Origin of the sequence: Streptococcus sp. HMSC36C04 (assembly GCF_001839535.1) — a bacterium.
GTDB classification, from domain to species: domain Bacteria; phylum Bacillota; class Bacilli; order Lactobacillales; family Streptococcaceae; genus Streptococcus; species Streptococcus hominis.
The window spans coordinates 1-56,460 of the sequence record NZ_KV841598.1 but is presented as its reverse complement, the minus strand read 5'-3'; the positions used below and the strand labels follow the sequence as shown (position 1 = coordinate 56,460).

The following is a 56,460-nucleotide window of genomic DNA, read 5'->3' as shown; positions in this document are numbered from 1 at the left end:
TGGAACCATTCGAAACAGCACAGCTCTAAAACCTCGTGGACCAATTTTTGTCTCGAAATTTCGTAATCGCGCCATTCGTCCCAGCTAGACTTCAGCTCAAATGATTCCTTATATTTACTAATATTATATCATATTCTCACAAGATAAGAAATAGTCCTCATCCACTACATATTGAGGGAAGTCGTATACTTTTCTTGGTTCAACAAACAGTACATTTATATTATGAAGTTGAATATATTCTACCAATTTAGCTAGTTCATGTTCAGACAGATAACATGATACATTCACAAAGACAAGCAGTTTCTTTTTAGAAAGATATTTAAACACCTGAACAATCTCTAAACTTTTCTCAAAAACAGTGTCACTTAGTGTTTCAATTTTTACACCTAAAGCATCAATCAATTCCAAAATTGTTATTTCATCATACTCTAAATCCAGCTCGTTTTCTAAACATTCAAAAGCAATTAGTTCTGTAATAGTTGCAACTAATTTTTCTAACATAGATTTCACTTCAGGCTTTTCATTCAACTGTTTTTCCAAATCCGCACGAATCAATTTTAACATTGCCGGCGAATTAATATTGTAACCTAAAATATCTGTAATAAGCAATAACTCGGATTCTTTCAAGGATTTCATCTTGTTATCAAATAATTTTAGCTCATCTTCTTCCGAATAGTGATATAGGTGTTTGACAACATCGGAAAATATCAGCTGTTCCTCTAAAATAAGGAAAGTAGCCTGTTTAATTTCAATCGGTTCGTCCAGAATCGGAAAATTAATTTTCATCTGTAAAATCCTCTCCTAGAAATACCAACCTTGCATCTGAATTAGCAATACTGGTATCCCTTTCTCCATTCAAGTAGATCATGCGAGAAAATTGCTTTTCTGTTACCGTTAAAAGGGTGATACTTCCCTTCTTAGGATTATTAACTTTTAACCGCTCAAGCATGGCATTGTTGGCAGAGCTATTCAAAAGCAGCTTACTGTATACTGAAAACTGGTGCATAATGAAACCTTCTTTAATCAAGAATTTCCTAAATTTTCGATAAGCTTTACGCTCCTCTGCAGTTTCAACCGGCATATCAAACATTAAAATCATTCGCATATATCGATAACTCATATCCTAAATTCAGGAACTCCTTTCCCAGTTTGATTCAATGTCTTTATCACTTTTTTAGTGTAATCACTGACAATGTTAGATAAATACATTTCTTTCCCATTATAGAGAAAAGTATCAGAAAAAATAGTAAACAACTCTCTCTTAATTTTCACAAAGTCATTGTTCCTGTTTTCGTAAACAATCCTATCAATAATTGGGCGAAACGGCTCCATTACATCACTTGCCAGATTAAATTGATTAAACTGATTGGCATGTTTCAGCCCAAACTGAGTCATACATCCACAAACCACTACTTCCCGAGCAAACATACTTAGTATCAAGGTGTATCCGTAATCAAGAGCAGCATTAATATCATTATCTTGTTCCCTTGAAAAATCATTTCCAAATAATGTATTAAAGTAGATCCGAGCCGCGTGTCCTTCGCGGTTACTAGGATCAAACAGCTCCAACCCATTATATAAATCAATAACAGACTGTGATTTCTCAAAGAAACCACAATCTCCAAGGTACATCGCTTGATTCAGAATCTTCTGTGCAATGATTGTCGTCCAGACTTCTGCCTTGACATCTTCTGACCAAGTGATTTGATTACTCAGCTGCAAACTGGAATCGTGACGTGCATAGTAGGGCATCAGCATGGCTGTTGGCAAACGCTTATCATCACAAAAAATAACTAAAATATTCTCATCAACCAGCCGCTTAATCAGCATGGTTGACAGCACAATATCAGTTGTCTCCAACAACAAGATATCCACCTCGGACAGATGAATCAATTCTGTCCGAGAGGCATCCTTGAAGATCAAGTGATTATTCTTGTAGGAAAGTTTTGAATGTGTATTTACAACAACTGTTCTCCACCCCATCAATCTTCTCCTAACTTGCTCAAGTCAATCCGTGTTTCATAAAGACCCGTGATGGATTGGTGGATGAGGGTAGAATCCTTTAATAGCGATGAGGGAGTGTAATCTCTATATCTAGGAATTTTTACACCAAGAAATTCAAAATCTGAGGCACTTCCTAATGAGGTTAACTCAAATAAGCCTGCATTCTTACTATTAACGGCTCCTAAAAAGCTAGTACAAATTTCTTCATTGCTTTTGCTGTCAAAATCCGCCACCGCTTCTTTTAAACGCTCTCCATTTTTAGTAGCCCCCACATATTTTTCATTAAATTCTAATACATAGTTGAGCAACTCTTTAAAATCATCTCTATGCTTCTTAACATATTCTATATGATCTTTGTTGATTGGATTGTTAATTCGTTTGGCATGATATAGCAGAGTTGTGAACTTTTGTGGAACAAACAATTCATTTCCTTTATGAATTTCTCCACGTTTATTATTTGTTGAAAGAATGCTAGCTAACATGCGACGGGATCCATCTTTCAATTCAAACAAGCTGTATTTAGGTAGCTCAATGATTTTTTTAATATCTTTGTATCCTTTTCCTAACAAGAAAGCTCTTTTATCTTTTTCAAAAGTAATTCGGTCTAAAATGGAAATTCCCTGAAATTCTAGTACCATCGTTTCTTTTTTCTTGACTCCTTTTTCAATAATCGCTTTAACCAATACAGCATAAGAATTTGAAATACCTGCATAACCACCATATTTCTTAGGGTCAAGATTTCTCTTTACCCCCACTAAATTTTCACTACTATCTGGTTTAGGTTTAGGAGAAGGATTAGCATTAAAAAGTCCCCTTGGCTTCCCTCTATCTAGACCATGAGTCTGTACCTCAGTCTTCTTCACAATATTAACCTGCGGATAGGAGAGAACCTTGCGAACAATTTTAAAGTCGGTTTGTTTATTCCAAGCTATTTCGCCATCCTCGCTTGTTTCAATATCAGGCCTCTCAACTACTGTACCGTCTGCAAATTTAACCTCTTTTTTAAAGAAGTTCATCAAATTTGAATAAAAGAAATATTTTGCTGTAGCTTTTCCAATTTCCTTATCAGATTTCGCAATAAATTTACGGACATCATATTTTTTGAATTCACCATATACAAATTCTGATGCAAGTTTGGGATATTTTTTCAACAAAGCTGTTCCAATAACTGCATTGAGATAAGCGTCATGTGCATGGTGATAATCATTAATTTCACGTACTTTGTAAAACTTAAAGTCCTTTCGAAATTGTGAAACTAGATTAGATTTCAAAGTAATGATTTTAACATCTCGAATCACTTTTTTATTCTCATCATGCTTTGCATTAAAACGAGCATCTAAAACCTGCGCAACATGCTTAGTAATTTGTCTTGTCTCAACTAACTGACGTTTAATAAAACCTGCTTTATCATTTTCGGTCAGACCGCCACGTTCTGCCTTGGTTAAATTATCAAACTTACGTTGAGAAATTAGACCAGCTTTACGCAATCGCATCCAATCCGCCTTCCTAGCACGAACTACTTCTATGCTGGGAACATTATCAGACTTGCCACGATTTTCGGAAGAACTCGTTAAAACTCGATTATCAAAAGAATCGTCTTTAATAAAGGCTTGCGGAATAATGTGATCAATATCATATTGACTTAGATTGTTAATATCTAAAGTTTCTCCTGTATACATATCTTTGCCATTTTGGATATAGTACAAGAATAATCGATCATTTTGAAGTTGCTGATTTTCCACATTCTTAATATTTACAGGATTGTCCAAATTCTTCAATGAATCTTGTAATAATTTAAGACGTTGCTGTGAATTTCTACGTCCCTTATCTGTCGTCTGATTTTCACGCGCCATTTCGATAACAATATTAGCAGGGTTATACCCCATGACTTTAACAAGCTCATCAACAATTTTTAGACTCTGTAAAATGCCCTTTTTGATGGCAGGGCTGCCAGCAATATCACTAACAACTTGATTTAGATCATCCGTTTCCCCGATAACTTGTGCCTTAGCAATTTCCTCTTTAAAAGAAAGAGCATCATCATTAATCAGCTGCATAAAGTTACGATTAGCATAACCATCATCGATTAGATAGTCTAATATTGTTTTCTTATTCTCTTTATTTCGGATACCATTGATCAACTTGTATGACAAGCGTCCCCAACCAGTGTAATGACAGCGTTCCAATTTTTTCAATTGAGCCTTAGTAAAGATATCACTATATTTTTGAAGGCGCTGACGGATCATTTCTCTATCTTCAAACAGAGTTAGTGTTTGAATGATATCCTCAATTATCTGTTCATTTTCTTTGTTATCTAAGAATGATTTATCTAAAATCTTACGCAAATCATGGTAGGTTCCAAGACTGGAATTAAAGACTTTATTTTCCTTATCCAGTCCAGTTAAGTCAACAATTCTAAATTCGTCAAATTCTTTGCCCAAATAGTTTAACAGTTTATCTTTCGTAACTTTCCGATTTTCTTTAAAGACATGGTCAAAAATCTCTTGCTTCATATTTGCATCAAAGAATTTAGCTTCACCCTGTTCATTAACATACTTAACTTTGGTCAACTCGTTGTAAACGGTAAAGGTTTCGTATAGAAGACTGTGTTTGGGTAAGACTTTTTCTTCAGGTAAATACAAATCATTTAAAGTCATGCGTGTGATGAATTTTTCTGCTGATTTTTCTTTATCAAGAATATCATCAAAATTCCATGGCGTAATTTTTTCATCCGCCTTATATTCTGCCCAAGCAAAGCGACTGCCTTTTCGTGCCAAAGGACCAACGTAGTAAGGAATTCTAAACGTTAAGATTTTTTCAATCTTATCCTGATTTTCTTTCAAGAATGGATAGTGTTCCTCCTGACGTCGTAAAATAGCATGCATTTCTTGAAGGTGAATCTGATGCGGAATGGAGCCATTATCAAAGGTCCGTTGCTTTCTCAAAAAATCTTCACGATCAATTTTATCAAGAAAATCACCACTTCCATTAATTTGTAAAAGAATTCCCTTTAAGTATTTGTAAAACTCATCTTGTTTGACACCGTTTTCAATATAACCCGCATAACCTTTCTTGTTTTTATCTTTGAAAATGGCATTATACTGATCAGGAGCATTCACTTTAATAAAATCTTTCAATTTTTTAAGATCTTTTTGATGTTCCTCATAGCGTTTAACCATTGAAGCAGACAAAGGTGCTTTTGTTGAGTTATCATCTACTGTCAAAATCCCTGACAGCAATATAGCATCATAAAGATTTTTAGCAGATGCAAACAAGTCCGCATACTCATCTCCGATTTCCCCAAGCAACCCTTCCAAATCTTCTTCATATGTATCTTTAGAAAATTGTAATTTAGCATCTTCAGATAATTGGAAATTGGTTTTAAAGTTGGGTTGTAAACCCAAAGATAAAGCAATAAGATTCCCGAATAAAGTATTTTTCTTCTCAGCTGGATAATGAGCAATAAGATTTTCTAAACGACGAGATTTGCTAACTTTTTCTGTTAAGATACTCAATGCATCGACTGTCATTTCTGATAAGTGACTTTCTTCAACTGTCTTATCATATACTTCTACAAAATCCTTAAATAATGCTTGAACATTTGTGTTTTCAGCTTTTAGCTGACCTTCAATAAGAAAATGCCCACGGAATTTAATCATATGCGCCAAAGCTAAATAAACCAAGCGCAAATCAGCTTTTTGGGATATATCGGCTAGGTGCTTTCTCAAGTGATATATTGTTGGAAAATCATCATGATATTTCACTTCTGCTGCAATATTTCCAAAAATTGGATGACGTTCCCCTCTTTTATCCTCATCTACAAGAAAAGAATCATCCAAGCGTTGAAAGAAGTTTTCATCTACCTTGTTCATTTCCTCAGCAAAAATTTCTTGCAAATAGCGTAGACGATTTCTACGGCGTGTGTATCGACGTCTTGCTGTCCGTTTCAAGCGTGTCGCCTCTGCGGTTTCGCCACTATCAAATAAAAGAGCACCTAATAAATTTTTCTTGATAGATTGTTTATCAGTATTTCCTAAGACTTTCATCTTTTTAGCAGGAACCTTGTAGTCATCCGTAACAACAGCCCATCCAACACTATTTGTGCCGATATCGAGACCAATAGAATATTTTTGATCCATCTTTTTCCTCCTGATGTAAAGATTGATTTTTTATATAAAAGCAATTATTGAGAGCGTGAGCCTCTAAAACTAAGTTACTAAAATTAAAATGTTTATTTATCACAGTTGCTGAAAAGGTTATTTATCAAAAAATAAAAATCTTTAGAAGCTACTTATAAAATTATGAAACGAAAACCTTAACTATATCAACAAGAACCTTCATAAGTTTTAACAATTCCGTTATAATAACAAGTTCGTCCTTTTTTAATCTAATTTTCTTTAAAATCAACTCCTTAAGATACAACTTTTATAATTTATAATTTGATTATATCACATATTTTTAAATTTTCAACAAAAATAATGATGAATTTCTATAAAAATGTGATAGAATTAATAGAAAGTTGTATCTTAGTTTTAGAGTTGTGTTGTTTCGAATGCTTCCAAAACTACACCAAATTTCTTAGATTTCCACAGAACTATATATTTTAAACAGATCGTTCACACTAAGTTTTCTCATATAACAATATAATTTCCTCAGTATATTAATATTTTATCAGAAAAACGTTTACATTTAAAGAAAAATATTGTATACTATCATTGTTGGAACCATTCGAAACAACACAGCAAGTTAAAATAAGGCTTTGTCCGTATCCAACTTGAAAAAGTGGCACCGATTCGGTGCTTTTTTCTTTCTCTTGTTTCAACAAAAAACAGCCTCACGACTGTTTTTACTTTTATCCTACTGAGCCTTCCATACTCATGTTAATGAGTTGGTTGAGCTCCACTGCGTATTCCATTGGAAGTTCTTTGGTGATCGGTTCCATAAAGCCATTGATAATCATGGCAGTTGCTTCTTCTTCGCTAATACCACGGCTCATGAGGTAATAAAGCTGATCCTCCGAAACCTTAGAAACCTTAGCTTCGTGTTCCAGTGCAACATTCGAATTGTGAATTTCATTAAATGGAATGGTATCCGAGCTGGATTCACCATCCATGAGAATCGTATCGCACTCAATGTGAGACTTTGAACCAGCACTGTTCTTGCCAAAACGGACTTGACCGCGGTAATCCGTCTTACCACCGTCTTTAGCAACAGACTTGGAAATCAATGTGCTAGAAGTCTTCGGCGCATTGTGATAGACTTTACAGCCTGCATCTAAATGCTGACCATAATTAGCAAAGGACATAGAAAGAACAGAAGTTCTTGCATTGCGTCCATTCAAAATGCTGCAAGGGTATTTCATATTGACCTTGCTGCCCAGATTTCCGTCAATCCATTCCAAAGTACCGCCTTCTTCAACCGTTCCACGCTCTGTTACCAGATTATAAACATTGTCTGACCAGTTTTGAATGGTTGTATAGCGGAAAAAAGCATCTTTTTTGACAATAATTTCCACATTTGCAGCATGAAGACTATTGGTCGTATAAGTCGGCGCTGTACAGCCCTCAATGTATTGAATAGAGCCACCCTCTTCTACAATAATGAGCGAGCGTTCAAATTGACCAGCATTTTCTCCATTGATACGGAAATAGGTCTGAACTGGCACCTGACATTGAACATTTTTAGGAACATAGATAAATGTGCCACCTGACCAAACAGCACTGTTCAAAGCAGAAAACTTGTGTTCTGCATTAGAAATGACTGTTCCAAAGTATTTTTTGACCAAATCCGGATATTCTTGTACTGCCGTGTCGGTATCGGTAAAAATAATGCCTTGCTTGGCAAATTCTTCTTTCATATTGTGATAGACCACTTCAGATTCATACTGAGCAACAGCCCCTGACAAAAATTGACGCTCTGCTTCAGGAATCCCCAGACGCTCAAAGGTTTTCTTTATTTCATCTGGCACTTCATCCCAACTTCTAGCCCGATCCCCACTTAATTTTTGATAATAGACAATATCATCAAATCGTATGCCGGATAAATCTGGTCCAAAATCAGGCATGGGCAATTTATGGAACAATTCTAAAGAACGCAAGCGATAATCCAACATCCATTGCGGCTCATTTTTAATTTCAGAAATTTCACGAACAACCTCTTCTGTCAAGCCCTTACCAGTAGAAAATAACGGTTTTACATCATCGTGAAAACCAAAAGCATAATCTCGTTCTTTCGTCATCTCATTCCTCCCATTGATACAATTTCTCTTCTCTTATTATACTATTCTATATTAGAAATGTCAGAATATATGCCTAAAATCGAATAAATTAAGCTAAAAAGGCTAGGAAAAGTTCCCAGCCTTCTTACATGATTACCGTACTTTTTCGGCTAATGCTTCAGCGAATTTCTCCAGATTTTCAATATCTTCATCTTCTGCTGATAGATCGACTTTGACATTTTCAGCACCTTTTTCAGCACCTGTCGCTGCAAAAGTGCGATCAAAGTCATCTACTGCCTTACAAAACTCATCATAGAATGTATCACCTGACCCGACAACACCATAAATCTTTCCAGTCAAGTCAAGACTAGCTAAATCTTCATAAAAATCAACAATTTCATCAGGCAACTCGCCGTCACCGTATGTGTAAGAAGCAACGATTGCGATATCTGCTTCTAGAAATTCCTCTGCATCAACCGTTGTGCATTCATCAATATCTACTTCTAAACCAAGTTCTTTTAATTTATCAGCTACAATATCTGCGATTTCTTCTGTATTTCCTGTCATACTCGCAAATACAATTTTTGCTAAAGCCATAATTTCCTCCCAAAAATTCTATCAGTTTATTATAACACATTGAACAAATTGTTGCACTTCAAATCTCTTAAAGTTCCCTACTTTTCCCTTTTACTTTTTAAAATAATCATCTTATGATACAATGAATAAAAGGTAGAGCGGAGGTTATAACATGGACATTTTTAAGCAAATTTTACATAAAATTAAAGAATACGATACGATTATCATTCATCGTCACATGCGACCTGATCCTGATGCCTTAGGAAGTCAAGTCGGTTTGAAAAAATTACTTCAAGTCAATTTCCCTGAGAAAAAGATTAAAGTAGCAGGAAAGACTGAACCTACTCTTGCTTGGCTGGCTAAAATGGATGATGTTTCAGACGATGATTACAAACATGCTTTAGTTATTGTTTGTGATACGGCAAATACTGCTCGGATTGATGATGAACGGTACAACAAAGGGGATTTTCTCATCAAAATTGATCATCATCCAAATGATGACATTTACGGGGACATTTCTTTGGTGGATACTAGCTCTAGTAGTGCTAGTGAGTTAATTGCTCTCTTTGCATTGGAAAATAAACTGAAACTAGATGATTATTCTGCTAAATTGCTTTATGCTGGAATTGTCGGTGATACAGGACGTTTCCTATATCCTGCCACAACTGCCCGCACAATGGCTGTCGCCAGTAAACTTCGCGAGTATCCCTTTGATTTTGCTGCTTTGGCTCGAAAAATGGACTCTTTCAGCTATCAAATCGCTAAACTTCAAGGCTATGTTTATGACCATTTAGAAGTCGATGAAAATGGTGCAGCTCGTGTCATTTTAACTCAGGAACTTCTCAAAGCCAATCATTTAACAGATGCTGATACTTCTGCTATCGTTTCAGCTCCAGGGCGTATTGACAGCGTTGAATTATGGGGAATTTTTGTTGAGCAAGAAAATGGAAATTACCGCGTTCGGCTAAGGAGTAAATTTATCCCGATTAATGAAGTAGCTAAAAAACACGACGGAGGCGGTCATCCTCTTGCCAGTGGTGCCAATGCTTACTCCAAAGAAGAAATCGAAGAAGTTTATCAAGAATTGAAAGAATTGGCAAAAAGGAAATAATTTGGTAGAAAAGACTTGTCAAATCCGCTAGAATTTGGTAAACTATCAAAGTAACGAATCTATGGCTCGCAGAGAGACCATGGCAGAAAGGAAATTTTAAAAATGAGAAAAGACATTCATCCTGAATACCGTCCCGTTGTCTTTATGGATACTTCAACTGGCTACAAATTCCTTAGTGGTTCTACTAAGTATTCTAGCGAAACTATTGAATGGGAAGATGGAAACACTTATCCTTTGATCCGTGTGGAAATTTCATCAGACTCACATCCATTCTACACTGGACGTCAAAAATTCACTCAAGCAGATGGACGTGTGGATCGTTTCAACAAAAAATACGGTCTCAAATAAAGATCATATTTACATTACAAAGAATGTTGATAATAAGCCCTTTCCAATTTTGGGAAAGGTTTTTTTATATAATCAAAAAAACTTGGAATCTACGACAGTATGACTTCCAAGTTTTTACTCTTTTTCGCATTTAGTATTTTAATTGTTGAATAACCAATACATGGCTATCTTTTACACCATATAAACTATGAAGTTCATTTGGTTCCATGGTTAAAAAACTTCCGGGAACAAGTTGAACTGTTTGACCAGATGATGTAAAATCAACCTTTCCTTCTAGACAGACAACAGTCACCAAAGCATCAGCCTTATGTTCAGAAATTATTTTTCCTTCTCCTAAGTGAAGGTGACGGATGATGCGGCCAGTTTCTTCAACAGGTGTTTCCACGACATCAATAGTAGGGTTCATTGTGTAGATTTTCATGTGTATTGTCTCCTTGTGTTCAACTTTAATCCTTATAATCTCCCCCGGAAAAGCCGAAATACTCTTCTAAAGATAGTCCTGAATCTGCAATCTCTTTTGCTTCTTTCCCAACATAACGAAGATGCCATTGCTCTGGCATATATCCAGTTTTGTCTTCTTTACCATTTAGATAGCGCACGACAAAACCATATTCGGCAGCATGTTTCAAAAGCCATCTGCTCGCCTTTTCTTCTGTTACTAGATTTCCGTCTGTGCCAATCAAGTCAAATGCCAAGCCTGTTTGGTGTTCACTATAGCCAGGTCGGGCAGAATAACGATCTGCTGCTTCTTTCCCGTCTTGATTGATATAATTTTGATAAAGAGTAACCTGCGTTTGATAACTACGGAAACCGCTATATTGATTACTGATAGGATAGCCTTTGCGCTGCATAGCAGCAATCAACTCCAGCAATTTTGCTTTAGCAGTAGGATTTTCACCGGGATTGTAATCTGAAGATAATGGATAATGTTTATTTGCGATGACAATTTCATCGTATTTTCCTTTTACACTATAGTAAGAACCATTATAATGAACTTTTGCTTTTTTCTTTACTTGCTCAGAGGATGCAACTTTTGCAGATGTTGCTTTTCCTTCTTGTTTCGTTTCCACATTCGTTTTCTTTCCCCCACAAGCTGTCAAAAGAAACAAACTCGCTACTAATAAAATCCCAATCCTTTTTTTCATCTGTATCGCCTCATTTATAGAATTTTCTAATTTACATTATAGGCGTAGATATACTGTATGTCAATTCAAAAAAGCATGCATTTGCACACTTTTCATTTTTTCTAGTTAATCATTTAAGACGACCACTTTCCCAAATCCCGCTTGACTTTCGATATAAGAATGGGCTGCTGGGATTTGCTCTAACGAAAAGATTCGTTGAGAAGATACATTTTTCTGGTAAGCATCAATATAGCTAAAAAGTTCATCAATAAGCTGCTGGCTCACATTGCCTGAATGAAAACTCGTCAAAAAACTATTATTTTTTATTTCTACGATTGGGTCAAACTCCTCTACATACCATTTGCCACCTAATTGACCAGTGTTACAGATAATTCCTGCACTTTGAATATGGTCAAATGAATTTTTTAGAGTAGCCGGACCGACTAATTCAAGGATTTTATCAAACTTTTCCTCAGTTTGCAAAACTCCTTTTTCATCTAAAATAATTTCATCAAAACCTCGATATTGAAGCAAATCTTTTTTAGCGAGAGAACGAACTGCGCCAACTACACGATTCTGTGGGAATTGCGCCTTTACCAATTTTAAGAAAGCTAATCCAACACCACTTGTCGCAGCTCGGACTAAGATTGAATCTCCTTCTTTTATCTGCAGATTTTTGAAGGAGCCAAAAGCGGTATAATAGGTCTCTGGTACTGCTGCTAACTCAGACCAAGGTAATTGGCTATCTACGGGATAAATCTGCTCATTTGGAAGTAGAGCATATTCAGCATAAGAACCGTCAAGGGCACGTCCCATTTCACCCCATGATAGAGACAATTTTTTATCCAATTTGTAAATCTCTCCTTGTCGTTTCAACCACTTGTCCTACACACTCAATCCCCAAAATTCGAGGAAATTGAACATCTGGAGATAGACCTTTCCGAGTGAAAATTTCTGAATGATTGATCCCAAAACCTTTAATCTTGACTAGAGTCCAGCCTTCTTTTACATTCGGGAATTCTCATTCTTCTAGAACAAATTTTTCTGGACCACCAGGCTCATAAATCACCATGGATTTCATTTTTTGATTCATAGAACTTCTCTTTAGCTTGCTAATTCTAGTAGTTTTCGTACAAAGTCATTTGCAGGCTGCATTTTTATTTCCTGTGGCGTGCCATATTGCTGGATTTCTCCCTTATCTAAAACGAGGATTTTCGTGCCTAGTTTCAAGGCTTCTGTTATATCGTGTGTGATAAACACAACTGTAATGCCGGTTTCTTCATGCAGTGATTTTAATTCACGCTGTAACTGATAGCGCGTAATAGCATCCACTGCTCCAAAAGGCTCATCCATTAGCAAAATATCAGGCGTCGCAGCGAGTGCACGGGCAATCCCCACTCGTTGCGCCTGTCCGCCCGAAAGAGCTGCTGGATAGCGATTTTTTAGCTGAGTATCCAAACCAAGCATGGCTAACTTTTCATCTACAACTTTCTCTATTTCCACTTGATTTTTCTTTTGCAAATTCAAGACATAAGCGATATTCTCAGCAACTGTCAAATGCGGAAAAAGCCCATTTCCTTGAATCGAATAACCGATGTTTCGTCGCAATTCAATCAAATCCGTGTCCTGCATATCTTGACCATTGATAAGGATTTGCCCTTGATTCGGCTTGACCAAACCATTTATCATCTTTAACAATGTCGTTTTGCCTGAGCCAGAAGTCCCCACAACTGTCAGAAAAGTGCCATCTTCAATCTTTAGATTTAAATTTTTAATAATGTCTTGATTTCCATAAGATTTGCTAATTTCTTTGTATTCAATCATTTTTTCAAAATTCCTTTCTCTACAAGATAGTCATGAGCGACTTTAGCAGGCTCTTCTTTGTCATTTTCTACTTTATGATTTAGTTCTGCCATTTTACTATCCGTTAAAATACCATCTAATTTTGCCAATGCTTTTTTCAATTGTGGGTATTTTTTAAGAGTGGCTTCTCGAACAACTGTTCCTGCCCGATAAGAAGGATAGATTTTTTTATCATCTTTCAAGACCACTAGATTAGCACCATAAAGTTGTCCATCTGTGGTGAAAATATCAATTGTATCCACTCTGCCAGATTTAACTGCCTGATATTTCAATCCGCTATCCATATCCACTTGAGATTTGAACTTCATACCATAGGTAGATTGTAAACGTGCAAAACCGTCTTCACGACCAAAGAAATCATACTCCGCACCAAAAGTTAAATTAGGACTAGCTTTAGCAAGATCGCTAAAGGTTTTAATATTGTATTTTTCTGCTACATCCTTGCGAACGGCTAAGCCATATGTGTTATTAAAGCCAAATGTATTTACCCAAGCAAGTTGATATTTCTTGCGGTATTGACTTTCAAGCGTCTTAAATTGACTTTCATCATACGAGCCTGATTTTTTGAGAATGACTTCCCAAATTGTACCAGTGTATTCAGCGTAAATATCAAATTCCCCTTTTGTGATAGCCGGGTGAATATTGGCTGTCCCGCCACCAACACCTTTAGTCATTTTGACCTTCAGATTGGTGTATTCTTCAATAACTTGCTTTTGCATTTCACCTAAGATATAGTTTTCTGTCTGTGGTTTGGTCGCAATTTTCACGGTTCCGCCCATTGGATTTATTTGGAAAAATGCGATGGTTCCTGCCATCAAAAGAACTATAGAACTGAAAACAGCTAACCATTTTTTAGATACTTTTTTATGACGTAAGATTGATTTTTCAACCAAAGAAAGGAGAAAATCAAAGACTAATGCCAACAAAGCTACTAAAATACTTCCGACCAGGGTTAGGGTTTGATTATTGGTTGTAATCCCACGGTAGATTGCAACCCCCAGACCGCCAGCTCCAACGAAAGAAGCAATCCCGGCTAGCGCAATGGTCATCGTCACCATATTGCGAAAACCAGACATCATGACCGGAAAGGCAAGTGGCAACTGAACCTTGGTTAAAATCTGCTTGCGAGTAGAACCCATTCCTTCTGCTGCTTCAACGAGAAGCGGATCAACACCTATAATCCCTGTATAAGTACTCCGTACCATGGGTAAAAGTGCATACAAGGTTAAAGCTACAATTGCTGTTTTGTTACCAATTCCTGTAATTGAAATCAAAATCCCTAAAAGGGCAATAGAGGGAATTGTATAAAGAATATTCACTATTCCGATAACGACACCAGCCCAGCTTTTTTTGAAACTGATGAAAATTCCAAGCCCAACTCCCAAAATTAAAGCAAGTAAGATAGACAAGCCCGATATCCAGATATGATCCCACACCAGACTAAATAGAAACTGCCATTGATTGGTCACTAATTTAATGAACTCGTTCATGCTTCATCCTTTCTTGGCTTGGTTAAATTTGCCACGATACGCTCCAAATAAGTCTCAAATTCATCAATTTCTAGGTCAGAAAATCCGCTGTAAAAGATTTCAATTATTTCCTTAGAAATCGCATTATACTCATCTTGCAGACCTTTGGCATAGCCCGTCAAACAAACCATCTTTTTTCGCTTATCTTTTTCATGAGAGCACCGCTCCACAAGGTTCATGCTAATCATTCGGTCAATCATTTTCGTAAGAGTATTCAACGTCAAGCCAGTCTGCTCTGACAGTTCCGTTTGACTTTGATAATCTTTTTGCCAAAGCGCATGCAAAATGCGTCCCTGCTCTCCATTAAAGGCTTGAATTCCTCGTTCTAACAAAATGTGATTCATCAGTCGATTGGACAAACGATGAATTTTCCCGATGTAAAACCCACCATTGATTACTTTTTTACTCATTTTTCTTCTTTCTAAAATATACGATATAGAAGTTTGTGCTTATTCTACTATATAGAACATTTTTTGTCAAAGATTTTGTTTAAAAAAAGAAGCTGGGAAAAAGTGCCTAGCTTCTATTATTTATACGTTATGCTTGCAAAGCGCAGCGGTTTGGAGAAATTCATTAGGCGCTTCAGTACTAATGAACCGCTGTGGAGCAACAAAATCAAAAACTTTTAAATGATTAACTTTTGTTCCACACTATGAAATAATCTTTTGTACCCGTTCCCTTAAATCAGGAATTACGGTTTCTGCAAACCAAGGATTCTTAGCCATCCAAATTTGATTTCGTGGTGAGGGGTGGACAAGCGGGAAAAATTCTGGCAAGTAGTCTTGATAATGTTTTACCGTATCAGTTAGTTTTACAGTTCCTTTTTGATGAAGGTAGTATTTTTGAGCATACTGACCAATGAGAATCGTCAATTCAAGATCCGGCAACAACTCTAAAATCGGCTGATGCCATTTTTCAGCAAAGTCCTTGCGAGGCGGTAAATCGCCTGATTTTCCATGACCTGGGAAATAAAAGTCCATTGGAATCGCAGCAAAATAACCTGAATGATAAAAAGTATCATAATCGACACCCATCCATTCACGCAAGCGATCACCACTCTTATCATTCCAGTACAAGCGTGTTTCCTGCGCTTTGATGCCCGGCGCTTGACCGACAATGTTAATACGTGCCGTTTTAGGCGCTGCAAAAAGTGGCTCAATTCCTCGCTCGGTATATGCTTGATTTTGTGAATCAGCCATAATAGCTTTCTTAATATCTTCTAGCGTTTCCATTTCTTGCCTCTATTTTTGATAATTTTTCATCATGTAGCTTTTCAAATCAGTTGCTTGCCGTCCTGTGATTGTCCGAAAATCATCTGTCACAATGTCCAAACAGCCTCGGCTTCCAGCTTGGTAAAGAGAAGCCAGCACAACACCGAAACCTTTTGGTTGGTCATAAAGGACAGCAAATTCCTCAACTGTCACCGGCTGGTAGCTAATCTCGTGACCAGAAACCTCGGACAAAAGATTAGCCAGCTCCAACATTGTGTAATTGCGTTCTTGAGTCAAAACATACGTCTTTCCCTGTAGGATAGGCGACATAGCCAGTTTGACAATAGCTTCTGCACTATCTTCTCGCGAAATAAAGCTCATTTTGGCATTTTCCATTGGATAGATGACCGCCTTGCGCTCTATTAACTCAGGTAAATAAGGTACCAATGGATCAGCATACATAGCATTTTTGATAATGCTGTAAGAAAATCCAGCTGATGCTAGACGAGTATTGGCATAAGCAAAGAAAGCCGCCATGTGAAAAGGGCTATTAACTTGATCGGCGAAAAATCCAACAAAGATAAAGTGCTTAACTCCAGCTCTTTCTGCCGCAATAACTGAATTTTCAAACTCGGGTACACGCACAATACTTGGATGAGAAATACTTGGAATGTAAATCAAAACATCCGTTCCACGCCAAGCCTCGACCATAGAATCCACATCTAAATAATCAGCTTCTCTGACATCAATCCCTGCTGCTGCATACTGGCTCGCTTTTTGGGGACTCCGAACAGATAGCCGAATGTCATTAGAATTTAAATATTTTTGTGCTTCAGCAACGACCTTTTGCCCCAATTGACCTGTCGCACTTGTAATTGTATAAATCATAATGGTCCTCTTTCTTTGAAAGAAACTCAACTATTTCTAGCTGAGTTTACGTCCTTTATTTAATCAATTCATAGATTGCCTCAGCATAAATAGCTGCTGCACGGAAAAGATCTTCTACATCTATAAATTCATTTGCTTGGTGCATGGTATCTGTATAGCCTGGGAACATGGCACCATAAGCAACACCGCGTTTCAAGAGACGACCAAACGTTCCTCCACCAATAATTTGCTCATAACCTTTCAGACCTGTTTGCTTTTCATACACATCTAAAAGTGTCTTCACAAGCGGATCTTCCATTGGAACATAGTGGGGAACATGCTCGTGCTCGGACAATGTCACTGTCTCCACAGGTAAGTTTTCCAATTTAGATTTGATCATTTCTGGATTGGTTCCTTGTGGATAGCGGAAATTAAGGGCAATGGTGTTGTCGTTGCTTGCTTCATCGAAGCGGAAAACACCAGCATTCATAGAGAGAGCACCCATTTTTTCATCTACATAATCTACTTTCAGAGCTTTTCCTGCATGGTCTTCTAAAAGAATGTTCCCAGCCACTTCAAGATAATCCTTAGCAGAACCTGCAAAGTCAAACTGGGTCAAGAATTTCGCCAAATAAGTCGCACCATTAACACCAGATTGCGGTGAAGCGCCATGAGCAGATTTACCAACAATTGTAACTGTTATTTGACCACTCGGTAATTCTTGGTATTCAAATTGAAGTCCGTGTTCTTTTGCAAATTCGTCCAATTTATCTACAAGATTTGGCACATTTCCTGATACTACTGCTGTTGCAGATTCAGGGACCATATTTTCACGAAGTCCACCAGTAAAGCTATGCAAGCGCGCAGCTCCGCTATTTTCCCCTGCAAAATGAAGATATTCGGTAATATTTCCTTTTTCACCATTGATAATCGGAAATTCTGCATCTGGCGAAAAACCAAAATCTGGCTCTGGCAGACCAACATGTTTGAAATAATAGTCCATATCAGCCCAACCAGATTCTTCATCTGTACCAACTACAAAACGAACTTTCTTAGACGTCGACAAACCTAATTCTTTGATGATTTTCAGTCCATAATAGCAAGCCATCGTTGGCCCTTTGTCATCACTCGCACCACGCGCATAGAGTTTTCCATTTTTAATTGTTGGTGTATAAGGATCTGTATCCCAACCACTTCCAGCCGGCACCACATCCATGTGCGCAAAAATTCCAAGCACTTCTTTTCCTTCGCCATATTCAAAATGCCCTGCATAATTGTCCACATTCTTTGTTGGATAGCCATCACGCGCAGCTAGTTCTAAGAATTTTTCCAAAGCCTTAACAGGTCCAGGCCCAAAAGGATGTTCTTTATCTGCTTTCGTGTCATCTCGCTCGGAGCTGATTTCCAAAAGGCTAAACAAGTCATTCAACAGAGCATCGCGACGTTTCTCAACTTCTACTTTAAAATCAATCGTCATAAAATCAGATTCCTTTCTATCAACGTTTTTCAATAATCTCGTCCACTGGCAAACGATAGCTTGGCTCCAGTTTATCATCTGTATAACCAACGGTAATTAAAAGTTCTGGACGGAAGCGTTCGTCAATATCTAGCACTTGATTAGCTTTTGACTTATCAAATCCAAGGATAATATTGGAACCAATTCCTTGGTCGGTCAAAGCCAACACAAGATTCATTGCCACCAAACTAGCATTTAAAGCCAAATAATCGCTTTTTTGCTGTTCAGAATAATGACTATACTCAACCGGTAAATTTTGCATATAATATTGCAACAATTCGTCGGACATATTATTGACCCCAGCTACACGAGCAATTTTCCGAGCTCGTTTAACTAAGTCTGTATCTGTAAAAAGAGCAATCGTCACGGGTGCTTCTGTGATTTGGTCTTTGTTTGCACCGAAAGCAATCTCAGCCAACTCTGCATTTTTCTCACGCACAACTACAAATTTCCAAGGCTGGCTATTGTGAGCACTTGGTGCTAAAGTTGCAATTTCAATCGCCGTCCGCACATCTTTCGGATCAACTGCTTTATCATTGAAATGCTTCGTTGCATGACGCTTTTTATTTAATTCAAGAAATTTCATAGGGACTTTCCTTTTCTTATTATACTCATTCCATTTTACCATAAATTGGAAGAGCTTGCAGATGTTTTTCACGAGAAATAGTCTGATGAACTTGCTTCCCTAAAATCTAGGAGTTGGTTATCTTTTTATCTGTAGGTTTGCTCAATTTCTCCTGCACAGCCTCCGCCACTTTTCGCGGTACACCCACTTCGACAATTTCATCCACGCTGGCTTTTTTGATGTTGGTCAAGGATTTAAAGTGTCGCATCAGATTTTGCTTGCGCTTGGGCCCCAGTCCTTCAATACCATCTAGTTGTGATGAGAAGGAATTCTTAGACCGGAGCTGGCGATGGAAGGTAATGGCAAAGCGGTGGACTTCATCTTGGATGCGTTGCAAAAGGAAAAATTCCTGTGAATTGCGAGACAATTCGACCACTTTCAAAGGATCTCCAAAGAGCAATTCATGCGTCTGGTGCTTGTCGTTCTTTTGCAAACCAGCGATAGGAATATCTAACCCTAATTGATTTTGAATGACGTCTTTAGCAATATTGACTTGACCCTGACCACCGTCAATGACAATAAGATCAGGCGGTATTAAACCATCGCGCATGACTCGGCTATAGCGACGCTTAATCACTTCTCGCATACTAGCATAGTCATCAGGACCGATAACTGTCTTAATCTTATACTTGCGATAATCCCTTTTGCTGGGTTTCCCATTGATAAAGACCACCATAGCTGAAACAGGACTGGTTCCCATAATATTGGAATTATCAAAGGACTCAATCCGAACTGGGGTGGGAATATTAAGCAACTGACCTAGATTTTCAATAGCTCCTTGCGTTTTTTCAACAGATTTCTCCAACAAATCAAACTTCTGCTGCAAACTAACTTGCGCATTTTTAATAGCCAAATTAACCAGCTGTTTCTTCTCTCCTCGCTGAGGTTTGAGAATCTTCGTATCTACCACAGCCCGTACTGATTCTTCGTCAATATCAGATGGAATCAAAATTTCATTGGGAATCAGATGAGATTTATTCTGATAAAATTGTCCAATATAGGTCAAAAAATCCTCGTCAGGGTCATTGTAATAAGGAAACATATTCACGTCTCGCTCAATCAGTTTTCCTTGACGGACAAAGAACACCTGCACACACATCCAGCCCTTGTCCACATAATAGCCAAAGACATCCCGATTCTGCAAATCCTTCGCCATAACTCGTTGCTTGGTGCGAAGTGTCGCAATACTTTGAAGCAAATCTCGGTATTCAGCCGCTTTTTCAAATTCCATCTTTTCAGCAGCACTAGTCATTTTTCTTTTTAACTCATCAATAATCTTATCATCATAACCTTTGAGGAAATCTGCTACTTCCTGAGCCATATTTTGAAAAAAATGCTGCTCATTATGGCAAATAGTGTGAGCTCGGCACTGTCCGATGTGGTAGTAGAAACAAACCTTCTCAGGCGGATTAGTGCATTTGCGAAAAGGGAAAATTCGATCCAGCAGGCGCTTAATTTCATTGGCAGCACCTACATCAGGATAAGGACCAAAATACAAACCACCGTCTTTCTTGACCTGACGCGTAATAATTAGACGCGGATATGTCTCATTGGTAATTTTGATAAAAGGGTAGGACTTATCGTCCTTAAGCATGATGTTGTACTTAGGCTGATTTTCCTTGATGAGATTGATTTCAAGCAGCAAAGCTTCAATGTTAGACTCCGTGACAATAAACTCAAAATCCTCAATCTCAGATACCAGCGCTTCGGTCTTAGTATCATGGCTCCCACGAAAATAAGAGCGCACCCGATTGCGCAAATTCTTAGCCTTACCTACGTAAATAATGGTACCATTTTTATCTTTGTGAATATAGCAACCTGGACTGGTTGGCAGCAATTCTAATTTTGATTGAATCAAGTTATTCATAATTATCATTATAGCAAAAATGAGCAAAAGGAAGTAAAAAGGAACACGGAAAGCCTAAATGATTTGCAATATAAAGAAAGAGGACAACAACGCCCTCTTTCAATAACTGAGATTCCAATTGTCTTAATTGACAATGGTCTTCGTTTCGATATTATTCAAAATCAAGATATTCTTTTTCAAGTTCAAGAACTTCTTCCATCGTTGCACATTCTGTAAGAGCACGTTGAGCGAGTTCTTGCATCTTCTTCGTATCCAATTTCTTCATCAAGCTACGTGTACGAAGAACAGATGTTGCACTCATTGAGAACTCATCCAGACCGATACCAACTAGAAGTGGAACAGCGGTTTGGTCGCCTGCCATTTCACCACACATACCAGCCCACTTACCTTCAGTGTGAGCAGCTTTGACCACTCGATCCACTAAGCGAAGGATAGAAGGGTTGTATGGTTGGTACAAATAAGAAACTTGTTCATTCATACGGTCAGCAGCCATTGTGTATTGAATCAAGTCATTGGTACCAATTGAGAAGAAGTCAACTTCTTTTGCAAATTGGTCAGCAAGCATTGCTGCCGCTGGAATTTCAATCATGATACCAACTTGAATATTGTCCGCAACTGCCACACCCTCTGCAAGCAATTTAGCTTTTTCTTCTTCCAAAATGCCTTTTGCAGCACGGAATTCAGTCAACAAAGCAACCATTGGGAACATGATACGCAATTGTCCATGCACAGATGCACGCAAAAGTGCACGTAATTGTGTGCGGAACATTGCATTTCCTGTTTCAGAAATAGAAATACGAAGAGCACGGAATCCAAGGAATGGATTCATTTCTTTTGGCAAATCAAAGTAAGGAAGTTCTTTGTCTCCACCGATGTCCATTGTACGGACAACAACTGGTTTGCCATTCATCCCTTCAAGTACAGCTTTATAAGCTTCATACTGCTCATCTTCTGTTGGGAAATCTTGCGAATCCATATAAAGAAACTCAGTACGGTAAAGCCCGACAGCTTCTGCTCCATTTGCATTCACACCTTCGACATCTTTAGGTGTACCGATATTTGCAGCCAGTTCAAAATGTTTTCCGTCAGCTGTTACTGTTTCAGCATCTTTCAGCAAATCCCATTCAGCTTTTTGTTTTGCATAGGCTTCACCCGCTGCTTTAAAATCTGCAACTTGTTCTTCTGTTGGATTGATAATAACCTCACCAGTAATTCCATTCACGGCAACTGTATCACCGTCTTTTACTAATTCGGTAATGTTATTTGTTCCAAGAACCGCAGCAATTTCAAGAGTACGAGCCATAATAGCTGAGTGACTTGTACGTCCACCAATGTTGGTTACAAAAGCTTTAACAAAGTTTTTATCTAATTGAGCGGTATCAGAAGGAGTCAAGTCATGGGCAATCACAACTACTTCTTCATTAATCATAGCAGGGTTTGGCAAGCGTACACCAAGCAAGTGAGCCAACACACGTTTGGTCACGTCGCGAATATCTGCCGCACGTTCTTGCATGTATGGATTATCTTCCATATTTTCAAAGAGAGTGATGAACATATCTGTTACTTCTTTCAGACCTGCTTCAGCATTCACTTTTTTTGCACGAATTGTTTCTTTAATCTGACCAATCATTTCTGGGTCAGAAAGTACCATTAAGTGAGCATCAAATACTTGAGCTGCTTCTTCTCCAAGGCTTTCTACTGCTTTCTCACGGATAACAGAAAGCTCGTTCTGTGAAGCTTCAAGAGCTACATCCAAACGAGCCTCTTCTGCATTTGTATCTTCGACTGAAGCAGTCTCAAATGATAAATCCGGTTGAACAAGTAGATATGCCTTAGCAACAGCAACACCGTCAGATGCTGCAATTCCTTTTAGCATTTCTGTCATGTTAAGCCAATCCTTCTTTTGTCATTGTTTCTGCGATTGCTACAATTGCATCATCAGCGTCTGCACCTTCTGCAGTAATTGTTACATCAGCCCCTTGACCAACACCAAGGCTCATAACACCCATGATTGATTTGAGGTTTACTGATTTACCTTTGTATTCAAGAGTAATATCTGAAGCAAATTTGCTAGCAGTTTGAACTAACAAAGTTGCTGGACGTGCGTGAATACCTGTTTCTGCCACAATGTGGAAATCTTTAGAAGCCATAGTTTGACTCTCCTTTAATGTAATCTTTTTGGGGTCTCATGTGATAACCCTTACAATTCTAGATTATAACATCTTTGTAAAATTTTTTCAAGAATTTTATGTGTATTCAGCAAGTCTTTTTTATGAGAATTACTGAAATTTCATTAAAACGAGATTTTCACTGTCCAATTGATTGACACATTTTTAATCCATTGTTCCCTAAGGAAAGCTTAGTCTAACGAAGCCCAAAACAGGAGTTCATTCTATCTTTTTCTTTTTCCAAGAAAACACTATATCTAGTATCATGGTATTTAAAACCCCAAAACAAAACACAATATTTAGAACATAATAGTTGACAAAATTCCCTGCTTTGGATATACTAATTCCATACTGAATTTAAAGAAATTAGGAGTTCATTATGGTAACTATTTACTCAAAAAATAATTGCGTTCAATGCAAAATGACAAAACGCTTCTTAGACACTAACCATGTAGAATATCGTGAAATCAATTTGGACGAACAGCCTGAATACATCGATCATGTGAAAAGCTTAGGCTTTAATGCTGCTCCAGTCGTTCAGACTCCAACGGAAGCATTTTCCGGTTTTCAACCAGGTAAATTGAAAAAATTATCATAATTTATGACATGTACATAATGGGAGAAATGGTTAAAACTGTGATAACTAGACAAGACCTTCTCCGTTCACTTTTTATACTCGGAAGAGTACCTTTGATGAAAACTTTGTTTTCTTCGTTCACCACCTCAACACTTTTCAAAACTGTTGAGTAACTTTGTGGGGTGAGACTACGAACTAAAATTTGCAATTTTTAGTTCTTGCCCACCCCTCTTTCTTTTGCCAAATATCAAACCTAACATTTAGAAAAGGAACACTATGGGACTCAAACAATTAGAAGATGTGACGTATTTCCGTCTCAATAATGAAATCAACCGTCCAATCAACGGACAGATTATGCTTCACAAAGATAAGGAAGCCTTGGAAGCATTCTTTAAAGAAAATGTTGAACCAAATACAAAAAAATTCTCTTCTATCACAGAAAAAATTCACTATTTAATTCAAGAAAACTATTTAGAAAAAGAATTCATCCAGCTTTATTCACCTGAATACATCGAAGAGCTAGCCAGCTTCATTCATGAACAAGATTTTCATTTTAAATCTTTCATGGCAGCTTATAAATTCTATAATCAATATGCTCTCAAAACAAATGACGGCGAATATTACCTTGAAAGCATGGAAGACCGCGTTCTTTTCAACGCGCTCTATTTTGCCGACGGTGATGAAGTAATTGCCAAGGATATTGCCAATGAAATCATTCATCAACGGTATCAACCAGCAACTCCAAGTTTCTTGAATGCCGGACGTGCTAGGCGTGGTGAATTAGTTTCTTGTTTCTTGATTCAAGTCACTGATGATATGAATTCAATCGGTCGTTCTATCAATTCAGCTCTGCAATTATCTCGGATTGGCGGTGGCGTTGGAATTTCCCTCAGTAACCTGCGGGAAGCGGGTGCCCCTATCAAAGGTTATGAAGGGGCTGCTTCTGGTGTAGTACCAGTTATGAAGCTCTTTGAAGACAGCTTTTCATACTCTAATCAATTAGGTCAACGTCAAGGAGCTGGTGTTGTTTATCTTAATGTCTTTCACCCAGATATTATTGCTTTTCTTTCAACTAAGAAAGAGAATGCCGATGAAAAAGTACGGGTAAAAACCCTTTCTTTAGGTGTTGTCATTCCAGATAAATTTTATGAATTGGCTCGCAAGAATGAAGAAATGTACCTTTTCAGTCCGTATTCTATCGAACGGGAGTATGGCGTTCCATTTGCCTACATTGACATTACCGAAAAATATGACGAATTGGTTGCCAATCCTAAGATTAATAAAACGAAGATCAAAGCTCGTGATTTAGAAACTGAAATTTCCAAGTTGCAGCAGGAATCTGGCTATCCTTATGTAGTTAATATCGATACTGCTAATCGCGCGAATCCAGTAGACGGCAAGATTATCATGAGCAATCTCTGCTCCGAAATCCTGCAAGTCCAAGAACCAAGCCTCTTGAATGACGCTCAAGAATTCGTTCGTTTAGGAACGGATGTTTCTTGCAATCTCGGCTCTACCAATGTGGTTAATATGATGACTTCGCCAGATTTTGGTAAGTCTATCCGTACCATGACACGTGCGCTGACATTTGTTACAGACAGTTCTCACATCAAAGCTGTTCCGACTATTGACCACGGCAACAGCTTAGCTCACACTTTTGGGCTAGGTGCCATGGGCTTGCACAGTTATCTGGCTCAACAATTGATTGAATACGGATCAGCTGAATCTGTTGAGTTTACCAGCATTTACTTTATGCTCATGAATTATTGGACACTTGTTGAGTCCAATAATATTGCCCGCGAGCGCGGGGTGGTCTTCCATAACTTTGAAAAGTCTGATTATGCAAATGGTTCATACTTTGACAAATATGTGACCGGTGAATTTGTACCAAAATCTGACCGAGTGAAAAAACTCTTTGAAAATATCTTTATTCCTTCTGCAAAAGATTGGACTGAGCTACGCGAGAAAGTCATGACAGACGGTCTTTATCACCAAAATCGCTTAGCTGTTGCGCCGAATGGCTCTATCAGCTATATCAATGATGTCTCTGCTTCTATCCACCCAATTACACAACGCATTGAAGAACGCCAAGAAAAGAAAATCGGAAAAATCTACTACCCAGCAGCAGGACTGTCAACTGAGACGATTCCTTACTATACTAGCGCTTACGACATGGATATGCGCAAGGTCATTGATGTCTATGCAGCAGCGACTGAGCATGTAGATCAAGGACTATCTCTGACCCTCTTTATGCGCAGCGACATTCCACAAGGACTCTACGAATGGAAAACCGAATGCAAACAAACGACACGCGACCTGTCTATCCTGCGCAACTATGCCTTTAACAAGGGCATCAAATCAATCTATTATGTCCGTACCTTTACAGATGACGGCGGCGAAGTTGGAGCCAACCAGTGTGAGAGCTGCGTGATTTAACGAGAATTAAAATTTCTAAAAGCCTTTCAGAACAAATTTAAACTATCTGTAAACAATAAGAATCAACTGGAATAAAAGAAAGTAATCAACATGAAAACCTATTATAAAGCCATAAATTGGAATGCCATTGAAGATGTCATTGATAAATCTACTTGGGAAAAACTGACCGAGCAGTTCTGGCTCGATACACGAATCCCCCTCTCCAACGATTTGGACGACTGGAGAAAATTATCACTTGAAGAAAAAGACCTTGTTGGTAAGGTCTTCGGCGGATTAACATTATTGGATACGATGCAATCCCAATCAGGTGTCGAAGCTATCCGAGGAGATATTCGCACACCTCATGAAGAGGCTGTGTTGAATAACATCCAATTCATGGAGTCTGTTCACGCTAAGTCGTATTCATCTATTTTCTCAACCCTTAACACGAAATCAGAAATTGACGAAATTTTTGAATGGACCAATACAAATCCTTATTTGCAAAAGAAAGCAGAAATTATCAACGAGATTTACCTCAATGGAAATGCTCTTGAAAAGAAGGTTGCCAGTGTCTTTTTAGAAACATTCCTCTTCTACTCTGGTTTCTTTACTCCGCTCTACTATCTTGGAAATAACAAATTAGCCAATGTAGCTGAAATCATCAAATTGATTATCCGCGATGAATCTGTCCACGGAACGTATATTGGCTATAAATTCCAATTAGGCTTTAACGAATTACCAGAAGAAGAGCAAGAAACATTCCGAGAGTGGATGTACGACCTGCTCTACACCCTCTATGAAAATGAGGAAGGCTACACAGAAACCTTATATGACGGTGTCGGCTGGACAGAAGAAGTCAAAACTTTCCTTCGTTATAATGCTAATAAAGCTCTCATGAATCTTGGTCAAGACCCACTTTTCCCTGACACAGCTGATGACGTCAATCCGATTGTCATGAATGGTATTTCAACCGGAACTTCTAACCACGACTTCTTTTCTCAAGTCGGAAACGGTTATCTTCTTGGTGAAGTTGAAGCCATGCAAGATGATGATTACAATTACGGGTTATAAAATAACATCTGATAACACAAAAACACGAATGAAGCAAGACTAGCAAGTAGCTGAAACTAAAATCGTTCGTGTTTTTATTATATTATTGTAAATGATTGTACTATTTTTACATCGCTATCGAAACATCGCAAACAGCATAACGAGAGCTGCTGGTGTGTTGTTTAAAATATGCACAGCTATTGAATCTTTCAGATTTCCTCGACGTGCAAAGGCAGCATAAAGGACTAATCCCATGGCAAAATAAAGTGGAAACTCTGTCCATTTTGAGATATGAGGAAGTGCAAAAATGATAGATGTTATGATGGCTGCTGATATTTTTTGATCTTTCTCAAAGAAAAAGATTGTCGCAAAACCACGGAATACTAATTCTTCAATCACCGGAGCTATTATTGCAACAGTTACTACATATAACAGAGCAAAAAAGATATGATTAACAGACATAATTTTTCCTAGATTTTGTAAAGCACTATCGTTACTGGTCGTACTTTGCCCTGTTAAAAAGATGTTTAGATAAGTTCCTAAAACCGCTACTACTCTTGCCGCTAAAAAGAACAACAATGCTTTCCCAAAATCTCCCCAAGAAAATGACAGGACTTTGATATCCTCTGAGACATGTGTCTGGTATCTCCTCCATAAAGTGCGGATAGCAAAAAACACGAGCACAAGGTAGGCTAAAACCAGTAAAATTTCTGTATATATTGGTAGATTTTGTCCTTTTGCTAAGAATAACATAGGAATGCCATTGATGACCATGACTAACACAATCAGTCCCAATAACTTTAAAATGCCAAGTCCAATATGGGCTATTTTTTTCATTAAAATGCTCCTCGTATAACTAGTTATGTTTCATGAGATTGGGACAGAACTTATCTTGAAAAATTTAAGTTCGTAGTTCCCTCCCTGCAAGACTGCTCAACAGTCTCCCTGACTGTTGAGGCGGTGGATAAAAAACAGAGTTTTCGTCAAAAGTGTTCTTTCTAGCTTGAAAAGCGAACAGGTTTGAGACTTGCTTCGCAAGCCCTATCCGCCACCTCAAAGCAATGCTTTGAGCAATCACCTACTGTGCTATTCGCTTATCACTAAATGAGATAGAGTCAGAGATACTTTTTGACCAGCCTTATTTAAAGTATTTCTTTATCATAGAAATATTTACTACATTGATGTAGAGGTGGATAAAGACCACGATTGCAATAGGAAGGTATTGAACTTCACGTAATAGAAGCGAAATAGTGAACAGGAGGATGTAAAACGCTGGCAAAATGAACTGATTTAACTGAAAAAGAATCTTAAAGCTCTGCTCATAATGTGCTTCTCTTTCTGCTTCATCATAGGTCTTCATCAAGGCTAAAACATCTTCAGGAAATGTAACGATTGGCAATTTAAAATGCCGAACCTGCTCAATTGTCTTTTGGAGACAATATTGTCCATATAGAATAAAAGTAAGTGCTACATAAGGAAATAAACTGCCTGTAATCAAAACACTATTTTTAGTAATGAATACATTAAATGATGTTAGTATATCAAAAATCGTCAAGATTGTCACAACGTCTAATAAAATAGTACCATATTCCAGATTTTTGAACATCTTCTGATAAAGTTGTTCATTTAATTCATCTCCATTTGTTGACTGCTTTTGAATTGTTCGACTAGACTGTAGTAAATAAATCGTCATGCAGAATAAAAGCAGATTGAGCACACGAATAATCCAACCCCAAAGTATGCTATTTAAAAAGATTGGAAAATGGAAATTTCCGAGCCAACTACTTGCTACAAAAATTCCTAGCAAAACACTCACTACTAGTAAACCACTAATTTTCATCCATTTTTTCATCGCTATTCTCCTTTAGATAAAATACATTTTCTACGTTTTCTCCAAAAATATGTGCAATCTTCAAGGCAATGATGACAGACGGAGCATACTCTCCCCGCTCAATCAAACTGACGGTTTGTCGAGAAACTCCTGCTTTTTTAGCCAACTCTGTTTGATTCAACCTATCTCGCGCTCGAAGTTCTTTTAATCGATTTTCCAGCTTCATATGCTCCTCTCCTTTCATCTCTATTGTAACTCATTCGTGTCACTTTGTCAGCTATTATTGTCAAAAATAATATTATCATTGTCAATTTAATGTAGAAATTTATTCAATTCATATAAAAATCCCCCAAAGTTAGTTTTGTATCCAACTTTGAGGGAATTCTTCAACATGATGTTGATTTTCTTGCTTCAACTAGTCATTATTCTTTTTTGAACGTTTTGCTAAGATGAAGATGACAACTCCTAAAATGACAATTCCTACTAAACCAAGGAAGGTTACTTTTTCACCAGTTGACGGAAGGAAGCCACGTTTATTTTGTTTTGGTGCTTCTTTGACAACTTTGTAATTTACTTTGTAAGTAGAGAAGTGTGTTGTTTTAAAGCTAATCGTTTGATCTTTGTTGAGAACAAAATCAAATTTTTCCGCTTGCTTGCCGTCTTTCATAGCATAAACAGATTCCACCGTAGCACCTTGCTTCACTGGCACTGTCACTAATGTTGAGCTGACTTGTGATACTGTTTCGCCTTTTGGATTGGTCAAGGTAATGTCATAGCTGTCTGCATTTTCTTCAATCGTCTTTTTAACTGCTAATTTGAGATTAGCTTTCACCAAATCTGCATTTTGCAAGCGAACACCCGTGGCTGTATCCACTAAGGTATCAGAAGTTTCGCTTGGGTTAGGTTTTTCAGTATCCGATGAACTAGATGTAGACGTTTCATTTGTACTTGACGAAGATTGAGATTGAGATGTAGACGAAGTGGAAGATGTGGTTGAAGATGACTCACTTGTACTTGAAGATGGTTCTGAGCTAGAGCTTGGTGGCGTTTGCTCATTTTTAATCTTTTCTTCCATTTCAGCTTCTAGAGCTTTCATTTCTTTAAAGACTTCCTCTGCACGCGCCATACTAGACGCAGTCACTTCTTCTGACGAAGCTCCACCTGCAGCTGCGTATTGTTCATCTAATTTGGCTTGTTCTTCAATCAATCGTGCTTCCAAAGCTTTCCATTTTTCTTGAATGCTATTGCCAAATAATTTTTGATGCTTGGCTGCCATATCGTAAATGTGTGACGCAACCCAGTACCAAGAATCTTTGTCATATTTCGTTGTATCAACTTGATAAGCAGCATAAGTATTGTTGATATTTCCATAGTATGGCAAGTATGGTGCAAATCGAGGACTACCAACAGAAAGCCACATTGTGCCACCACCCATGCTGGCAGGGATATTATCTTTCAATTGGAAAATATGGGCTTCCATTACATTTGGATTGCCAAGAGGATATTTGTAGACTGGATCTACTTTTCCACGTTGAGGAATGCCTTTCCCGTCCAATTCCATTTGATCAAGGGGCTTAAATGGCGTTCCTTCAAAACGGTTCCGCTGCATCCGCATCACATCTGCAACGCTGATTTTTTTATTGCTAGATTGCAACAAATCAAAATATTTATCATCATAATTGACTGGTGCGTCTGGGTTCAAAGCCTTAATACCAGCCCAAGCCCGTGAACGATCAGCTTCTGCCATTGGCGGATTGTAAGATTGGGAAATATGGAATTTACCATCGATTTCCTTATAAGAATTAGCATCACGCGCTACTTTTTCCACATTTTCTGAGGCAATAACATTTTCCTTATCATTAAAATCAACACTTCCTAAGAAGAAGGTATTAGGGAAAATACTGTATTTGTCGTCTGGATATTTAATGGCAACATATTGATGACCAGACAAGATTTCCATGTACCAGACACCTGTCTTATCTGCAATTGTCACAATGTTTCCTTCAGCAGCTCCTTGTTTTTTGACAATCTCTGCGATGAGCTCCACACCTTCACGAGCTGTTTTGACATGTGGCAAGACAACCGTTGTCATGATAGATTCTGCCAGACCTTTTTCCACATAAGGATCAACTTTCTGGATAGCTTTATTCGCCTTAGCTGACACTGTAGCAGAAATGGAAACTCCATGCTCATTGAAGCCTACTTCATCAAAAATACCTTCTTTTGGTGTAACATCCGAAACAGAAGTATATTTATAGCTATGTGCGGGTAATTGCCATTCAAAGCCATTGGCTTCATCAATCAGCTTTTCTCCCGCTTGATTGTCCTTGGCTGGATGAACTTTAAAGACTTTGTTATGATTAGGCTCCAAATCCTCTGTACGACCATACAAAGTAGAGCCGTCTGCCGTCAAGTTCTTCCCGACAATGAAACCTGTACAGGCTTCTACTGCTTGAAAAGGAAAGAGCATAAGAGCAGATAACAGAATTGTTAAGCGAAAAATCAATTTTTTCATATATTTCTCCTTTTATGATTGCATGTTGAATACATCAACTTTTAAGAGTGAGCATCACTCTTATCACCTTTTTAAACCGTATACCTTAAATTTAGTATACTATTTTAAGTCTATTTTAGCAAGCGCTTTCATGTATGTTTTGTGTGTTTAGGTTCTTTTTATCTTAAAATTCATAGTAAAAAAACCAGAAAATCATTTCTGGAATTTTTGTTCATATCGTAAAATTTCTTGCAGTATTTCTTGATAATCAGTTGTCTCTAAATGATACGTTAACTCTTCGGGAGTGTAAGAATTTTTTCTCAAAAAGAAATCGCTCGGCACTTCTAATCCTAAAGCATCCAAAACGGTCTGAAAAAATTCTACATAAGCAAATCCAATAGCTGTAATAACATTCTTATCTTTTACAACAGGCTGATGGAGAAAATTTGCTTTTTCCAAAAAAGAAAAATACTCTACCAACTCCATATACAGACCACCTGTGTAATACCGGCTTCTCAACAAACCAGCTTTTCCTAAAAACATAGGAGATGAGGAAATAGCCGCTACTATCGTCCGCTTTGTGTCTACCCTCTCCAAAAAAGAGATTAGTCTGGAATCATAAAGGCTAACAAATGGCTCTAGTGTGCCTGGCAATATGATACAATCATACTTTACATTTTGTACTTCTGCAAAAGTAAAATCTGGAATAACTTGCAATCCTTCTTCACTCGTATAGACTTTCTTTTCTGAAGCAAGATAGTCCAAAGACTGCCCAAAAGAAAGACAAAGCGTTGATGTCAAAGTTGTGATTTCCTGCAATGAACATGCTGAATACAGCAAAATTGCTATTTTCATAGATGCTCCTTCTAGAAAAGGTGAGACATGCTTCTTTTACAAGATTTTTATTTCCTATGTTTGTCAGGATCCCAAACGAAACTTGCGATGAAACTGAAAGCAAATGTTAGTAAGCCAACAACAATTGACAGTAACAGAGCGATCAAACGGGGGAGTAGCAATAATATATTTGGATTTTTTTTCACTTGAAGTGTAGCTACTTCGGCATCTAAGCGATCAAATTCTGTCTGAATACGACGGGCGACTTCTTCCACACCCTCGTCATTCATCTTTTTGATATCTGAAATATCAATAGGTTGTCCAAAATCCATGTCTACACGTTCGCCTTTTGCTAAACCTTTCAGACTCATCGGTCCTACATAAACAACTGGAAGAATGCGCACCTTTGCCATTTTAGCAATCAGTGCAACGCCACCTTTCACATCTGTCGAATGTCGGCTTCCACTTGGAAACATAATCAAAGACCGATTGCTTGATTTCAACATCTTGACGGGGTATTTAATAGCAGATGCTCCTGGATTTTCACGGTCAATTGGAAATGCGCCACACATGCGAATCCACCAGCCGAAAACGCGATTTGTGAACAGTTCTTTCTTTGCCATAAAGATAAATTGCTTGGGCCTTGTTGCAAAAGCCATGTAAACAGGATCCCACCAAGTACGGTGTGGAGCCACTAAAATATAATTTTCCTCTTGGTCTGGAATGTTCTCTAAATGGTGGTAGTGAGCATTACCATTTAAAGCCCATAAAATCAACATCACCAATCTTCTTAAATATCTATAAAACATAGGCTCTCCCTTCTTATCCTTTTCATTATACCTTATCCAATGCCCACTCGCAAACTTTTTTTGCTTTGAAACTGTTACAGCTGAATGAATTCTATTAGAAATTTTACTAAAAAAATGGTATGATTAACCTCATGAACATGAAAGAATTTACGGGATTAACCCACCAGCAAGTCCAAGAAAAAATTTCACAAGGACTCACCAATGATTTTACAGTCAATACAAGTATCAGCACTTGGCAAATCATCAAGCGTAATGTTTTTACGCTATTTAATGCGTTAAATTTTGCAATCGCTGTCGCTCTCGTTTCTGTTCAAGCATGGAGCAACTTAGTTTTCTTCGCTGTTATCTGCTTTAATGCTTTCTCTGGTATCGTCACAGAGTTACGCGCCAAGCACATGGTTGATAAGCTCAATCTCTTAAATAAAGAAAAGATTAGTGTTATCCGTAATGGGCAAACCACATCTATTAATCCAGAAGAATTGGTTCTAGGTGATGTCATTCGCTTAACTGCAGGGGAACAAATTCCAAGTGACGCAACTGTTTTAGATGGTTTTGCAGAAGTCAACGAAGCTATGTTAACAGGAGAAAGTGACCTTGTCCAAAAGGAGATTGGGGATCAACTGCTCTCAGGAAGTTTTCTTGTCAGTGGTCATGTAGTAGCTGAAATCACCCATGTTGGATCTGATAACTATGCTTCTAAACTGATGCTAGAGGCTAAGACTGTCAAACCAATCAATTCTCGTATCATGAAATCCATGGACAAGATTGCAGGTTTTACAGGAAAAATCATTATCCCTTTCGGAATTGCGCTCTTTCTAGAAGCTCTCTTGGTAAAACATTTACCTGTCAAAGACTCAGTTGTCAATACCTCAACGGCTCTTCTAGGAATGCTACCAAAAGGAATTGCTCTTTTAACGATTACTTCTCTTTTAACAGCTGTCATCAAGTTGGGGTTACGAAAAGTCCTTGTACAGGAAATGTACTCCGTTGAAACGCTGGCTCGTGTTGATATGCTCTGCCTTGATAAGACAGGCACCATTACACAAGGAAAAATGCACGTCGAAACAGTCAGCCCGCTTACACAAGATTTTTCAGAACAAGCAATTGCTGATATTCTTAGTGCTTATATTGCGGCAAGTGACGACAATAATCCAACTGCCCAAGCAATCCGTAAACAATTTACAAGTCCTTCTAATTACCAAACGAGTAACGCTATTCCATTTTCTAGTGACCGTAAATGGGGAGCTATGGAAATGTCGGACTTAGGTACTGTCTTTCTCGGTGCGCCTGAAATGCTCTTTAACAAAGAGATTGAGGTTGCCCAAGCAGCCCAACAGCGTGGTTCGCGTGTGATTGCTTTAGCTATTAGTCCTGAACGCATTGACCATAAATACATTCACTTACCAAGTAGCATTCACCCCATTGCCATTTTAGAAATCACAGATCCGATTCGTGACGGGGCAGCTGATACTTTGGAATACTTACGCTCACAAGAAGTTGGCTTAAAAATCATCTCAGGTGACAATCCAATTACTGTATCAAACATTGCTGCAAAGGCAGGATTTGCAAACTACCAAAGTTATGTTGATTGCTCAAAAGTAACGGATCAAGAGTTGATTGAGCTGGCAGAAACGACTGCTATCTTTGGTCGTGTTTCTCCTCATCAAAAGAAACTTATCATTCAAACCCTGAAAAAAGCAGGGCATACCACAGCTATGACCGGTGACGGGGTCAATGATATTCTAGCCTTACGGGAAGCAGACTGCTCCATTGCCATGGCTGAAGGGGATCCTGCAACCCGACAAGTTGCCAATCTCGTCTTGCTTAATTCTGATTTTAATGATGTCCCTGAAATTCTCTTTGAAGGACGCCGCGTTGTTAATAACATCGCCCGCATTGCACCGATTTTCCTCATTAAAACAACCTATTCGTTCATTTTGACAATCATTTGTATTTCTAGTATTCTGTTGGGACGAGCAGAATGGCTCTTAGTCTTTCCATTTATCCCCATTCAAATCACCTTGATTGACCAATTTGTTGAAGGTTTACCACCTTTTGTCCTCACCTTTGAGCGCAATATCAAACCAGTCGAACCCGACTTTCTTAAAAAAGCTATTTTTAAGGCTCTACCAAGTGGACTAATGGTCGTCTTTAGCGTTTTATTTGTCAATATTTTCGGTGGGCTGCATGGCTGGTCACAGGTGGAAATCTCAACTCTACTTTATTATTTATTAGGCTCTATCGGCTTTCTATCTGTTGTTCGTGCCTGCCTGCCACTCAATCTCTGGCGGATTCTGCTGATCCTCTGGTCACTCATTGGCTTCTTTGGAACAGCCATCCTTCTACAAAAATACATTGAAATCGCTACTCTAACCAGCAATAGCTTCCCTATCTACATTATTCTGATGATTCTCTTTACAATTACTTTTATTGTCGTGACACACATACAGAACAAACGGGAGCAAAGTTTATAAATCTTAAGAATTAATACCTACAGGCAGTAAGAAAAACCGTACATTTTTGTCTTACTGCTTATTTTTGTTACTTCTTTTCCTCTACATCATGATATAATAAGGGTATATGGCAGAAATTCTTTTAAAAGACGGTGAGCGAGTCAATCAGCTCTTTTCTACTGACGTCAAAATTATTCAAAATCGAGAGGTCTTTAGCTACTCAGTAGATAGTGTACTCCTCTCCCGTTTCCCAAACTTACCTAAGCGCGGTCTTATCGTGGATCTTTGTGCTGGAAATGGTGCTGTTGGACTTTTTGCAAGCACCCGAACCAAGGCTCAAATCATAGCGGTTGAAATTCAAGAGAGACTGGCAGATATGGCAGAGCGCTCTATTGAGCTAAATGGTCTAACCCACCAAATGCAGGTCATTCAGGATGATTTGAAATATCTCACCCACTATATAAACGGGAGCAAAGTGGACATGATTTTATGCAATCCACCCTATTTTAAAGTGGATGAACATTCTAATCTCAATGCAAGCCGGCACTATCTGCTTGCACGGCATGAAATTGCGACCAATCTGGAAGAAATCTGTCAAATCTCCCAACGAGTTTTAAAGTCCAACGGACGTTTAGCAATGGTGCATCGTCCTGAACGATTCCTTGATATTATTGACACCATGATAGCGCATAATCTAGCTCCAAAACGTATTCAGTTTGTTTACCCAAAAGCAAATCGCGAAGCCAATATGCTCCTCATTGAAGCTATCAAAGATGGTTCCCGTGACGGGTTAAAAATCCTGCCACCGCTTTTCATTCATAATGAAGATGGCAGCTACACTCCAGAAATTCATGAGATTTACTATGGGAACTAAAGCCTACATGTACGTTCTGGAATGCGCCGATGGCTCTCTCTACACAGGGTACACAACCGATGTCAAAAAACGACTTTATACGCATAATACTGGAAAAGGCGCCAAATACACGCGTACACGATTACCCGTTACTCTTTTGTATCAAGAAGAATTTCCCGACAAACCTTCTGCCATGTCAGCCGAAGCCCTCTTTAAAAGAAAAACACGACAACAAAAATTAGAATATATTGCAGATAAGAAAAAGTAGAAAGCGGGAGGTCTTTCTACTTTTTTCAATGATTTATTGGTTATCTTTCTTAGAAATGACAGCAACAAAGACACTCAGAAAAACAACACCGATACCAGCTAAATATGACATGCTAGTCCCTGTACTTGGTAATAATTCTTTGGTTTTAGCTAATTTTTTGTCACTTGTAGTAGGCAAAGTTTCCTTGTTCCTATTCGTTTGAGAAGACTTTCCATTTTTATTAGATGAATCCGAATCTGTAAACCCAGCATGGGAGTTTTCTCCTTTTTGATCTTTGTTATTAGAATTTTCCTTTGTTTTTTTGGTATCTTCATGCTGAACATTAGATGAAGATTGATTTTCTAGTGGTACAAGGGCTTGAATAGCAGTCTGTAATGCTTCACATTCTGCATCAATCTCTGCTTGTGTCGCATCATCTTTTTGTAAAATAACTTGTGCTTCTTCTACTTGTTCTTTTAAGTTCGCAAGTGAATCCTTTGTATAATGCATAGTTTCCGCTAATTTTTCTTTTGCCGAAGAAAGAGTGGTTCCCAACTTTGTCTTATCTACTCCTTCTTTGGTTAAAAGCAAATCGTCAATTGTTCCCCATGAACCTTTATTTGCTTTCACAAATACTCCCAGTGTCACCTCTGTCTCTTTTGTTAATGTAAAGCTCAATTTAGCTGTCTGCCAATTTGACCAACCAGCTAGTTTGATTTTTTCACTTTGAACATTTACTGCCTCAGCACGAGCAAAAGCATAAATATCTTCAGAGCCATTCGTATCACCACCTTGAATTTGAGCAGAAAATTGATAAGTTCCTGCTGGAAGTGTTACCTTTCTTTCAACGCCAGTTGTATAATCGCTTGTGCCATTGTAGAAATTCATGGCATACTTGCCTGTTTTAGGCGTGTCTTGTCTACGCTTGATAAAATCGTTAAAAGTATAATCTGAAAGATCTTCTTCCTCAAAGCTAGAATTTGATAACAAACTCTCTTGCAGCTCTACTTCTTCATTCTTATCATATTTTAGATTTGTATTCAACCCAGTATAAACATATTTAAATGTCGCAAGTGATGGCAAAGCTTTTCCTGTAAAATCAAACAATGCTTGATTATCCCATTCAGAGCCACCGTAATTTTCCTGATTAACATTTGGATCATACCCAATGACGGCACTAGAAGCCCAGCCCGAACCGTATTTTTCCCAAATAGGTGTATTTACTTCTTTTCCTTTGGAACTAACCGGTGTCCAAGCTGGTTCCCAATAAAAGATGCCTAATGCACTTGCTTTATTGGCTGCATCAATGACATCTCGTAAGGCATGCGATTGCCCTTGAATAGAGGCAGGATAGCCACCTACCAGCATTTGATTTTGTGTTCGGATAACATTTTGTTGACCATCTCCATCTTCTAATGTATAGGCATAAGAAGTCTCTGCTACAAGTGTCTTTTTCCCATACTTTTCGGTCACTGTCTTTAAAACTGAAGTCAGATTATCTAAATTACCATGCCAAAAACTATAATAACTAGTAGCAAACACATCATAATCAATATGGTGATCTGATAAACCTTTTGCGTAATTCAGTATCGTTTCCGTTTTATCTGGGTTAGTAAAATGAAAAGCTATCAATATAGTTGCATCCACTTCTCGCACTGCTTTGGCGCCTGCTGCAAACAACTGATAGCGTTCCTCTCCTGCTTCACCTGCTATCCCACTACTCGTTGTTTCATTACCAACTTGAACCATTCCTACATTTACACCAGCTGCTTTTATTTTTTCAAGACTAGCTTTGGTGTATTGATATAAAGCCTCTGATTTTTCAGACACATTCATATTTGTCCAATCTTTTGGTGGAACTTGACGTCCTGGATCAGCCCAAAAATCTGAATAATGAAAGTCTACTAGTAGCCGCATACCATGTGCTGTAGCTCGTTTTCCAATCTCAATCGCCTTTTCTATATCGCTATTTCCAGCGCCATAACCATGTCCGTTATGATCATAAGGATTATTCCATACTCTGACGCGAATGTAATTTACACCATTTTCTTTCAAAATATCAAAGATATCTTTGACATTCCCATTTTCATCTTTGTACTCTACACCACTTTGTTCTTGAGCAATTACTGTTGAAATATCCGTCCCCATGATAAAATCAGATGATAAATTTTCTACTTTATCAACACGTATTTTAGTATTTTCATTAGCTTTAATAGGAATGACTCCTCCAAGCAAACAAAGACTAGCAGCAAAAACAAGCGACAATCTTAATCCTATTTTCATACAGTTTTCCTATTTCTATTTAGTTTAATATTTTAGTGTTCGCTTTAAAAAACTGATAAAACAAGAAATAGGTTTTATCAGTTTTTAAACGAACATTTTATAAGAAGGCTAGTTATTCAAAATGCGAAAGAACGAATTGCACAGCGCCTTTAGGATCACGTGTCAATTTGATATATTCAGCACCTTTTGTCGCAACAAGTTTGATGCCCAATTTATCCGTATCTTTCTTAATATCTTCATAGTAAGAATTGACTTGTGGAGCTAGCACAACCATGTCAAAATCTTTCATAATATCGTAGTGCGAACCATAAGCACCAGCTGTTGAACTGAGGTCTATGCCTAACTCTGCTGCGCCTTCTGTTAGTGCATTTGCTAGCATGGCGCTTGTCCCTGCACCGGCACATAGAACCAAAATATTATGATGCTTTCCATCTGCAACCGCTTGAATTTGATCGTCTATTTCAGCTTCTGCTGCTTCTTCAAGCTCAATCACTTCTGCCTTTTTCGCTTCTTCTTCTACTAATGAATCATCGTACGCTTTAATAAATGGAAGGTAGATGAGAGAATCAACTACAATCAACAGCAGCATCAAGACAATAGATAAGATTCCTGCACCCGTACCTAAAATCAAGCCAATCGGTGCTGGCGTTGCCCAAGGAAGGACATACATAAAACTGTTCATACCTAACACATCAACAAAGAACTTGAAAGCACAAACATTGATCATTGGAGTGATTAAAAATGGAATAAAGAAATAAGGATTTAAAATAATCGGTGTTGCAAACAACAATGGTTCATTGACTGCAAAGCAAACTGGAACAAAGGAAGCTTTCCCGACAGCTTTTAATTGCTTAGATTTTGCAAAGAGCATGAAGAGGAATGGAACAACCAATGTTGCACCTGTACCACCCATTGTGCCAACAAAGTTTCCAAGTCCAACTGTCAACACGTTTGAAGTATGGTGACCTGCTTTTACCAACTGTAAATTCGTTTCCACATTTGCATAAATAATCGCGACAATAGCTGGTTCTACAATTGAAGGACCATGCACACCAACAAACCAGAAGAGCGCCATTGCTCCCCAAATAATCGAAATTCCTAAATAGCCATCAGCTGCGGTAAACAAAGGTTGGAGAAGTGTGATAACAGCTTCTGCAAACGAATGCCCAAAGAAATAACGTACGATTGTATCAATCAGAACAGCAGCAAATACTGCAAATGAAAATGGAAAGACGTCACGGAAAGTTTGAGAAATTGTTCCAGGAACTTCTTTTGGCATCTTAATAGTAATGTCTTTCAATACACAGAATTTATAAACATTCACCGTGATAAAAGCTGCTACAAAAGCCGCTAAAATCCCTTTTGTTCCCATGTAGCCATTGGCTAAACCGTTTTCAATTTGATCCACACTTAAAAGGAGGAAGCTCACAATGGAAGCCAACATAACAGAAACCGAATTGATAGTCTTGTTGGTCGGCATATTGCGGTTCATTGATTCTGACAAACAACGAGCAGTCGTAGCGGACACGAGAATAGCTACTACACCCATAGAATAGCCATATACTTTCCAAAGCCAGGTGGAAACATCATTTGGCAACTTAAATCCAAAAATTTCTGGAATTGCTGCTAACAAGATAAAAATACTTGAAAATAAAATGGCAGGCATAGCGGCTAAAAAGCCGTCACGAATAGCGCCAAGATAAATATTGCGTGATATTTTTTCAAAGAAAGGTTTTCCTTTCTCAATTTGTTTGATAATTCCGTTCATGGAATTAGTCCTCCTTGTATTGATTTTTATATAATTCAATAAAATCTACGATCAATTCTTTTAACAATAATGTCGTCATCAAATGATCTTGACCGTGAATAAAGATAAATCCTAAATCTAAATCTTCCCCAGCTGCCTCTTGTGCTAAAATCTGCGTTTGTGAATTGTGGGCTAAATTTAAATTTTCATCTGCTTCTTTTAAAGCAGCATCTACATTTGTAAAATTACCTTGACGAACCTCTTTCAGCAAATTCAGTAAACAACTACGTGCATCCCCCGAATAAGCTACGATTTCAAATCCTAACATTTGTAATTCGTTTTTATTCATCTTATCTCCCTTCTTAAATCACAATCTTTGTTTCACTAACATGCTTGTACCAATAAGCTGATTCCTTAGGGTAACGCTTTTGAGTTTCAAAATCAACGTAAAACAAGCCATAGCGTTTATTGTAGCTATTTGACCACGAGAAAACATCCATTAAAGACCAAAGAAAATATCCTTTTACCACAACACCAGCATCAATAGCTTTGCTTAAAGATTGCAAATACACTTTCAAATAATCAATCCGCGGCTTGTCCATAATGATGCCATTGTCAAACTCGTCTTTATAGCCCATTCCATTTTCAGTGATATAAATCTTTTGATAATGTGGGTAGTCTTTTTTAATTCTCAATAAAAGGTCATACAAACCTTCTGGGTAAATAATCCAATCCCAGTCTGTTCGTTCAATCCCTTCCTTGTAAATCCGTTCTCCAATGCCTTTCACTTTATAAACCGAAGTGCCTTTATCACCCGTTCCATTATGATGAATGGTTGATTCGCCCTGATAAGCCTTAACAAAATGACATTGATAATGGTTGATTCCAAGATAATCATTTCGATGACTAGCTTTTTTCATTTCTTCAAAATCGCTCTCAAGGAATTCATAACTAGCATTGTTAGCTGCGCAAATTTCCTTAAGAGCTTCCATTGTTTCCTCAGAATAATACCCCAGATAAGTAGCATCTAGCAAGAAACGAATAGAAAGCGCATCATCCAGAAAAGCTGCATGCTTATCTTCTTCGCTGTCTGTTGCTGGGTATTTTGTTTCCAAAGAATGCACCACTCCAATTTCACCAAGGTAACCTTTCTCCTTGAAAAGATTTACTACGCGCGCATGCGCATACATCATATTGTGAAGACATTGAATCACCTTACTCAAATCATACTGAATCCCCGGAGGAAAGACACCGAGCAAGTATTGATTGGTCGCAACAGGATAAATTTCGTTAAAAGTGCTCCAATGATGAACCTCTGGAAATTCTTGAAAACAAAATTCAGCATATTCCACAAACGCTTCAATCGTATCACGATTGAGAAAATCACCTTGATCAAACAAAACTTTCGGAGTATCAAAGTGATGCAGTGTAACAAATGGCAGGACATGGTGTTTCGCACATTCAGCAAATACACGGTGATAAAACTCTACTCCTTCTTGGTTGACCTTGCCACGTCCCTCTGGAAAAATACGGCTCCAAGCAATAGACAAGCGCAAGCCATTGACGCCAAACTTCTCACACAACTCAATATCTTTTGAATATTGATGATAGAAATCACTAGCTGGATCTGCCAAAAATCGTCCTTGTTTTTCTAAAAATTCATCCCAAGCGACCGGACCTTTTCCACCTTCTTTTGTAGCTCCTTCTACTTGATAAGCAGCAGTCGCACCGCCAAAAATAAAATCTTCTGGTAATTGAAACATGTCTTCTCCTTTACAATAATCTTTGAATATGAATCACCAAATATACCTTTTCATTTGGATGAAGTCCTCCACCCAAATGCTGACGAATGACTTCATAAATATCTTCGCCAATTTGATAGGCTTCTGGATAATCCTTTTTGATATGTTCTTCTAAATTCTTCATGGAGACTTTTAAATCACTGTCATCCTGATCCAAACGCTCAATAAAGTATGTCAAATGAATCATCAAACGGTCGTAAAAATTACTATTCTTTTTTGTCCGATTAATACCATGTTTTAAAAGTTCCTCTTGCACCAAAGCAATCATTTGTCGGGTCAGTGTTTGTTCATCTTTACTAATCACGACATCTTCGCCTTTCGCATTGATAAACTGTAAGGCCAACCGCCCAATCTCATCTTTTGGAAAATCCACATCCAATTTTTCTTTTAAAATCACCAAAGCGTGCTCAGCAATTTTGTACTCCGTCGGATATTGCTCCGACATATCCGGCAAGTGATTACTTTTATAAGTATTTCTTTGCAGCGCTTGATAACTACAATAAATATGATCTGTCAAGGTTACATAGATGTACTCTTGAACTGGAAATTGGAACTGTTGAATACCATAATCAATAATTTCATAACTAGTCGTGATAAAGTCCAAGGGAACATCTTTTAACAAAGCAGAAAAGTTTTCGCGCGATTCTTCACTTTTCAGTTGAAAGACTTTTTCTACTCGTTCTTCTGCCAACAAATCCCCTTTTTTCTTTTTAAAAATGATACCGAGCCCCATGACAACAGCCTGTTCACCACTTTCATTTTTGACCACCGCAACATTATTATTTAGTGGCTGGACAATTCGAAACATTCGTGTCCTCCTTCCTAACAATCTTTTTGTAAAACATAAAAAAACCATAAACAAACCAAGATTTTTTACTTGGGTCATTTATGGTCTCGCCTAATTTCTTAGTTACAATCCATGTTTTATTTTACTTTATGAATAAAGTTTAACACATTTTCAAACTTTTGTAAACCCTTTCTTACTTTGTTTTTAAAAAATTATACAAAATAGATAATTTGTGTAATTTTAAAATCTTTCATTCTATACTTTAAAAAATAGCTTACTTCTGTGCAATACCATTTGGGATAATGACTTCTTTGAGTAATTTCTCTTCTTCCTTGATGCGATTATACAAAACTACCGCATATAGAGGAAATAGAATACAAAATGAAATTAGTGCATGACAAAGTAATGCTAAACCAATCAACTCTGGAACGATGTTCAAGAAATAATTGGGATGTTTCACATAGCGGAAAAGCCAGTGATCAACAAATTTATGATTCTTAACCAGCATTAATTTTACAGTCCAAATTTCACCTAAGAGCTGTGTCACAACATAGAGCATAAACATTGAAAATAGCAACAGGCCAAATCCTATAGCACTAAGTGCGTCAAACTGAACCTGACGTATCGTAGCTTCAGTAAAGCAAGAAAGGTAAAATAAAATGTGAAGAATAGTGATATACTTGGTATTTTGCACGCCATATTCGCGCCCACCATTTGCCAATATCGCTTTCTCATTCTTCATCGATATTTTTAGAAATACCAACCGAAATACAAATACCGCTAAAACAATAAGTCCTGATAAAGTCATACGACCTCCTTATAATAAAATAATCTATTTTATTATATAAAGAGGGGATTTTCTAAGTCAATACATTCAAAAAATATCATATAAACTGTAGAAAGAAACTACAAAGTTGTTAGTTCGATTTCGTCTACAATTCGTTTTACATCGGCTAGGTCTACTTTTGGAGTCCATTGCAGGCAGTTAGCTGTTGCATAAGCACAGGCACGAATGACAGCTTCTCTATCAACTCTCCCTTTACTTTCTAAAGCATGGCAGAGACTTCCAAGGAAAAAGTCCCCTGACGCAATAGGATTTTTGACATGAATTGCTGGAAACGTCAGTTGGAAAACATCATCCTGCAGGCGTGCTACGACTCCTTTTCCTCCCATTGTCACAATGAAATAAGGAATTTTAGTATATTCTTTGAGAAGTTTTGCTGCTTCTTCTGCAGTTTCAACTGGACATCCTGTTAATTCTGCTAATTCTTCATCGTTAATTTTTACAATGTCAGGCTGTGCTGTGAAAGCTGCTTTTAGTGCGGCACCACTTGTATCTACTACTAAATTCACATCTTCTGGCAAAAGACGACCAATTTGTGCAATATAATCATCTGGCATCCCTTTCATCAAAGAGCCAGAAAACACAACGCTATCGCCAGGTTGAATGTGCTTTATAAGATTTGTGGTGAATTGTTCTAATAAATCCTTATTCAGCTCAAATCCAGCTTCATACACAAGATAGGTCTTTCCTAATTCTGTATCAATCATAATTGTACAAGTACGCGTATTTTTATCAACCTCTGTCACAACAAGCGGAATACCATCTTCTTCATTTAATTGTTGAATATATTCGCCCATTTTGCCACCTAACATTGTATGAATGCAAAAATTTCCTTGCTCTTCGCCTTTCTCGCAATTCAGGACATAAGCCACATTAAAACTCTTTCCGCCAGCATTCTCATGCACTTGATTTGGTCTGTTGACCACATCTTCTTTAAAATGACTAAGTAAAACTGTCCGATCCAAAGCTGGATTTGGACAAACTAAATGAATCATGTTTCTTCCTTTCTTTTTTTCAATCAAAAGCCAGACTATTTCAAAAGGAATAGCCCAGCTTATTGTTATCTTATTCTTCTATTTTGCATTTGCAGCGTATTCTTCATTTCGCTTAATCATTTGTTTTCTATACCATGCAAAGATACCAATATAGAACACTAGAAAGACAATAACACCAAAGATAGCTTTGATATCGCCTGTTGTAGCATTTCCGATTGTCCAACCAAGTAATTTTTCAATTGGACCTTCAAGAGTAGAGTGGGTAATCAATTGTGTGCTAGCTACCCCTTTAGGAAATGCATCTACGCCTTTCGCTAAGTCCGTAACAAATGGCGCAATAAGGGTTCCAGATAGAAGGAAGAGCGGAAGCAATAGAGTTCCAAATACAATCATCCGAATGAGTTTACCACGTGTAACAACCAGAAGTGCTGGAGTAACACCCATTGCAATAATCCCAGCAAGTGGCAAAATACCATTTCCGACTTTAGAAAGAAGGACTGCTTCTACTAGCATAATTGGTGCTAAAACATTGGCACATGCCCAGATTTCTGCACGACCTGCGATAAATGGCCAGTCAAGTCCAATATTGAATTTACGTCCTTGAAGACGTTTTGTTGCAACATTTGTAATTCCTTGTGAAAGAGGTTCTACTGCCGCGATGAACCAAGAACCAATAAGTGAGAACAATTCCAAGCAGACACCAGCTGTCAAACCAAGAGATAACCAACCCTTGATAACAAGTGACCATTTTGCTGCTTCGGCAACGCCAGATACTGGATGCGGCGTTCCCATAATTCCAATTACAATCCCAAGGATAAATCCAATGAAGAATTTAGAGCCCCAGAAACCAATTTTCTTATTCAATTTTGCAGCGTCAAAGTCATATTTATCCAACCAAGGGAAGAATTTATCAAAAATCTTATCCAAAACCATGATAACTGGATTCATCATGTAGTTCATGTGAGTAGAGGTCATTGGTGATGAGCTAGGCGCATTAAGCAAGTCATCAAATGTTGGTTTCATTAAGTCAGAGTTAATAATTTTCATTACTCCGACAAGTACGACTGCAAGCGTTGCCACAAAGAGCGACACTCCTTGGCTAACACCATTATTATCCGCATACCATTTAATCAATAGACCTGTAATTGATAAATGCCAAATATCAAAAATATCAACATCTAAGGTATCCGTTTTTTTCGTAATTAACATCACGACATTAACGATGAGCATAATGAGTAAGAAGTAAAGCGTCCAAGCAGAACCCCATGTAATCGTCGCCAATGGTGCCCAACCAACGTCTGTAATATTGAGTTGAATTCCTGTATTTTCAACGAATTTCGCAAGTGAAGCCGAGAAAGCACCATTTAACATACCGATAATGGCACCAATACCCGTAAGAGCTATGGCAAGTTTAATACCACCTTCCAAGGCTTTGGAAAACTTCACTCCAAAGCATAAAGCAAGCACCGTTAAGACTATCAACATGATAATTGGTGCCCCCATATCTAAAATGGGTTTAAAGAAGCGATTGGCTAAGTCAATAATGACATTCATAAAAAATCCTCCCGATTTTATTTTTTGAAAGATAGTGAACGAAAAGTGAAATAACTATTTCAGTAGATAAAAATTGTTTTTATCTAGCGTTTCAATTTTTCATTTTTTCTAATGAATTACTTTAACTAAGTCCATGTTCCTTAATAGCTGCTTCAATATTGTCATATACTGGTGCACTCATGGCTGGAATACGGAATAAAATTGGTCCTGCTTCAATAACAGGAATCCCCGGTTCAAATCCCAAATCCGTTGCTGCTATTGGGGTGAAAATATCATAACCTTTTATCAAGTCTTCATTCACATCTTTGACCATTACCGCATCGCATTGAACATCATAGCCGCGATTTGAAAGTTCTTCTTCAAGAGCATTTTTGATTTGGTGGCTTGAGTTTACCCCTGCTCCACAGGCTGCTAAAATTTTAATCATTGTAAAATCCTCCATTTTTATTTTTAATGATTTATTGTTTCCGATATATAATGAAATAGTTTATCTTCCTCATCCAACTTGGATAAGGACTCTAGGTTGCCGTCAGCAGTAAAAAAGTCCATCAATTGAGCCAAGATATTCGTTTGACTGGCATTAGAATTATTGATAATGAAGAACAAAAGCGATACTTGTACTTCATTTGACGGAACAATCATATTATGAAAAGTCACCGGCTGATCCAAGCGGACTACAACCACTTTTTCTGCTAAATTATGAACAATATCCGTATGCGGAATTGCTACATTTGGCAAATCTTTTCCTAAAAATTCCATGTCCAGCCCCGTAGGAAAGGACTTTTCTCGTTCAATTAAGGCATTCTTATAAGAAGACGTTACAATGTGTCTATCTTCAAGAAGGTCAGCAACTTGATTAAAAAGGTCTTCCTGACTGTCAGCATGCAGACAAAAGACTAAATCTTTATCAAATAACTGATAAAGTTCCATCATATTCCCCCTTCTATTTTGTTTTATTTTGTTTATAAACAAAGTATATCATTATATGTAAACGGTGTCAATAGTTTATTTTGTTTTTTTATGTTATTTTTTGTTTGACAATATTTGTGTGAGATGTTATGATGTTGTTGTGAAATAAAAAAAGGAGGTATAACAATGAAAGTTATACTAGGTACAGACCGTGATGGTTTTGAGTTAAAAAATAAAGTAAAAACTCATTTACTCCAACTTGGTTATGACATTAAAGATCTCAACGAACAAGAAGGTGCTGCTGATTTTGTCGACTCGACAGACGCTCTTGTTGAAGAATTACGAAAAGATGATACTGCCCGTGGTATTTTGTTTGACCGTTTTGCAGTTGGTTCTTATATGGTTGCGAATAAACACCGTGGGATCATTTGTGCTGCTGTTTCAGATGAGCATTCTGCCATGATGACCATTCGCCACAATTCTACACGCATTATCACTCTCGGTACAGCTATTCTCGGTGAAGAATTGGCAAATGCCTGTGCAGAAGCTTATTTAAAAGCTGACTATGATGCTGGGCGTCACCAAGTTCGCATTGATATGCTTAATAAATTATGTTAAAGGGTAGGAGGAAAAATTATGAAAATCGCTCTCGGCTGTGACCATATCGTAACAGATACAAAAATGAAAATTTCTGAACATTTAAAAGACCTCGGTCATGAAGTCATTGATGTCGGAACCTACGACTTTCACCGGACTCATTACCCAATCTTTGGTCGTCTGATTGCAGAAAATGTTGTTTCAGGAAAAGCTGATCTTGGAATTGCCCTTTGCGGTACAGGAGTCGGTATTTCTGCTTCTGCTGACAAAGTTCCCGGTACTCGTGTAGCTCTTGTTGGTGACGTTCTAACCGCACACTATGCAAAGAAAGAACTCAATGCAAATATCATCGCTTTTGGTGGACGTATTCTTGGTCAAAATCTTATTCACAATATCGTTGATGTCTTTCTTGAAACAGAGTATGAACCAACAGAAGCCAACAAACAATTGATTGAAAAAATCGATAATAGCATTGAAGTTAGCCCTGAAATCGCTAAAAATGACCATATTTTCGATGAAGAAAATGCTAAATGGGCTCGCGGTGAATACCACGACTAAAAGCTCAATACTCAGAAAATCAGGCTCAGTCTAATATGGACGAGACCTGTTTTTTAATAGGATGTATCAATACCGCACGAAAGATACAAAACAAAAATCACCTGCTCCTATATGAACAGGTGATAAAAATATTAACTATAAAACATTTGTATATGATTTATACTTTTCCTTGACCTTTGGTGAGATATGATCATCTGTAATTACTGCATCCAAACCATCCAACTGATAGAAACAATAGAAAGAATAGCTGTCAAATTTGCTATTATCTGCCACAATGTACTTTTCAATCGCATTGTTCAAGATAATGGCATTGCCATTTCCTTCTTCTTCATTGGCAGTCGTGACATTATGACCGTCAATTCCATTGACGCCAATAAATGCTTTAGAAACTTTGATTTCTTTCAATAATTTATTAGCAAATTGTCCGACAAACGTTTGTGTTTTCACCCGATAACGACCGCCAATCAGAATAATGTCACAATTGGGATTATCTTTTAATTTTTCAAAAATAGGAAGCGAATTTGTCACAATACTCACACTTTTATCAGCCAAATAATCTCCGATAAAATCCGTCGTTGTTCCCGAACCGATAAAAACTGTATCACCAGAAAAAATCAAATTGGCACATTTTTGAGCAATTGTTCGTTTTTCTTCAATATTTAACATTGTTTTTTCAGTATGGGAGGCTTCGTTCAAGCCATTTTTTACTTTTTTATGAGCTCCTCCATGAACACGAGTCAACAAACCTTGCTTTTCCAAGTCAATCAAATCACGACGTATCGTCATATCCGTTACATCTAGTAACTCTTTTAATTTCTTGACAGAAACCACTCCTTGCTGATCCAATTCTTGGAGAATCACTCTATGCCGTCCTTCTTTCATTTTGTCTCCTTTCTAGTTTTATATAATTTTATTCCTCAAATATATTATACAACAATTTATTCATTTTGAAAAATTAAAAACAATATTTTTTTGATTTTTGTAAAATATTGTTTGACTTTGTTTTATTTTTGTTCTATAATTAAACTATACAAAACAAAAGGAGCCTAAAGATGACAACAAAACAAGAAAAATTAAAACGTTTATGTGATAAAAACAGAATTATCGGCGCTTTGGCTATTGACCAACGAGGGGCTTTGCGTCGTATGCTTGGTGAAGACACTCCAGTTGAGCAATTGGAAACCTTTAAAGTGCTAGTTTCGAAATACTTAACAAAATACGCTTCTTCTATCCTTCTTGATCCAGAGTTAGGTTGGAAAGCGGCGGAAGCTCGTGATAAAAACGCTGGATTATTAGTTGCCTATGAAAAAACAGGTTATGACAAAACTGTTCCCGGTCGCTATCCTGACCTCGTCGAAAATGTCTCCGTCCAACGTCTCAAAGCAAACGGTGCTGATGCTGTGAAAGTCTTACTCTATATAGATATTGACGAAGATAGAGCAGTCAATGACGTCAAAGAAGCCTTTATTGAGCGAATAGCTTCTGAATGCAAAGCAGAAGACATACCTTTTTTCCTTGAGTTAGTTTCTTACGATGCCAAGGTGACGGATGAAAAAGAATATGCTAAACTCAAACCTCGCAAAGTCATTGAAGCAATGAAGCTTTACTCACAAGAACGATTTGGTGTAGATGTTCTCAAAGTTGAAGTTCCAGTCAATATGAAATATGTTGAAGGATTCGCAGAAAATGAAGTTCTTTACACCAAAGAAGAAGCTGCTGCCTTCTACAAAGAACAAAGTGATGCCACTTCTCTTCCATTTATTTTCTTATCTGCTGGAGTATCCGCACAGCTTTTCCAAGATACACTTCGCTTTGCTAAGGAATCCGGCTCAACTTTCAACGGTGTCCTTTGCGGTCGTGCAACTTGGGCTGGTGCTACCAAAGCCTATCAAGAAGGTGGCGAAGCTGCTACAATTAAATGGCTTGAAACAATAGGTAAACAAAATATCGTTGAATTAGATGCAGTTCTCCAAGAGACTGCTACGCCTATTGTATTTAAATAACTTTGTATCTCCTTATAAAAACATAAAAAGACGAACTTCTATTCGCCTTTTTATTATTGTATAATTACTTATCACCTTTATTACGGATGACAAATCCTGTTTTCTTCTCACTTGAAGTATTACGAGGTTTTTTGTGGTCTTTGCGGTAACGCTTTTCTTTGTCAAAGCGATCGTGGCGACCACCTTTTTTGTAATTGTCACGCCCATTAGTACGGTCACGCCGATCATTACTACGACGTCCATTTTTGCTGTTACGATTGCCTTTATTAGCTCCCGGAACATATTTAAATGGTAATGGCTTTTCACGCGCAATCTCTACTTCTGGTAGAGTGTCTGGATCTTGTACGGTTAAGGTCAATATATATAAAGCCAATTCTTCCGGTGTAAATTCAGCTGCCAACTTGCGAGCGTCTTTGCCAAACTTTTCAAATTGGTTGCGAATACTTTCATCTGCAAAATCTCGCTCAATCTTTTTGAGTGCAACTTTTTTCTTAGCTTGAAAGGCTTCTTCTGCCGTTGCTGGCTTCATACCTTTCATCCGTTTTTTAGTTAAGCTTTCAATGACTTGAAGATACCCCATTTCATTTGGTGCAACAAATGTAATGGATTGACCAGATTTCCCAGCACGACCTGTCCGTCCGATACGATGCACATAACTTTCGGGATCTTGTGGAATATCGTAATTGTAAACATGCGTGACACCAGAAATGTCCAATCCACGTGCTGCGACGTCCGTTGCAACAAGAATATCTAAATTACCATTTTTGAAGTCACGAAGAACACGGAGACGTTTTCCTTGGTCTAAATCGCCATGAATCCCCTCTGTGCGGAAACCACGGATTTTAAGTCCACGAGTCAATTCATCAACTCGGCGTTTGGTACGCCCAAAAACGATAGAAAGTTCTGGTTGTTCCACATCCATGAGACGTGTCATGGTATCAAATTTTTCATTTTCTTTTACACGGATATAATATTGATCCACCAGTTCTGTTGTCAATTCTTTTGCTGCAATTTTGACATGTGTTGGCTCTTTCATAAACTTCACGCCAATCCGCTTGATAGCATCTGGCATAGTAGCTGAAAAGAGAAGGGTCTGACGCTCTTCCGGCACGCGTGAGATGATTGCTTCAATGTCTTCTAAGAAACCCATATTGAGCATTTCATCCGCTTCGTCTAAAATTAGCGTTTCTACATGATTGAGTTTCAGTGCTTTGCGCTTAATGAGGTCTAATAAACGTCCTGGAGTTCCAACGACAATGTGCGCGCCTGAACGGAGAGCCTTGATTTGCTTTTCAATGCTAGATCCACCATAAACCGAGCGAACTTTCACTCCTTTGCTTCGACCAAAGCGGAAGAGTTCCTCTTGACTTTGAACAGCCAATTCACGAGTTGGTGCAATGACTAAAGCCTGAACAACAGGATTTTCTGTGTTAATTTTTTCGAGAGTTGGAAAACCAAAAGCAGCTGTCTTTCCTGTACCAGTCTGAGCTTGTCCAATCACATCTTTCCCTGCCATAGCAAGCGGGATTGTTTGTTCTTGGATTGGACTGGCTTCAACAAAGCCTGCTTTTTCAATTTCTGCTAACAATTCAGCAGACAAATGTAATTCATTAAATTTCAATTTTTTCTTCTTTCTAAAAAGGTAGTGCGAAGCTACCTTATAAAACATATTTTGCTTTCTCATTCAGTAAATTTGATACCAGTATTCCAATAGAAAAGACTTTATCTTAATTACTTGCCAAAAGCAACTGAGAAAGCTGACTATTTTGTAACTTATCTAGTATAACACAAAGAATGATAAAAAGATAGGATTTCTGCTAACTTTCTTTTTTGATATAAGATTTAACTTGAAAATGTACTATTTTCTTTTATAATGAAAAAAAAATAAAAAAGAGTCACTATGAATAAGTTTTTACGCTTTGCCTTTATCCTACTGATTGTAGCCATGCTAGGGGCTGCTGTTATTCAAATTTTCCAACCCCAACTTTTAGGTTCTGACTCAGCTTACGGTCTTTCCGTCTACTGGCAGCGAGAAATCGACTTTTGGAACTTAGCCCTTCTGCCTCTGCTGATTGGTGTTCTCATTAAATATGACTGGTTTTATCTGCGTCTAGTACTCTTAGCACTAATTCTTGGCGGGCTAGGTTTTGGAACCAACTATCTGCTAGGCTACCTACAACTGCCTAATAATGCCAACCTTCTAGGCTGGCTGGAAAACTATTTTTTGGTTCTGCTCCGGCTGCTGGGCTGGTATTTGGAAAGCAAAAAAAGAAATAAAAGTGATGAAGCTAGGTCCTAAATTGGGGTAAGGCTACATCATTTTTATTTTTTATTAGCCAACCATTTCAAAGCTTTGGTCAATACAATCCAAAGAATAAGACTGATAATAACTATATAAATCCAAGCATTTTTATCATTAGACAACGGAAGTGGCACATTCATACCAAAGAATCCCGTGATAACTGCTAGGACTGCTAGGAGGACTGAAATGATTGTTAAAACAGTCAAATTATCATTCAGATTGTTGTTCAAAATATTGTTGTAAGAACCTGACAATTGACTGAGAACTTGAGAAATCAAGTCTGTCATTGCTACTAATTGGCGAGCTTCAATCATGACATCGTCAAACTGCTCTTTTTCAATTTCATCTAAATGACGATAAAGTGCATGTCCTTTAATGTGCTCTAACAGCATACGATTTTGCTTTGCAGCTGCTACCAAGTAGACTATGGAAGTTTCCAAGTCTGCTAAAGCAAAGAGATTTTTCTTAGTGGTTGTTTTGTGCAATAGACTATTGATGTTATCCTTTGTTTCATCCATTTTTTCAATTACAGGATAATAAGAATTACACACTAATTCTAAACTAGCAAATAGAAATTTATAAACTGTTACAGGCTCATGGTGTTCAACATAATTTTTCATCATATCTACAACATAAGTATTTGCTTTATTGCTAACTGTTAAGAGTTTATCTTTCTGTACAATAAAGGTCATAGGAATAGTTTCATAATAATCCTTATCCCTTTTTAAGTTTAATACGTTGAAAATAAAAACGACTGTTCCTGTTTCACGATTGTAATCCATGTGTGCTCGTTCATTTTTATCTAACGCGTACTCTATCGTTTCTTCATCAATATTGTATTCCTTATAAGAATCTGGATGTTGACTTAAAATATCTGCATCTAAGTTTATCCAAGACATTCCATCTTTTAATTCTTTTTCAATAAACACCCTTTTCTCCTTTATTGACTTTTAATATAAAGAATTGAAAAAGATGCTCAATTCTTCACCAATCGTTATTACACTTCTTTATCTATCTAAACGCTTAAGATTCTAACAAACAAACTCACTTAAAACCCAGTTCTGTTTCAAAAATTATTATGAGAAAGCTCGAATAATAGCGTAATTTTCAAACTTTGCTCATATGCCGTGCAAGTCTCACATTTTCTTTAACTGAGTTCAAACTAAATCCTCGGAAAATAGATAAATCCTCCTAGAAGCAATTGCTTCTTCTCCAGATTTCCTAATTTTCTGTCGGATTTTTAACGCTCTCACATCTTCTCTTCCAACTTGACATCTGGATATTTATCGGCAAACCAGCGCAAGGCGAAGTCATTTTCAAAGAGAAAGACTGGCTGGTCAAAGCGGTCTTTGGCTAAGATATTGCGACTTGAGGACATTCGCTCGTCCAGATCATCTGGTGAAATCCAGCGAACAGTCTTTTTGCCCATGGGTGTCATGACTACTTCGGCATTATATTCATTTTCCATGCGGTGCTTGAAGACCTCAAACTGAAGCTGACCAACAGCTCCCAACATATATTCACCAGTCTGGTAATTGCTATAAAGCTGGATAGCTCCTTCCTGTACCAATTGCTCAATCCCTTTGTGAAAAGATTTTTGCTTCATGACATTTTTAGCTGCAACCTTCATGAAAATTTCCGGGGTAAAAGTTGGAAGCGGTTCAAACTCAAATTTGTTTTTACCGACAGTCAAGGTATCGCCAACTTGGTAAGTGCCGGTATCGTAAACTCCAATAATATCTCCAGCCACCGCATTTTCTACATTTTCACGTGACTCAGCCATAAACTGGGTGACATTTGAGAGTTTGACAGCTTTTTTGATACGGGTCAGATTCACACTCATGCCGCGCTCAAATTCGCCCGATACGATGCGGACAAAAGCGATGCGATCACGGTGTCTTGGATCCATATTGGCTTGGATTTTAAAGACAAATCCTGAAAAATCCTTATCCAGCGGGCTGATTTCCTGATTGTCTGTGGTTTTGTGTCCGTGAGGTTCTGGTGCAAACTCCAAGAAAGTGTCAAGAAAAGTCTGCACTCCAAAATTGGTCAGGGCTGAACCAAAGAAGACAGGGGTTAATTCCCCATTAAAAATAGCTTCCTGTGAAAATTCATTTCCTGCTTCCTGTAGGAGTTCAATATCCTCTAAAACCTGAGCATAAAATGGATTGTTGCCAAATATTTTTTCTCCCTCTTCGATGCTGGCAAAGCGCTCATCACCCTTATAAAGCTCCAGTCGCTGATTGTGCAAATCATAGAGACCTTCAAAGGATTTCCCCATCCCAATTGGCCAATTCATCGGATAGCTGGCAATGCCAAGTACTTCTTCTAATTCTTCCAGCAAATCAAGGGGTTCACGCCCGTCGCGGTCCAGTTTATTGATAAACGTAAAGACTGGGATATTGCGGTGTTTGACAACTTCAAAGAGCTTTTTAGTCTGAGCCTCAATCCCTTTGGCAGAGTCCACCACCATGACTGCGGCATCCACGGCCATGAGAGTGCGGTAGGTATCTTCTGAAAAATCTTCGTGCCCAGGCGTATCAAGAATATTGACCCGTTTTCCGGCATAGTCAAACTGCATGACAGAAGAGGTCACTGAAATCCCCCGCTGCTTCTCAATATCCATCCAGTCAGATTTTGCAAAGTTCCCGGTCTTCTTACCCTTGACCGTACCCGCTTCACGAATCTCGCCTCCAAAGTAAAGCAACTGCTCTGTAATCGTGGTCTTCCCTGCATCCGGGTGAGAGATAATCGCAAAAGTTCGGCGTTTTTTAATTTCGTCTTGAATCGTCATTTTGTCCTCTTTTTCTTTTTTATACTTTTTCTTTCGATTTCTGTGAAAATTCTTATTACATTGGACTACTCCTAACTTGTTTCAACTTACCTATTATAGCGGATTTAAAGGATTTTTTCAATTGCTTAGAACATATAAAAAATCGCTCTGTTCGAGCGATTTTCTGTTTCTTAATATAAGAAACTACCCGTGGTGCTAGTTAAACTCAAAACACTATAAAAAGCCCATTTGGACTATACTGTAAGTGACGAAACAAACAGGAGGTTGTCCCAATGAGCCACTTACAGTATACCGCTAAATCCCATCATTTACAATGGAATATGAAGCAATTATCCAAAATTTGTCATCAGCTTTATCGGGATTATTGCCCCGATTCATTGAAACATCGTCATAATGTCAGCTTGTCAAAAGTTTCGGATGAATCTCTATTAGTCCTACTGTTATTGCAAGCTGAACTAGGAATCAAATCGCAACGTCATTTTCACCGAATCTGCCAACTATTTCCCTGTGGTCGACTGCTTGAAAGAAGTCGCTTTAATCGTCGCTCAAGACAGTTGATTTGGTTGCTACAACTCATTCGACAAGCGATGAATGACCAAGCGCCCTCTAATAATATGGTTATCATGGACAGTTTCCCTCTACCACTTTGTCAGTCTGTTCGCAACCATAGAGCAAGTATTTTCGAAGGAGTGGCAG

General features: G+C 37.8%; 50 protein-coding genes and 2 pseudogenes. 13 read left to right on the top strand and 39 right to left on the bottom strand.

Annotated features, from left to right (window positions below; all coding sequences use genetic code 11):
* Positions 1-123 precede the first annotated feature (123 nt).
* The 6 genes from csn2 to HMPREF3249_RS05730 form a co-directional block, all read right to left on the bottom strand.
* Positions 124-786, bottom strand: a complete 663-nt coding sequence (gene csn2, locus HMPREF3249_RS05755) for a type II-A CRISPR-associated protein Csn2 (protein WP_049533110.1) — start codon at positions 784-786, stop codon at positions 124-126.
* Positions 776-1,120, bottom strand: coding sequence for a CRISPR-associated endonuclease Cas2 (gene cas2 / locus HMPREF3249_RS05750; RefSeq protein ID WP_049533111.1), 345 nt, complete (start codon positions 1,118-1,120; stop codon positions 776-778). The genes csn2 and cas2 overlap by 11 nt, the downstream gene beginning before the upstream one ends.
* Positions 1,117-1,983, bottom strand: coding sequence for a type II CRISPR-associated endonuclease Cas1 (cas1, locus tag HMPREF3249_RS05745; protein WP_003041519.1), 867 nt, complete (start codon positions 1,981-1,983; stop codon positions 1,117-1,119). Before cas1 ends, cas2 begins: the two co-directional genes overlap by 4 nt.
* Positions 1,983-6,143: a type II CRISPR RNA-guided endonuclease Cas9 gene (cas9, locus tag HMPREF3249_RS05740; protein WP_049533112.1), complete on the bottom strand. Its 4,161-nt coding sequence runs from the start codon at positions 6,141-6,143 to the stop codon at positions 1,983-1,985. The genes cas1 and cas9 overlap by 1 nt, the downstream gene beginning before the upstream one ends.
* Before the next feature lie 713 nt (positions 6,144-6,856).
* The gene (sufB, locus tag HMPREF3249_RS05735; protein ID WP_021001888.1) at positions 6,857-8,242 is read right to left on the bottom strand and encodes a Fe-S cluster assembly protein SufB; all 1,386 of its coding nucleotides are present in this window, start codon (positions 8,240-8,242) and stop codon (positions 6,857-6,859) included.
* A gap of 132 nt (positions 8,243-8,374) precedes the next feature.
* The gene (locus HMPREF3249_RS05730; protein WP_059220944.1) at positions 8,375-8,818 is read right to left on the bottom strand and encodes a flavodoxin; all 444 of its coding nucleotides are present in this window, start codon (positions 8,816-8,818) and stop codon (positions 8,375-8,377) included.
* 151 nt (positions 8,819-8,969) lie between these two features.
* On the opposite strand from HMPREF3249_RS05730, the gene HMPREF3249_RS05725 reads away from it, so the two are divergent.
* Together HMPREF3249_RS05725 and HMPREF3249_RS05720 are read left to right on the top strand one after the other, a co-directional pair.
* On the top strand, positions 8,970-9,908 hold the full coding sequence (locus HMPREF3249_RS05725) for a DHH family phosphoesterase (RefSeq protein ID WP_059220946.1): 939 nt from the start codon (positions 8,970-8,972) through the stop codon (positions 9,906-9,908).
* Positions 9,909-10,010: 102 nt separating this feature from the next.
* A complete protein-coding gene (locus HMPREF3249_RS05720; protein WP_003041527.1) occupies positions 10,011-10,256 on the top strand; it encodes a type B 50S ribosomal protein L31 in 246 nt (81 codons plus the stop codon).
* A 130-nt stretch (positions 10,257-10,386) separates the two neighbouring features.
* Here HMPREF3249_RS05720 and HMPREF3249_RS05715 read toward each other — a convergent pair whose 3' ends face one another.
* From HMPREF3249_RS05715 to HMPREF3249_RS05655, 13 genes and pseudogenes are all read right to left on the bottom strand, one after another.
* Entirely contained in the window at positions 10,387-10,677 is a 291-nt protein-coding gene (locus tag HMPREF3249_RS05715; RefSeq protein WP_049533113.1) for an AraC family ligand binding domain-containing protein, read from the bottom strand.
* A gap of 25 nt (positions 10,678-10,702) precedes the next feature.
* Entirely contained in the window at positions 10,703-11,401 is a 699-nt protein-coding gene (gene ldcB, locus HMPREF3249_RS05710; protein WP_049533114.1) for an LD-carboxypeptidase LdcB/DacB, read from the bottom strand.
* A gap of 105 nt (positions 11,402-11,506) precedes the next feature.
* Positions 11,507-12,473, bottom strand: a pseudogene (locus HMPREF3249_RS05705) (zinc-binding dehydrogenase).
* Between the two features lie 11 nt (positions 12,474-12,484).
* Entirely contained in the window at positions 12,485-13,204 is a 720-nt protein-coding gene (locus HMPREF3249_RS05700; protein WP_049533115.1) for an ATP-binding cassette domain-containing protein, read from the bottom strand.
* The gene (locus HMPREF3249_RS05695; RefSeq protein WP_049533116.1) at positions 13,201-14,733 is read right to left on the bottom strand and encodes an ABC transporter permease/substrate-binding protein; all 1,533 of its coding nucleotides are present in this window, start codon (positions 14,731-14,733) and stop codon (positions 13,201-13,203) included. Before HMPREF3249_RS05695 ends, HMPREF3249_RS05700 begins: the two co-directional genes overlap by 4 nt.
* Complete coding sequence (locus tag HMPREF3249_RS05690; protein WP_049533117.1) at positions 14,730-15,182, bottom strand: MarR family transcriptional regulator; 453 nt, start codon at positions 15,180-15,182, stop codon at positions 14,730-14,732. Before HMPREF3249_RS05690 ends, HMPREF3249_RS05695 begins: the two co-directional genes overlap by 4 nt.
* A 240-nt stretch (positions 15,183-15,422) precedes the next feature.
* A complete protein-coding gene (locus tag HMPREF3249_RS05685) occupies positions 15,423-16,004 on the bottom strand; it encodes a uracil-DNA glycosylase family protein (RefSeq protein WP_049533118.1) in 582 nt (193 codons plus the stop codon).
* Between the two features lie 9 nt (positions 16,005-16,013).
* On the bottom strand, positions 16,014-16,871 hold the full coding sequence (locus tag HMPREF3249_RS05680) for an SDR family oxidoreductase (protein WP_049533119.1): 858 nt from the start codon (positions 16,869-16,871) through the stop codon (positions 16,014-16,016).
* Between the two features lie 55 nt (positions 16,872-16,926).
* Positions 16,927-18,327 carry a dipeptidase PepV gene (pepV, locus tag HMPREF3249_RS05675; RefSeq protein WP_059221331.1) on the bottom strand — a complete coding sequence of 467 codons (1,401 nt, stop codon included), beginning with the start codon at positions 18,325-18,327 and terminating at the stop codon, positions 16,927-16,929.
* 19 nt (positions 18,328-18,346) lie between these two features.
* Positions 18,347-18,952 carry a nitroreductase family protein gene (locus HMPREF3249_RS05670; RefSeq protein ID WP_070867514.1) on the bottom strand — a complete coding sequence of 202 codons (606 nt, stop codon included), beginning with the start codon at positions 18,950-18,952 and terminating at the stop codon, positions 18,347-18,349.
* Positions 18,953-19,058: 106 nt separating this feature from the next.
* A complete protein-coding gene (gene uvrC / locus HMPREF3249_RS05665; RefSeq protein ID WP_059220948.1) occupies positions 19,059-20,858 on the bottom strand; it encodes an excinuclease ABC subunit UvrC in 1,800 nt (599 codons plus the stop codon).
* 151 nt (positions 20,859-21,009) lie between these two features.
* Positions 21,010-22,743 carry a phosphoenolpyruvate--protein phosphotransferase gene (gene ptsP / locus HMPREF3249_RS05660; RefSeq protein WP_059220951.1) on the bottom strand — a complete coding sequence of 578 codons (1,734 nt, stop codon included), beginning with the start codon at positions 22,741-22,743 and terminating at the stop codon, positions 21,010-21,012.
* A 1-nt stretch (position 22,744) separates the two neighbouring features.
* Entirely contained in the window at positions 22,745-23,008 is a 264-nt protein-coding gene (locus tag HMPREF3249_RS05655) for a phosphocarrier protein HPr (protein ID WP_003023815.1), read from the bottom strand.
* Positions 23,009-23,405: 397 nt separating this feature from the next.
* Between HMPREF3249_RS05655 and nrdH the strand changes: the two genes are divergently transcribed.
* The 3 genes from nrdH to nrdF all read left to right on the top strand — a co-directional run bounded on the left by nrdH (position 23,406) and on the right by nrdF (position 27,089).
* Positions 23,406-23,624: a glutaredoxin-like protein NrdH gene (nrdH, locus tag HMPREF3249_RS05650; RefSeq protein ID WP_003023812.1), complete on the top strand. Its 219-nt coding sequence runs from the start codon at positions 23,406-23,408 to the stop codon at positions 23,622-23,624.
* 255 nt (positions 23,625-23,879) lie between these two features.
* A complete protein-coding gene (gene nrdE / locus HMPREF3249_RS05645; protein WP_059220952.1) occupies positions 23,880-26,039 on the top strand; it encodes a class 1b ribonucleoside-diphosphate reductase subunit alpha in 2,160 nt (719 codons plus the stop codon).
* A gap of 90 nt (positions 26,040-26,129) precedes the next feature.
* Positions 26,130-27,089 (top strand): class 1b ribonucleoside-diphosphate reductase subunit beta, encoded by a 960-nt coding sequence (nrdF, locus tag HMPREF3249_RS05640; protein WP_003041393.1) that lies wholly within the window; start codon positions 26,130-26,132, stop codon positions 27,087-27,089.
* A gap of 114 nt (positions 27,090-27,203) precedes the next feature.
* Here nrdF and HMPREF3249_RS05635 read toward each other — a convergent pair whose 3' ends face one another.
* From HMPREF3249_RS05635 to HMPREF3249_RS05610, 6 genes are all read right to left on the bottom strand, one after another.
* Entirely contained in the window at positions 27,204-27,905 is a 702-nt protein-coding gene (locus HMPREF3249_RS05635) for a CPBP family intramembrane glutamic endopeptidase (RefSeq protein WP_059220954.1), read from the bottom strand.
* Between the two features lie 301 nt (positions 27,906-28,206).
* The gene (locus HMPREF3249_RS09230; protein ID WP_224785079.1) at positions 28,207-28,920 is read right to left on the bottom strand and encodes a DUF3169 family protein; all 714 of its coding nucleotides are present in this window, start codon (positions 28,918-28,920) and stop codon (positions 28,207-28,209) included.
* Positions 28,898-29,125 carry a helix-turn-helix transcriptional regulator gene (locus HMPREF3249_RS05625; RefSeq protein WP_037607910.1) on the bottom strand — a complete coding sequence of 76 codons (228 nt, stop codon included), beginning with the start codon at positions 29,123-29,125 and terminating at the stop codon, positions 28,898-28,900. The genes HMPREF3249_RS09230 and HMPREF3249_RS05625 overlap by 23 nt, the downstream gene beginning before the upstream one ends.
* Before the next feature lie 189 nt (positions 29,126-29,314).
* Positions 29,315-31,414: a C69 family dipeptidase gene (locus tag HMPREF3249_RS05620; protein ID WP_059220956.1), complete on the bottom strand. Its 2,100-nt coding sequence runs from the start codon at positions 31,412-31,414 to the stop codon at positions 29,315-29,317.
* Positions 31,415-31,606: 192 nt separating this feature from the next.
* A complete protein-coding gene (locus HMPREF3249_RS05615; protein WP_049533126.1) occupies positions 31,607-32,248 on the bottom strand; it encodes a DJ-1/PfpI family protein in 642 nt (213 codons plus the stop codon).
* A gap of 47 nt (positions 32,249-32,295) precedes the next feature.
* On the bottom strand, positions 32,296-33,036 hold the full coding sequence (locus HMPREF3249_RS05610; protein WP_037567033.1) for a lysophospholipid acyltransferase family protein: 741 nt from the start codon (positions 33,034-33,036) through the stop codon (positions 32,296-32,298).
* A 119-nt stretch (positions 33,037-33,155) separates the two neighbouring features.
* Here HMPREF3249_RS05610 and HMPREF3249_RS05605 point away from each other — a divergent pair, with 119 nt between their 5' ends.
* The 3 genes from HMPREF3249_RS05605 to HMPREF3249_RS05595 all read left to right on the top strand — a co-directional run bounded on the left by HMPREF3249_RS05605 (position 33,156) and on the right by HMPREF3249_RS05595 (position 36,610).
* The gene (locus HMPREF3249_RS05605; RefSeq protein WP_049533127.1) at positions 33,156-35,510 is read left to right on the top strand and encodes a cation-translocating P-type ATPase; all 2,355 of its coding nucleotides are present in this window, start codon (positions 33,156-33,158) and stop codon (positions 35,508-35,510) included.
* Between the two features lie 106 nt (positions 35,511-35,616).
* Positions 35,617-36,363 carry a tRNA1(Val) (adenine(37)-N6)-methyltransferase gene (locus HMPREF3249_RS05600; protein ID WP_049533128.1) on the top strand — a complete coding sequence of 249 codons (747 nt, stop codon included), beginning with the start codon at positions 35,617-35,619 and terminating at the stop codon, positions 36,361-36,363.
* Positions 36,353-36,610 carry a GIY-YIG nuclease family protein gene (locus HMPREF3249_RS05595; protein ID WP_049533129.1) on the top strand — a complete coding sequence of 86 codons (258 nt, stop codon included), beginning with the start codon at positions 36,353-36,355 and terminating at the stop codon, positions 36,608-36,610. Before HMPREF3249_RS05600 ends, HMPREF3249_RS05595 begins: the two co-directional genes overlap by 11 nt.
* Before the next feature lie 33 nt (positions 36,611-36,643).
* On the opposite strand, the gene HMPREF3249_RS05590 is transcribed toward HMPREF3249_RS05595, so the two are convergent.
* From HMPREF3249_RS05590 to HMPREF3249_RS05545, 10 genes are all read right to left on the bottom strand, one after another.
* Positions 36,644-38,872 (bottom strand): glycosyl hydrolase 53 family protein, encoded by a 2,229-nt coding sequence (locus HMPREF3249_RS05590; RefSeq protein ID WP_049533130.1) that lies wholly within the window; start codon positions 38,870-38,872, stop codon positions 36,644-36,646.
* Between the two features lie 112 nt (positions 38,873-38,984).
* On the bottom strand, positions 38,985-40,640 hold the full coding sequence (locus HMPREF3249_RS05585) for a PTS lactose transporter subunit IIBC (RefSeq protein WP_059220958.1): 1,656 nt from the start codon (positions 40,638-40,640) through the stop codon (positions 38,985-38,987).
* Positions 40,641-40,644: 4 nt separating this feature from the next.
* On the bottom strand, positions 40,645-40,968 hold the full coding sequence (locus HMPREF3249_RS05580) for a PTS sugar transporter subunit IIA (RefSeq protein WP_003030041.1): 324 nt from the start codon (positions 40,966-40,968) through the stop codon (positions 40,645-40,647).
* Between the two features lie 13 nt (positions 40,969-40,981).
* Positions 40,982-42,382 carry a 6-phospho-beta-galactosidase gene (lacG, locus tag HMPREF3249_RS05575; protein WP_070867513.1) on the bottom strand — a complete coding sequence of 467 codons (1,401 nt, stop codon included), beginning with the start codon at positions 42,380-42,382 and terminating at the stop codon, positions 40,982-40,984.
* 10 nt (positions 42,383-42,392) lie between these two features.
* Complete coding sequence (locus tag HMPREF3249_RS05570; RefSeq protein WP_070496822.1) at positions 42,393-43,229, bottom strand: PRD domain-containing protein; 837 nt, start codon at positions 43,227-43,229, stop codon at positions 42,393-42,395.
* Between the two features lie 253 nt (positions 43,230-43,482).
* On the bottom strand, positions 43,483-44,016 hold the full coding sequence (locus tag HMPREF3249_RS05565; RefSeq protein WP_059220963.1) for an isoprenylcysteine carboxyl methyltransferase family protein: 534 nt from the start codon (positions 44,014-44,016) through the stop codon (positions 43,483-43,485).
* Positions 44,017-44,114: 98 nt separating this feature from the next.
* The gene (locus tag HMPREF3249_RS05560; protein WP_049533134.1) at positions 44,115-45,047 is read right to left on the bottom strand and encodes a 1-phosphofructokinase family hexose kinase; all 933 of its coding nucleotides are present in this window, start codon (positions 45,045-45,047) and stop codon (positions 44,115-44,117) included.
* 78 nt (positions 45,048-45,125) lie between these two features.
* A complete protein-coding gene (locus HMPREF3249_RS05555; protein WP_049493402.1) occupies positions 45,126-46,601 on the bottom strand; it encodes a PTS galactitol transporter subunit IIC in 1,476 nt (491 codons plus the stop codon).
* Positions 46,602-46,722: 121 nt separating this feature from the next.
* Positions 46,723-47,028: a PTS sugar transporter subunit IIB gene (locus tag HMPREF3249_RS05550; RefSeq protein ID WP_003023769.1), complete on the bottom strand. Its 306-nt coding sequence runs from the start codon at positions 47,026-47,028 to the stop codon at positions 46,723-46,725.
* A gap of 23 nt (positions 47,029-47,051) precedes the next feature.
* Positions 47,052-47,531 carry a PTS sugar transporter subunit IIA gene (locus HMPREF3249_RS05545; RefSeq protein ID WP_059221333.1) on the bottom strand — a complete coding sequence of 160 codons (480 nt, stop codon included), beginning with the start codon at positions 47,529-47,531 and terminating at the stop codon, positions 47,052-47,054.
* A gap of 165 nt (positions 47,532-47,696) precedes the next feature.
* Between HMPREF3249_RS05545 and lacA the strand changes: the two genes are divergently transcribed.
* Together lacA and lacB are read left to right on the top strand one after the other, a co-directional pair.
* Positions 47,697-48,128: a galactose-6-phosphate isomerase subunit LacA gene (lacA, locus tag HMPREF3249_RS05540; protein ID WP_059220965.1), complete on the top strand. Its 432-nt coding sequence runs from the start codon at positions 47,697-47,699 to the stop codon at positions 48,126-48,128.
* An 18-nt stretch (positions 48,129-48,146) separates the two neighbouring features.
* Entirely contained in the window at positions 48,147-48,665 is a 519-nt protein-coding gene (gene lacB, locus HMPREF3249_RS05535) for a galactose-6-phosphate isomerase subunit LacB (protein ID WP_059220966.1), read from the top strand.
* A 135-nt stretch (positions 48,666-48,800) separates the two neighbouring features.
* Here lacB and HMPREF3249_RS05530 read toward each other — a convergent pair whose 3' ends face one another.
* The gene (locus HMPREF3249_RS05530) at positions 48,801-49,547 is read right to left on the bottom strand and encodes a DeoR/GlpR family DNA-binding transcription regulator (RefSeq protein ID WP_003030054.1); all 747 of its coding nucleotides are present in this window, start codon (positions 49,545-49,547) and stop codon (positions 48,801-48,803) included.
* A gap of 170 nt (positions 49,548-49,717) precedes the next feature.
* Here HMPREF3249_RS05530 and lacD point away from each other — a divergent pair, with 170 nt between their 5' ends.
* Positions 49,718-50,668, top strand: a complete 951-nt coding sequence (gene lacD / locus HMPREF3249_RS05525) for a tagatose-bisphosphate aldolase (protein WP_003030055.1) — start codon at positions 49,718-49,720, stop codon at positions 50,666-50,668.
* 64 nt (positions 50,669-50,732) lie between these two features.
* Here lacD and HMPREF3249_RS05520 read toward each other — a convergent pair whose 3' ends face one another.
* Complete coding sequence (locus HMPREF3249_RS05520; protein ID WP_059221334.1) at positions 50,733-52,289, bottom strand: degradosome RNA helicase CshA; 1,557 nt, start codon at positions 52,287-52,289, stop codon at positions 50,733-50,735.
* A gap of 279 nt (positions 52,290-52,568) precedes the next feature.
* On the opposite strand from HMPREF3249_RS05520, the gene HMPREF3249_RS05515 reads away from it, so the two are divergent.
* Positions 52,569-52,967, top strand: a complete 399-nt coding sequence (locus tag HMPREF3249_RS05515) for a hypothetical protein (RefSeq protein WP_003030057.1) — start codon at positions 52,569-52,571, stop codon at positions 52,965-52,967.
* Between the two features lie 23 nt (positions 52,968-52,990).
* On the opposite strand, the gene HMPREF3249_RS05510 is transcribed toward HMPREF3249_RS05515, so the two are convergent.
* Together HMPREF3249_RS05510 and HMPREF3249_RS05505 are read right to left on the bottom strand one after the other, a co-directional pair.
* Complete coding sequence (locus HMPREF3249_RS05510) at positions 52,991-53,899, bottom strand: magnesium transporter CorA family protein (protein ID WP_003030058.1); 909 nt, start codon at positions 53,897-53,899, stop codon at positions 52,991-52,993.
* Between the two features lie 320 nt (positions 53,900-54,219).
* The gene (locus HMPREF3249_RS05505) at positions 54,220-55,764 is read right to left on the bottom strand and encodes a peptide chain release factor 3 (RefSeq protein ID WP_003041312.1); all 1,545 of its coding nucleotides are present in this window, start codon (positions 55,762-55,764) and stop codon (positions 54,220-54,222) included.
* 272 nt (positions 55,765-56,036) lie between these two features.
* Here HMPREF3249_RS05505 and HMPREF3249_RS05500 point away from each other — a divergent pair.
* Positions 56,037-56,460, top strand: a pseudogene (locus HMPREF3249_RS05500) (IS982 family transposase); the annotation flags it as partial.

Coding starts and splice junctions, on each gene's coding strand:
- csn2 (WP_049533110.1), bottom strand. CDS start 786: ATGAAAATTAATTTTCCGATTCTGGACGAACCGATTGAAATTAAACAG.
- cas2 (WP_049533111.1), bottom strand. CDS start 1,120: ATGAGTTATCGATATATGCGAATGATTTTAATGTTTGATATGCCGGTT.
- cas1 (WP_003041519.1), bottom strand. CDS start 1,983: ATGGGGTGGAGAACAGTTGTTGTAAATACACATTCAAAACTTTCCTAC.
- cas9 (WP_049533112.1), bottom strand. CDS start 6,143: ATGGATCAAAAATATTCTATTGGTCTCGATATCGGCACAAATAGTGTT.
- sufB (WP_021001888.1), bottom strand. CDS start 8,242: ATGACGAAAGAACGAGATTATGCTTTTGGTTTTCACGATGATGTAAAA.
- HMPREF3249_RS05730 (WP_059220944.1), bottom strand. CDS start 8,818: ATGGCTTTAGCAAAAATTGTATTTGCGAGTATGACAGGAAATACAGAA.
- HMPREF3249_RS05725 (WP_059220946.1), top strand. CDS start 8,970: ATGGACATTTTTAAGCAAATTTTACATAAAATTAAAGAATACGATACG.
- HMPREF3249_RS05720 (WP_003041527.1), top strand. CDS start 10,011: ATGAGAAAAGACATTCATCCTGAATACCGTCCCGTTGTCTTTATGGAT.
- HMPREF3249_RS05715 (WP_049533113.1), bottom strand. CDS start 10,677: ATGAAAATCTACACAATGAACCCTACTATTGATGTCGTGGAAACACCT.
- ldcB (WP_049533114.1), bottom strand. CDS start 11,401: ATGAAAAAAAGGATTGGGATTTTATTAGTAGCGAGTTTGTTTCTTTTG.
- HMPREF3249_RS05700 (WP_049533115.1), bottom strand. CDS start 13,204: ATGATTGAATACAAAGAAATTAGCAAATCTTATGGAAATCAAGACATT.
- HMPREF3249_RS05695 (WP_049533116.1), bottom strand. CDS start 14,733: ATGAACGAGTTCATTAAATTAGTGACCAATCAATGGCAGTTTCTATTT.
- HMPREF3249_RS05690 (WP_049533117.1), bottom strand. CDS start 15,182: ATGAGTAAAAAAGTAATCAATGGTGGGTTTTACATCGGGAAAATTCAT.
- HMPREF3249_RS05685 (WP_049533118.1), bottom strand. CDS start 16,004: ATGGAAACGCTAGAAGATATTAAGAAAGCTATTATGGCTGATTCACAA.
- HMPREF3249_RS05680 (WP_049533119.1), bottom strand. CDS start 16,871: ATGATTTATACAATTACAAGTGCGACAGGTCAATTGGGGCAAAAGGTC.
- pepV (WP_059221331.1), bottom strand. CDS start 18,327: ATGACGATTGATTTTAAAGTAGAAGTTGAGAAACGTCGCGATGCTCTG.
- HMPREF3249_RS05670 (WP_070867514.1), bottom strand. CDS start 18,952: ATGAAATTTCTTGAATTAAATAAAAAGCGTCATGCAACGAAGCATTTC.
- uvrC (WP_059220948.1), bottom strand. CDS start 20,858: ATGAATAACTTGATTCAATCAAAATTAGAATTGCTGCCAACCAGTCCA.
- ptsP (WP_059220951.1), bottom strand. CDS start 22,743: ATGACAGAAATGCTAAAAGGAATTGCAGCATCTGACGGTGTTGCTGTT.
- HMPREF3249_RS05655 (WP_003023815.1), bottom strand. CDS start 23,008: ATGGCTTCTAAAGATTTCCACATTGTGGCAGAAACAGGTATTCACGCA.
- nrdH (WP_003023812.1), top strand. CDS start 23,406: ATGGTAACTATTTACTCAAAAAATAATTGCGTTCAATGCAAAATGACA.
- nrdE (WP_059220952.1), top strand. CDS start 23,880: ATGGGACTCAAACAATTAGAAGATGTGACGTATTTCCGTCTCAATAAT.
- nrdF (WP_003041393.1), top strand. CDS start 26,130: ATGAAAACCTATTATAAAGCCATAAATTGGAATGCCATTGAAGATGTC.
- HMPREF3249_RS05635 (WP_059220954.1), bottom strand. CDS start 27,905: ATGAAAAAAATAGCCCATATTGGACTTGGCATTTTAAAGTTATTGGGA.
- HMPREF3249_RS09230 (WP_224785079.1), bottom strand. CDS start 28,920: ATGAAAAAATGGATGAAAATTAGTGGTTTACTAGTAGTGAGTGTTTTG.
- HMPREF3249_RS05625 (WP_037607910.1), bottom strand. CDS start 29,125: ATGAAGCTGGAAAATCGATTAAAAGAACTTCGAGCGCGAGATAGGTTG.
- HMPREF3249_RS05620 (WP_059220956.1), bottom strand. CDS start 31,414: ATGAAAAAATTGATTTTTCGCTTAACAATTCTGTTATCTGCTCTTATG.
- HMPREF3249_RS05615 (WP_049533126.1), bottom strand. CDS start 32,248: ATGAAAATAGCAATTTTGCTGTATTCAGCATGTTCATTGCAGGAAATC.
- HMPREF3249_RS05610 (WP_037567033.1), bottom strand. CDS start 33,036: ATGTTTTATAGATATTTAAGAAGATTGGTGATGTTGATTTTATGGGCT.
- HMPREF3249_RS05605 (WP_049533127.1), top strand. CDS start 33,156: ATGATTAACCTCATGAACATGAAAGAATTTACGGGATTAACCCACCAG.
- HMPREF3249_RS05600 (WP_049533128.1), top strand. CDS start 35,617: ATGGCAGAAATTCTTTTAAAAGACGGTGAGCGAGTCAATCAGCTCTTT.
- HMPREF3249_RS05595 (WP_049533129.1), top strand. CDS start 36,353: ATGGGAACTAAAGCCTACATGTACGTTCTGGAATGCGCCGATGGCTCT.
- HMPREF3249_RS05590 (WP_049533130.1), bottom strand. CDS start 38,872: ATGAAAATAGGATTAAGATTGTCGCTTGTTTTTGCTGCTAGTCTTTGT.
- HMPREF3249_RS05585 (WP_059220958.1), bottom strand. CDS start 40,640: ATGAACGGAATTATCAAACAAATTGAGAAAGGAAAACCTTTCTTTGAA.
- HMPREF3249_RS05580 (WP_003030041.1), bottom strand. CDS start 40,968: ATGAATAAAAACGAATTACAAATGTTAGGATTTGAAATCGTAGCTTAT.
- lacG (WP_070867513.1), bottom strand. CDS start 42,382: ATGTTTCAATTACCAGAAGATTTTATTTTTGGCGGTGCGACTGCTGCT.
- HMPREF3249_RS05570 (WP_070496822.1), bottom strand. CDS start 43,229: ATGTTTCGAATTGTCCAGCCACTAAATAATAATGTTGCGGTGGTCAAA.
- HMPREF3249_RS05565 (WP_059220963.1), bottom strand. CDS start 44,016: ATGACTTTATCAGGACTTATTGTTTTAGCGGTATTTGTATTTCGGTTG.
- HMPREF3249_RS05560 (WP_049533134.1), bottom strand. CDS start 45,047: ATGATTCATTTAGTTTGTCCAAATCCAGCTTTGGATCGGACAGTTTTA.
- HMPREF3249_RS05555 (WP_049493402.1), bottom strand. CDS start 46,601: ATGAATGTCATTATTGACTTAGCCAATCGCTTCTTTAAACCCATTTTA.
- HMPREF3249_RS05550 (WP_003023769.1), bottom strand. CDS start 47,028: ATGATTAAAATTTTAGCAGCCTGTGGAGCAGGGGTAAACTCAAGCCAC.
- HMPREF3249_RS05545 (WP_059221333.1), bottom strand. CDS start 47,531: ATGGAACTTTATCAGTTATTTGATAAAGATTTAGTCTTTTGTCTGCAT.
- lacA (WP_059220965.1), top strand. CDS start 47,697: ATGAAAGTTATACTAGGTACAGACCGTGATGGTTTTGAGTTAAAAAAT.
- lacB (WP_059220966.1), top strand. CDS start 48,147: ATGAAAATCGCTCTCGGCTGTGACCATATCGTAACAGATACAAAAATG.
- HMPREF3249_RS05530 (WP_003030054.1), bottom strand. CDS start 49,547: ATGAAAGAAGGACGGCATAGAGTGATTCTCCAAGAATTGGATCAGCAA.
- lacD (WP_003030055.1), top strand. CDS start 49,718: ATGACAACAAAACAAGAAAAATTAAAACGTTTATGTGATAAAAACAGA.
- HMPREF3249_RS05515 (WP_003030057.1), top strand. CDS start 52,569: ATGAATAAGTTTTTACGCTTTGCCTTTATCCTACTGATTGTAGCCATG.
- HMPREF3249_RS05505 (WP_003041312.1), bottom strand. CDS start 55,764: ATGACGATTCAAGACGAAATTAAAAAACGCCGAACTTTTGCGATTATC.